Origin of the sequence: Flavobacterium faecale (assembly GCF_003076455.1) — a bacterium.
GTDB lineage: Bacteria > Bacteroidota > Bacteroidia > Flavobacteriales > Flavobacteriaceae > Flavobacterium > Flavobacterium faecale.
The window spans coordinates 115,344-173,014 of the sequence record NZ_CP020918.1; the positions used below are offsets into that span (position 1 = coordinate 115,344).

The following is a 57,671-nucleotide window of genomic DNA, read 5'->3' on the forward strand; positions in this document are numbered from 1 at the left end:
TCATAGGTATAATTCACAAGTGATTTTTCGTTTTTTACTTTATCAGTCGTTACAATTGCAGTAATATAGCCCGAATCATAAGTAAATTCTTTTAAGGTATCTGGGCTTTCGATCGCCATCAACTGTGTTCCGTTGTAGGTATAGTTGGTCGTTTGCACGGTACCACTATCTGACGTTTCTACAACATTTTTTATAAGTTTAGTTTGATTCTCACTGTCAGATGTACACCCAACTATTGCAAAGAATAAACTAGTAATCAACCAAAAAATATATCTATTGTTTCTCATTTACTGAAAGTATTAATGCCTTTCCTGCCTTTTTCTATCACTTATTACAAAAATTAGACCTAAAAATATATTCCAGCACCAAATTTGACAAAATCATAGGTTGGCGTTCCTATTTTCAAATGTTCATAGCCAAAATTGAATACGCCATTTTTCTTATGGTATTTGGCATCCAACTCATACGAGCTCAGTGATTTTCCATTAATGGCACTCCATCTCGTACTCCCTGAAAAACTTATTTTATTCGTCATGAAATAATTGGCATTCAAACCAGCGGCAACACCAAAGGTATGCACTTCATTCCCGACGTAGCTTACTCCTAGCTTCCATCCAAAATTAAATTTCTCAAAGCGAATGCGGTCATAACAAACAGCAAGATCTGCCAAAAACAAATTATAATTCCTTTGATTGATTGGATCCTTTTCGAATAAATTACGAGCGTCGGCTTGAAAATAAAACAATTCAGTTGGTCGTATTTTTGCTTTAAAATGATTCCCATACAACGTATTACTGTTGTACAGGAACGAATCTTCTAGGTCAATCCTAAAATTGGTTTTACTGTAACGGTCTTTTCCCGAATAATCACCTTCATTGCCCAAATGATAAGGGTAAGCAGTAAGCGTATTCAGTAAATGCTTTTCATGCTTATAGTCCCCAATAATGCCGTATTTTACCACGCTCCATGCGGTATAATAAAAAACAGCTGTCACAACTTCTACAAAAAGATTATCAATTACTGAATCATCTGGCTTTGCAGAACTCCTACCAGAGCTAACCGTTGTGGTGCCATTGCTATAATGAACACCTTCTTTTTCGGTGAGCTCTTTTTTTGAAGTTTCAATTTTACTCTGCCCCATCATCAAATGGATCGAAAGCAAAAAAATTAGTACCGCACTACAATTTCTTACCTTCATTTAGTTATTGTACATATTCGATCACTTTGTCAAGTGCCCCTGCAATACCTGCTACATTTTTTCCTTTTCCAGAAGCGAAGAAGGGTTGTCCTCCTCCATTTCCATCAATTAATTTTCCTAATTCTCTAATGACGTTTCCAGCGTTTAATGATTTTTGAGCCACTAACTCTTTAGAAATATAACAGTGGATATTTGGCGCATTATCCTCAATCGAAGCCAAAAACACAAAAGAATTTGGTTTTGAACTTCCAATTGCCATTGCCAAATCTTTGGTAGCTCCCATAGACAAATTGACTTGTTTTGCCAAAAAGTTGATTCCGTTTACCTCTTTAAATTCGCTAACCAAATTATTTTTTAAACCGTCAATTTTATCTTTCAACAATTGCTCCATCTCTTTTTTGATTTTAGCATTTTCTTCTTGCAAAGAAATTACTGATTTCAAAACATCTTGTGGATTTTTTAATGTCGCTTTAATTTCGCCCAGCAACGTTTCTTGCGAAGCATAAAATTGTTTTACCGCATCACTAGTAATCGCTTCGATACGACGAATTCCTGCCGCAACCGCTCCTTCAGAAACGATTTTGAAATTCCAGATATCAGCTGTATTATTCACGTGAATTCCACCGCACAATTCCATACTGTTTCCAAATTTTATTGCACGTACATTATCTCCATATTTCTCTCCAAACAATGCCATTGCACCTTCGTCCAAAGCTTGTTGAATCGGAATATTTCTTCTTTCGATCAACGGTAATTGCTCTTGGATTCTTGCGTTTACAAAATCTTCAACTTGTTGCAATTCATCTTCGGTTACTTTTGAAAAGTGCGAAAAGTCAAAACGCAAGTTATTCGGATTTACCAATGAACCTTTTTGTTCTACATGCGTACCCAAAATCGTGCGTAATGCTAGGTGCATTAAGTGCGTAGCCGAGTGATTTTTGGCTGACAACCCTCTTAAATCGGTATTTACTTTGGCGATAAAATTAGCATTTACATTTTCTGGCAATTTCTTGGTAAAATGCAAAATCAAGTTATTCTCTTTTTTAGTATCGATGATTTCAATCGTTTCATTTGCCGAAACCAATGTTCCTTTATCACCTACTTGCCCTCCTCCTTCTGGGTAGAAAGGGGTAGCATCAAGAACGATTTGGTACAATACACCATCTTTTTTAGAATCAACTTTACGAATACGAGTAATTTTCACTTCGTTCTCCACTTGGTCGTAGCCTACAAAAGTTTCTGTATTTCCTTCAACTAAAATTTCCCAGTCATCGGTAGATACTTCAGATGCGGCACGAGATCGTGATTTTTGCTCTTGCATGGCTTTATCAAAACCAGCTTCGTCCAAACTAAAGCATCTTTCTCTTAAAATCAAAGCAGTTAAATCAATTGGAAAACCGAAAGTATCGTATAGTTCGAAAGCCTTAGCTCCATTCACCTCTTTACCCGAAGTTTCAGCGATTACTTTGTCTAACAATTGCAATCCTTGGTCCAAAGTTCTCAAGAAAGAAGCTTCTTCTTCACGAATTACATTGGTAACCAACGTTTGTTGTTTTTTGATTTCTGGGAAAAACTCACCCATTTGATCTGCCAAAACAGCCACCAATTCAAAAATAAATGGCTCTTTGGTATCCAAGAAGGTGAATCCGTAACGAATCGCTCTACGCAAAATTCGACGAATTACATAACCTGCTCCCGTGTTTGATGGCAACTGTCCGTCAGCAATAGCAAAGGCTACCGCACGCACGTGATCCACAATCACACGAATAGCGATATTGGTTTTATTTTGTTCTTCTGAAACGTTTTTGATTTCGTTTGAAGTATATTTTAATCCTGTAATTTGTTCCACCTTAGCGATAAGCGGTGTAAAAACATCGGTGTCATAGTTAGACGTTACGTCTTGCATTGCCATACACAAACGTTCAAATCCCATTCCGGTATCTACGTGTTGTGCAGGTAATTTTTCTAGAGAACCATCGGCTTTACGGTTGAATTCCATAAATACGTTGTTCCAAATTTCCACTACTTGTGGATGATCTTCGTTAACTAAACTAAAACCAGATACGGCAGCTCGTTCTTCATCTGTACGTAAATCAATATGAATTTCAGAACAAGGTCCGCACGGTCCTTGGTCTCCCATTTCCCAAAAGTTGTCTTTTTTATTCCCTAAAATAATTCGGTCTTCGGGAACAAATTGTTTCCAAATATCAAAAGCATCTTGATCGAAAGGTACATTCTCAGCTTCATTTCCTTCGAAAACAGAAACATACAAACGGTCTTTGTCTAATTTTAAAACATCCGTCAAAAATTCCCAAGCCCAAGGCAAAGCTTCTTTTTTGAAGTAATCGCCAAACGACCAGTTTCCTAACATTTCGAACATGGTGTGGTGGTAGGTATCAAATCCTACATCTTCAAGGTCATTGTGTTTTCCTGATACACGAAGACATTTTTGAGTGTCGGTAATACGATTACTTTTGGGTGTGGCGTTTCCTAAAAAATATTCTTTGAACTGTGCCATCCCCGAGTTGTTGAACATCAAGGTTGGATCATCTTTTAGAACAATAGGAGCCGAAGGAACAATAAGGTGTCCTTTACTTTCAAAGAATTGTAGATACGCTTTGCGAATGTCTTGTGATTTCATTTTTATGTTTTTTACTACTCAGGAACTTTTTTCACCATTAATCTGCCGGTAGACAGGGGCGCAAAAGCTCAAAGTTTTTATTTTATTACCACTTGGGCAGTATTAATTTTAATTTTAATCGAATGTTGTTCTGAGCACCATTTCATGCCCCAGATGGCAGTGGAAAGCTTCGAGAATGGGGACTCTATTTTTTTCTTGAAGCGGCAGAGCGACTCCCGAAGCGTCGGGAGAAGCTCCTGCGGGTTCATTAGAAAAAAAGAGTACCTATCGAGAACTTGCAACGAACAGCTGGATCAGGCCCTAATTATTTTTATTCCGAAAAAAGTGGCGATACGAATAAACATTTCTTAAATTTGTTCAACCAACCATTTTTGACGTGCAAAAATAGGGTATTTTAAAATATGGCGAAAGTAAAATATTATTACGATTCTGAAAATCTGGCCTATCGGAAGATTAAAACCAAGAAAAGACACAAATTTGCCTATTTAGTGTTGTTTTTGGTAGCATCTGCCCTATTTGGTTTTGTCTGTTTTGTAGCTTTATTGAATACTCCTTATTTTGACACTCCAAAAGATCGGTTGATGGCCAGACAGATTGAGAATCTAAAACTAAATTACGAGGTTTTGGATAAGAGAATTGAAGAACTCTCGACGGTAACAGCAGCAATTGAAGATCGAGATAATAATTTGTATCGAACGTATTTTAACATTTCGCCTATTGCAACCGAGGAACGAAAAGCGATAGTTAAAGATCCCAACCGCTATGCCGAGTTGCAAGGGTACGATAATACCAAACTGGTGGCAACGACAACAGAGAAAGTAGATATTTTGTCCAAAGAATTGGCTGTTCAATCAAAATCATTGGACGCTATTTTGAAAATGGCCAAGGAGAAAAATAAATTCTTATCTGCCATTCCTGCCATTCAGCCAGTACGAAATGAAAATTTGAAACGAATGGCGTCAGGTTTTGGATACCGAACCGATCCGTTTACAAAAGCACGAAAAATGCATGAAGGCATGGATTTTACGGCACAAACTGGAACGCCGATTTATGCAACGGGCGACGGCGTAGTGGCACAGGCAGATGCCACGGCTTCGGGCTATGGCAACCATGTAGTGATTAGGCACGGTTATGGATACGAGACTTTGTATACACATATGAGCAAGTATAATTGCCGCGCAGGACAACGTGTAAAACGGGGTGACGTAATTGGTTTTGTGGGTAGCACCGGAAGATCGGAAGCGCCACATTTGCATTATGAAGTTCATAAGGAAGGTAAAGTAGCCAACCCACTGAATTTTTATTACGGTAATATATCTGCTGTAGAATATATTGCGATTTCGCAAATTGCAAATCAAGAGAATCAGTCGCTTGATTAAAAATTTTTAAAATTTAGGAATTAGGATTTAAAAATTTAGGATTGTTGGAATTTTATATCTTATTAAAGATTAGAGATTGATGATTTTGATTAACGATTTTTGATTAACGATTTTTGATTTTTGATGTAGCAATCGAAATTGATTCTTGAAATTGACAGTTGATTTTTGATTTTTGACATTTGAACTTTGATTTTTGAAAAAAAATAATTATTAATAAAAGAATATGCACATAGAGCTTTCTAAAGATAAAAGGTATTACAGTATTGGTGAGATTGCCAAGGCTTTTAATGTGAACGCTTCGCTGATTCGGTTTTGGGACAGTGAATTTGATATTTTAAAACCAAAGAAAAACGCCAAAGGAAATCGTATGTTTACGCCGGAGGATGTGACCAATTTGCAATTAATTTATCACTTGGTAAAAGAAAGAGGCTTTACCCTTGAAGGCGCCAAAACACATTTGAAAGAAGGACAAAAGAAAACCTTGGATAAATATGATATTATTCGAAAGCTTGAAAGCATAAAAGTGCAGTTGACGAATATTAAGAACGAAATTTAGCAAAAATCAAGTTCAAATGTCAATTGCAAATGTCAATTGCAAAATTCAATAGAAAAGAAGATTGAACTTACACATTTAAATTAAAAAAGTAATTAAAAACAATAAATAACAAATATTAAATTAAATAGAAAAATGGATTTTAAAAAATTTTTACCTTGGATTATTATTGCTGTAGTGGTATTTGCTGGTTATAGCTGGGTTAAAGGAATTAACAATACGGCAGTGACTTTGGGTCAAGACGTAGAACAATCTTGGGGAGATGTGCAAACGGCTTACCAACGTCGTAATGACCTTATTGGAAACTTAGTAAACACAGTAAAAGGTGCTGCTGATTTTGAAAAAAGCACATTGACAGCTGTTATTGAGGCTCGTGCAAAAGCAACGCAAACAACTATCGATCCTACAAACATTACACCAGAGCAATTGGCTGCTTTTAATTCTGCTCAATCTGGAGTAAGTAGCTCTTTGTCTCGTTTATTGGTAACTGTAGAAAAATATCCTGACTTGAAAGCAAATGAAAACTTCTTGAAATTACAAGACGAATTGGCAAGTACTGAAAATCAAATTTTGACGGCTCGTACTCGTTTTAACGAAGCTGCTAAACCTTATAATGTACATATCAAAACTTTCCCAAATTCATTATTTGCAGGTATGTTTGGTTTCAAAGAAAAAGCTTATTTCAACGCTGTTGAAGGTGCTGATAAACCGGTAGAAGTAAAATTCTAATTTCCCCCTAATCCCGCCGCGGCGGGGAATAAATAATTGAAAACATATGTCAAAAGTTGAAGATTTTTTAACCTCAGAAGAAGAAAATGCTATCGTAGCAGCTATTCAAACCGCAGAATTAAATACTTCGGGAGAGATTCGTGTACATATTGAAGACACGACTGATCTTGATCATTACGATCGTGCCTTGGCTGTTTTCAAATTGCTAGGAATGGACAAAACCCAACAAAAAAATGGTGTTTTGATTTACCTTGCCGTTAGTGATAAAAACTTTGTGATCTTAGGTGACGAAGGAATAAATGATATTGTTCCCGATGATTTTTGGGATAATACCAAAGATATCATGGTAGCACAATTTAAAACTGGCAACTTCAAACAAGGATTGATTGACGGAATTTTGAGCGCTGGTCAAGAATTAAAAAAACACTTTCCTTACACTAGCGACGACATCAACGAGTTGTCTAACGAAATTTCAAAAGGATAACAATGCAGAAATCAACTTTCAAAAAACAACTTTCAAAAAACAAAAAACAATTTTTAACAAAGGATTGGAGCGTGATACTTGCGCTCCTCCTTTTATTGAACAGTGGTTTTCTATTTGCTCAGTTTACAATTCCGGAGCCTCCAAAGATGCAAACTTCGGTCTACGATTATGCCAATGTTTTGAGCAGCATCGAAAAAGCACAATTAGAAGAGAAGCTCATCCATTATTCTGATAGTACAACCACTCAAATTGTTGTGATTACAATCGAAAGTTTGAAGGGAGAAGATATTGGAATTCTAACCCCAAAATGGGGACAGCAATGGGGAATTGGTGGAACCAAAAAAGATGACAATGGTGTTTTGATTTTGTTGGCTAAAGCTGAAAGAAAAATATGGATTTCACCTGGTTACGGTCTCGAAGATCGATTGACAGCTGGAATTGGTGGTGAAATCACCAGAAATATTATCATTCCTGAATTTAAAGCAGGTAGCTACTACAACGGACTAGACAAAGGTACCGATGCTATTATTGATGTTTTTAAAGGAAAATACAAAGGCCAACGCAAACAAGCTGAAAGTCAAGATTTCCCTATTCTACCTTTTATTATCATTATTGTGATTATCATAATTCTTGCCTCCAAGAATAAAGGTGGCGGTAGTGGCGGAAACTCTGGCAACCGTGGTGGCGGACCAAGCCTGCTCGATGCTATTATCCTAAGTAATTTGGGACGTGGCGGTGGTGGCTTTGGTGGCGGATCATCGGGTGGTGGTTTCGGCGGTGGCGGCGGCTTCGGTGGTGGATTTGGCGGCGGAGGTTTCTCTGGTGGTGGATCTGGCGGAAGTTGGTAAAGAAACATGCTAAACCTCAATTTTCATCAGAAACAATTGAAGCATAATTACAGAAAATAGAATGATAAAAATAGCAAAGAGGCTGCCCTATTCGGACAGCCTTTTTCACTTTAAATAAATATAATATCTATTTTATTGGATATTTAAATCTTTAAATCCTGCAACCTCAGTAGATTGTTCCCCTGTAGAAGTGTTTTCAGCTCGATTTGAATTATATACTTTTACAAAATCGACACCTTTTAACTGTACTGCTTTACCATCCTTATCTACTGCCCAGCTTATGTCAATTTGTGATTTAGCATCCGTATTAGACCAGTTATCAGCGTAACCAAATTCATAGGCTGGAGTAATCCAATAACTCGCTTTTACCATCGTTGATTTCAAAAATGTTCCTTTTAAAGTCAGTGTTTCACCTTTCCAATATGGAAAATAGCTTTGTTTGTGATACGCATTTTTAGAAAGATAGCCTGTTTGTTTCTGATTGTCTGTCCATTTTATATACTCTGGCTCAGTTGCATTTGCAGGTTCTTCTATAGGTTTGTAATAGGTGATTTCATAATTTTTAATTGTGGTGTCTTTATTGTATTCAGATCCTGCAATTTCATACCATTCATCATCTGCTAAACCATTTGCATTAGCATCGTATGAAACCATTATGATTCCAGGTTCAGCATTATTTGAAAAGGCATTTCCTAGTACAACAAAATCGTTCCCATCTTTATTAATCACCGTATGATCAAAACCAAAAGTCACGTAGCCTCCAAAACCACCTAATGTAATCATACTATTTGCAGTTAATTTTTCTTCTGCTTTCACTCTCATGGTCTCTGCTGTATCATCCTTTGTGGCTAGTGGCAAGACATTTATAAATTGGCCTGGAGCTGGCAAATATTCGAATACTCTCGTTATTTTATTGATATATACCTTGTCATTAACCGTAACAACAAAGGTTTTAACGGTTTCGCCGCCTTGATTCTTTGCTGTAAATTGAATTGTGTATGTTCCTGCTGCTACAAATACATTTTCAAAATTAGCCGTAGTATTACTTTCTTTCCCTTCAATAGACCAAGAATAAGTTGCTCCTTGATCATTTTTTACTTGTGGTTGTATACGCAACCATTGCATTTTGTCGATTGAGAAACCACCTGTAGGTTCTGTGATGGATATTTCTGGAGCACTAATTTCATCTTTAGAACAGGATGCTGTAAACAGAATGATCGATAGCGCAATAATAATCTTTTTCATTTTTTTATAAATTTATGTGTAATTGATTTTATTTTAATTTGTTTTTGAAGGCAATATGAGCAGGTATATCTCCCGTGGTCACCGTAAATTTGACTGTGCCTGTTGGCTCAACACAGTATAATTTTCCGGGAGAGACATAGTCACCAGCATCAGTGATGTAAACATTTTTTGAAATAGGATCAACTGCAATGCCGTATGGAGTTTGAATTAAATCACTTACTGATTTTGGCAAAAAACTAGTATCACTAACTGTCTCTGTTTTTATGTTTATCATGGAATATGTAGTTGTAAAATCAAAAGTGGTGTAACTAAACTCAGATCCAATTACATAAGCATTGTCGCCAACGATCGTTAAGTTGGCACATGCGATGTCAAATGTTTTTTTCACTACATCTGTTTTCGTATCGATGACAAATAATTTTGACGGAATTGCATAATAATCTCCCCTCGAGCTCACGTACAAATCACCTTCACTATCGGCTTTCAAACGATGAAGATTGATTGCAACATCAATATCTTTTATTTTAGTAAAAGTGGTCAAATCAATTACCGAAACAGTTCTCTCATATTTATCTGGATTATAGCCTCCCGAATTTGCCACATACAATTTTTTGCCCACCACAGCTACTTCTTCTGGCTGACGGCCTACTCGCACGGTCCTAGTTATTTTTAACGCCGTAGTATCAATTTCAGATACAAATCCGTATGGTGAATTATCTCCCAGCTGCACATCGCCATCATAGGCGCTCACATAGGCTTTGCCTGCAGCAAACGTGATGTAACGACAATTTTTCACATCAACAACTGCAAGGCGTTTTTCAGTAGTAGCATCTAATATTTCGACTTTATTAGAGTTATTTATGACGGCATAGATTTTATTACCATAGACCCCAATATCATTTCCAACATCTCCCAAACCCAAAGTAGCATCAGGATTGGCTTGGCTATAAATATTACGACGGTAGTTACCCGTTTTGTAATCATAATAATCCAAAGAAGCTTTATTCGAGCTCATATTCCCTTCGTTAAGAAGATAAAATCCCTCTACAAACACCACCGTTTCTGATGGTAACCCCACCACTTCTTCACCAATTGCAGGAGCGTCTTCTTGACAGGATATAAATCCAATTGCCACGAGTAACAACAGTAAACCTCTTTTGTAATTTGCTTTCATTCGAATTTTAGTTTAATTATTTATTTTTAGTTTTATAAAGAAAAGGAGATATTAAAGCGGTAGTTACGTCCTGGCATAGGAAAATTGAGGACTACATCATAATATTGATTGAAAAAATTATTCACCTCTACTCCTGTTTTCACTGGAAGATCAAATAATTTTCCGCTCCAAGCAACTGCCATATCACTTGTATACCATGGTTGCACATAATTTACAGGAATATTTGCCTTTTGACTGTAACGTGCTCCCGTGTACATGAAGCTATAATTCATTTGCCAATTTTTCCAATTTAATGAAGAGGTTAGCGTACCACTGTTGATGGGCGTATATGGAATTTGATCTCGATAGGTTGTTCCCGTTGAAGAGGTGATATCAATTGCTTTTTGGAAGGTATAGCTCAGCCCTAAGTCCAAAAATAAATCTGCGGGAAGCTTGAACACAAAATTGGTATTGACATCTATTCCTTTTATTTCGACCTCTCCCAGATTGACCATTGTCCATCGAAATAAATTGGCAGAAGGCATTGCTATAATTTTATCTTTGACTCTATTATAATAACCATCGACTTGAAAAGAAGCCGTTTGTAACAAACTTCCAGGTGCTATTACATAGGTTCCTCCAACATTATATTGCGTTGTAAACTCGGGTTTAAGGGAACTATTACCGATGAAGGTATAATACAAATCATTAAACGTTGGCATTCGAAAAGACTCTTTATAGAAAGTTCTCACACGAAAATTTTTTGTATTGAAAGGCTGATAGGAAGCTGATAAAACAGGGCAAAATATACGTTGACTATCTCCTTGCTGGTACTCTTTTACCTGCTCATCAACATAGGTACCCAGCAAATTTGCCTGAATGGTTAGGCGCTCCCAAGTCATATCACTAGACAAAGCACCCAAATACGAGTAGCGTGTAGGATACGGAAAACGGTATAAATTGGCATCTAAGGTATTGATTGAAAAATCAGTAGCCAAAGAGGTTTTCCACCATGAATTGATGGTATACAAATTAACCACCGATGCATAAAATTCATTTTGATAATATTTATTATCTAAAGTTCCTTGCAGTGTCTTGTAATCAGGATCACTGTAACGGCTGAAGTCTTTGCTAAACTTGACGTTAGCTAGCAGTTCAAACTTTTTTGCGTAAGAACTTTGAAACGAACCATGAACAAAAAAATTACGATCCCATTGTCTTTGCACATGCTCATAATTGTTAGCTACAATTGCACCAGGAAGCCCTCGTTCTGAATCATAAAAATAGGCCTTGAAAGTTGCTTTAGACGTTTCAGAAAATTTGGCATGATAAGTCAAATCAGTCCTAAAAGCCTCAATATCTCCATTTTGTCGCACGGCAGTAGTATCATAACCATATCGCTTTTGATATCTATATTTGTAGTGACCATCAGCTTTGGTCCAGTCCGTACTCACGGTTAGGGAACTATTTTCTGTTATTTTTTGTTCGAAAAGAAAAGCGGGGTTTACTAGACCAAAAGATCCCGTTTTGAATTTTAATCGTAAATTACTATTCTTATCATCCTTGAATTGGGGGGTCTTCGTTTTTAAATAAAGAGTATTTGATGCAAAAAATCCACGTGCAGGCTGAAAAATAGTTGATTTTTGACCATTGTACAATTCAATTGCCTCAATATTATCCAGTGAATATCTGCCTAAATCTACTTGCCCATTTTGAGCGTTGCTAATGCTCATACCGTCGTAGAAAACAGCTGTATGTGCGCTACCAAGCGAGCGAACATTAATTGTTTTTAGTCCGCCAATACCACCGTAATCTTTGAGTTGGACGCCCGAAAAATACCGAATGGCATCGGCCACAGAAAGACTATTAAGTTTATCGAGCTGTTTACCCGACAAAATTTGAACAGGCATCGGAGATTCAATTTTGAATTCTCGCTTGCTTGTATACAAAATCACCTCACTTAAATGGTGCGGTTTTAAAGAATCGGACACTGATTTTACAGCAATGCCATGCTTTTGCGAGTAGATTGGATTCAAAAATAAAACCCATACCAGCAACTGCACGCCACTATGTAAAAGCCAGGCATACCTTGGGCTACATAGACGCATAATAATGGCTATCTTTTTAAAAATAGTTTCTTTTGTAATTTCGAAAAATCAAAAAATAATTTTAATCATTCGTATTGTGCTGAAAGCTTTGGTCCGCGAAAGCTTCAATTTCTTGGCAGTGGCAGGTCTCCTGACTTATTCCCATTTTGAACCGCCTTCCCCTATTTAGAATCAAATAAAGTGGCAAAAGTTACGATTTCAAGAAAACTGAAATCTGTCAAAATGTTGCATGGAATTTACAGTAACGGGCTTGTTCAGGATTTGCACCTGATTTCCTCTTAGTTGAACTATACCGATTAGCATAGCCAAACCATTGCGAGCGCAAAAGTAAGTAAAGTAATCGTGTTAACAACCTAAAAAAAACAAAAACCTAATTTTCACCTTATTCATAACATTGAAAAAATAACCAACAACAACATCTCAAAAGTCACGGCAAAAAACAGGAATAACCAAAATAATATTGTGGCATTTATAATTTTATTTATCTTTAACTTTAATTTACTTCAAAACCACAAGAAGAAACCCAAGAGATGCTTTCACAAAAAACCAAATACGCCCTCAAAGCATTACTATATCTTGCGCAACAAGATGCCGATCATATTTCGAAAACGACGGCGATTGCAGAAGCAGCTAATATTCCTAAAAAATTTTTGGAACAAATTTTACTAGATCTAAAACGTGGCCATTTTGTAGGTAGCAAGCAAGGTAAATTTGGTGGCTATTACCTTTTAAAATCTGGAAACGAAATCACATTGGCAGATATTCATCGTTTATTTGATGGTGCTATTGCCTTACTTCCTTGTGCTTCGTTGAATTTTTATGAGCGTTGTGCCGATTGTACCGATGAAGCCGAATGCCTACTAAGACACGGATTAATGACCATTCGAGACGAAACTTTGAAAGCAATGAAAGACATTACTATTGCTTCACTAGTAAACAAATAAAAAAAATTACATTAAAACTCTACTAATTCGATAGGGTTTATATATATTTGCCGAAAATAAATGATTTAAAAAGTACCGTTTGCCATCCACTGAATAATTATTTATTGCAACACTATACTATTTCACCTTTGACAACGCATCCAATGAATACTAAAAAATTCTTGCTTTTTGCACTTACGCTCATCACATATACGAGCACTTTCGCTCAAAATTCTGATGATCTTTTAAACCTTTTAATTCGAAGAAATATCATTAAGCAGGTCGAAGCAGATTCTATACGAGCTACGTACAAAAACAAGCAAGTTGCCCCTTCAAAAGAGAAAACCTTTTTGGTCGATTTACAAGTAAGAAACAGAGCTGAATACCGCAATGGCTACTCAAATATACCTGCTGACAATAGCAGTGCGAGCGCTTTTGTAAATCAAAGAACCCGATTAAATTTTGAGTACAAACAAGGAACTGCATTTAATGCCGTCGTGTCATTGCAAGATGCCCGAGTTTGGGGATCGCATGATCCACGTGGTTTAAATGGAACAATTCAGCTTTTTGAAGGTTATGTTGAACCGAATATTACTCCCAATTTCTCTGTTCGAATAGGAAGACAACGCTTAGTGTATGACAATCAACGTCTCTTTGCCGAAAACGATTGGCGAGTAAATGGTAATAGTCACGATGCTATTACCTTTCGATACAAAAAAAATAAACTAAGCTCTGAGCTGGCTGGTGCTTTTAATCAAACTGCAGAACGCACTTTTGGCACCGATTACACCCCTACAGAGCTAAGCATAACACCTGGAAATGGCACCGCAGCCACTTGGACCAATTACAAAGCCTTGGCTGTACACTACCTCAAATATGATTTTGATTCACATGCAAGTATAACCACCATTATTGCATCAGACGCTTATCAAGATGTAGTAACAAAGGAACAAAATTACTGGCGCTTTACCTATGGTGGTCGACTGGAATACAAAACAAACCAATGGTATGCAACGGTAAACTGTTATCTCCAATCTGGTCGTAATAGTACCGGAAAAACAATACAGTCATGGTACATACAACCTGAAGTTAAATATAGCCCAACATCACAATTTGCTATTCGATTGGGTGCTGAAATTTTAAGTGGTGACAAAGGAAAAATTAGTGACGTAGACCATAGCTTTGTCCCACTTTATGGTGTTGCTCACCGTTTTAATGGATTTATGGATATTTTCACCAAATTCCCCTCTGATCTTAGCAACGCTGGATTAGTAAATCCTTATCTATTTATCAATAAGAAGCTAACAGACAAAGTAGAGATTAGCTCCAACAATCATTTGTTTTATACCCAAAGAAGCTTTCATACTACAACCAATCAACCTTTGACCAAATTCATGGGTTATGAGCATGATCTAGTCGTAACCTATAAACCCAATAGCTATACACATCTTGAGAGTGGATTTTCTATAGCACTACCTACCGAAGCCATGACAACTATCAAAAAAACAGGCAATCCAGACCGTGTTGCTACGTGGGCGTACCTACAAGTGAAGTTTACGCCAAGATTATTTAAAAGTACGACCTATTAAGCAAAAAAGCCTCGATTTCTCGAGGCTCTAAAGATGCAATGCGTTAACCTAATAAAATCATAAACCAAAATAACTTTATTGACATTACATCAACCAACTAACCAATTATATTTTAAAATCACATATCACTGCTATTTTCTCTATGCCTACCCGACTTTCTTGATTTAGACTCACTCATTCCGCCAAAGTTTTTAATTTTATAAATCAAAGAAAACATGGCGTAGCGTTTCAAAACGGTATTTTCTTCATCACGTATTGACGTATCTGTAATAGATCGTGTGTATCCTTGATTTTGGTTTAACAAGTCAAAAACCTTCATTCTGGCCGTCAACCTTTTGTCAAGAAAAGTATACCCCAAACTCATATTCCATAATTTATAATCATTTCGATACCCATTACCAGAATTAGAATTGTAACTGTACCCAAAATCATTACTCAATACCCATTTAGGACCAAAATAATTGGTTGCTCTTAGATTTAATTTATGAACAACATTAGATCTTTTGTTGATAGAATAATTTTTATAATTGGATTCTACATAGGACAGATTATACGATGGCGCTACAGAGAACAACTCACCATAATTATAAGAGAAATAGGCTCGTGGCGTTATTGCTAAAATTCTTGCATCATAAAAAACATTATTAACAAAGCCTTTATCAAATGAATAATCAGTTTTAAAAGCCAGACCATAGCGGTAACTATTTCCGTCGCGCTTTTTGTAGGTATTCCAATTGGCACCCAAACTAGTTTTGTAAATATTATTGATATTTATAAAAGTAGTGGAGCTCGTTCCGTCTGTAGCATACACTTTTGTCGAAATGATATCACTATCAATGATATCTGCTTTCATAAAAATGCTATATCCAGAACGCTTTTTCATATTATAATTTCTAAAATTAAAATTGAGGCTGTGCTTTTTTATCGGTTCCAAATCAGGATTTCCTACCACAGTATTCACTGGACTACTTATATCTGTCACGGGTAGCAACTGGTACGCCGTTGGTAAATTAACACGATAATCATACTTTAGTTGTGCATAATTTGATCGATCTACTTTATACTTAAATTGTGAATGCCATTCGGGTATAAAGTAATTCGTTTTTAAATTGGTCGTACTACCCAGATACAACGAACTATTGTCATACTGAATGACTGAAGTATTGTTACGAATATTAAACGAAAAAACTTTATCATCATAAAAAAAGCCCATTTTTGGGGAAATCAATCGCTGTTTTGACGAAATATAACTTGATTGGGCATCATTGAACAAAGAATAGGAATCTGAGGTTGTATCAAAATTAAATGTTTTTTCATCTGTACTTCGATTGTCTGTTTTATAGTCTGCACCTACTCGCAACCTAACCACATTTGACAATGGCTCTGTGTATTCCAATTGGCCATAATACAAATCTCGTTGAATAGTATTATCATTTAACTGGTTTCTTAACTTTACGTTTCCACTCGTAAAAGATTTGGTACTGTTGTCATTAAAACCCAATAAATCATTTTTTGAGTTACTGTTTGTAAAAGAAAAGCTTAAGTTGCGTGCTCTTTTTGCGAAGGTCTTATTAAAAGTTAACTCGTTATCAAAACTTAGCAAATCTGTATTTTTCGAGTAAGTTCCAGTATTTTCATTAAGCAAAGCCCCTGCTTCATTACTAGAAATACTTGACGAGGTCCCACTACTTTTATAATTCGATTTTCTAAGTTTTGGTTCAAAAACAATCTGAGTGTTTTTTGTCGGCTTGTAGGCCACCTCAAAATTAACCTTATGATTGGTATTTTCAGTTTTTGCATCACTGTCAGATGCTGTAGTAATATTTCCCGTAGGCAAAAATCGTGTTTGCGTCGATTTTTTAGCATTTGTATTTGCACTGTTATTAAAGGAATAATCGCCTGTAGTTTCTAGCTGCTCAGACCATTCGTTAAAATAATTAAAACCAGCTAAGTTGGTAGTCGTGATTCCTTTTCTCGAAATTGTAGCTCCCACATCACCGTTAGAACTCCCCTTATCTTCCCCAAAAGCTTCATCGATTGAGAAACCAGATAAGTTGATATTATTTGTAGATCCAACTGCGCTTATTCGTTGCTTATTATCAAATTGATTGACCAAGAAACTCCCTTCATACCGATCATCACTACCATATCCTCCCAGGAATTTTCCAAAATAACCTTTATTCTTCTTTTCATCAATAGTCAAATTGACACTCAAAAAATCAGAGGCAGCATCATCTCCCGCTAGCTCTTCTTTTTTGGTTTTAAAGTCAGAAACTTGAATTTTATTAATAATATCCGCAGGCAAATTTTGCAACGCAATAGCGCCATCTTTACCAAAAAAAGCTTTCCCATTGACCAAAATCTGACTTACCTCTTTCCCGTTGACCGTTATTTTACCTTCGTCATCAATTACAAAACCAGGTAATTCTTTCAGCACCGCATCCACATTATCATCTGGACGTACCTTGAACGATGACGCATTATACTCTAATGTATCTTGCTTCACTACCATTGGCGATGCAGTTGCTTTGATCACAACATCTTTTAATACATTTTCGGTACTAAATAAATATATTGTACCCAAGTCTCTGTTTTCAACAATTCCAGAAAGCTCATCCTTATAGTTCTCATGACCAACATAGGATACATTCAAAAAAACGGGATTATCATATTTTTTTATTCGAATTTTAAACATTCCGCCATTATCCGTGGTAGTACTTCCTAATTTCAAGGAATCCTTCACTACCGAAAAATAGACATTGGCAGCTTCTAGAGGTTGCTGCGTATTGATATCCAAAATCTGACCTTGTACAAAATAGCTTTCCTGTCCGTAACTTAAAAATGATAAAAATAAAAACAGAACTACTAATTGGCTTTTCAACATGATTTATTTTGGTTTGGTAAATAGTACACGTTGGACGATTAAAAACTAAAAAGGTTTAATCCAAAGTAAAAAAAATACCCCAAAAAAGCAATTTGCTCTTTTGGGGTAGTATTTATAAGTGATAATTTTATTATTTTTCTCTGATGTAAATATCAATTGGCACACCCGAAAAATCCCAATTATCTCTAATTTTGTTTTCAAGGTAACGCTTGTATGGCTCTTTTACATACTGTGGCAAATTGGCAAAAAACACAAACTGAGGTGTTTTAGTTGGCAACTGCATACAATATTTAATTTTCACATACTTCCCTTTGGTTGCTGGTGGAGGATACGCTTCAATAATTTTCAACATATAGTCATTAAATTTTGAAGTCGGAATACGCTGCTGTCTACTTTCGTACACTTTTACAGTTGCTTCCAAGGCTTTCAATAAACGTTGTTTGGTCAATGCCGACACAAAAAGAATTGGCACATCTGTAAATGGCATTAATTCTTCTCTAATTTTATCTTCGTAATCACGGGTAGACATGGTATCTTTTTCTACCAAATCCCATTTATTAACCAAGATCACAACACCTTTACGGTTTTTTTCAGCCAACCAAAAAATACTTTGATCTTGCCCTTCAAATCCACGAGTGGCATCAATAATCAAAATACAAATATCTGCATGCTCAATCGCACGTACCGAACGCATCACAGAATAGAATTCTAGATCCTCTTTCACTTTCGCCTTACGACGAATTCCAGCAGTATCTACCAAGTTAAATTCAAAACCAAAACGGTCAAATTTTGTATCAATTGCATCACGAGTTGTACCTGCAATATCTGTAACAATATATCTTTCTTTACCAATCAAAGCGTTGATAAAACTAGATTTTCCAGCATTTGGACGTCCTACAACTGCAAAACGTGGCAAGTCTGAAGCATCTTCAACTTCTGGTTTCTCTGGAAAAGCTTTAATCAAAGCATCCAATAAATCCCCTGTTCCACTACCTGAGATACTTGCAAATGTGTAATACTCACCCAGTCCTAGGTTGTAAAACTCAATTGCATCTTTCTCACGCATGGCATTATCTACCTTATTAACAGCCAATAACACTGGTTTTTTAACCTTACGTAACAATTTTGCCACAGTATCATCCATCGGCGTAATTCCTTCCTCAACATCAACAACAAAGATGATTACATCTGCCTCGTCAATGGCCAATTCTACTTGCTTGCGAATCTCTCCTTCAAACACATCATCAGATCCACGCACATATCCACCTGTATCAATCACCGAAAACTCTTTTCCGTTCCACTCGCTTTTACCATAGTTTCTATCACGGGTAACTCCCGAAACCGAATCTACAATAGCTTCTCTTCTTTGTATCAGCCTATTAAAAAGGGTTGACTTCCCTACATTAGGTCTTCCTACTATCGCAACAATATTATTCATAATCTATTTTTCAATTATACGGCAAAGGTAGTGTTTAAAAGCTTGCGTTTCATTTTTTTTGATATATTAGCACAACCGCAGTCACTTAACACCAAAATTAACCACCTATGGAAGTCGATCATGAAGTTAGACTATTGCTCCGTTTTTATAACGATGTGCCCCAACCAGCTACACAATTAGAACAAAAATTCAAAGATTTCAAAGCCTTAAAAAACGACAAGTACTTCGTCAAAACAAGTCGGGATCACGTTTGGCTACACATTATTGGACCCGAAAAAAAATATTATTCGCCCCACTTACACCTTGAATTTGAGCCAACCGCCGAAAACCAGACGCATATACGAGGCTTGTATGGGCCAGATCAAACATTATGGACCTTTTTCATGTTCCTACACTTTATCCTGGGCGGTCTTTTCCTAGTATTTTTATGCGTACTATACTCCAATTATATTCTGAAAAACGACCTGATGCTCGACTACTTTGTCTTAGGCATTCTCCTATCTGTTTGGATCATACTCTATTTCGTAGCGCGCCAAATTCGACATAACGGAAACGATCAAATGAAGGAACTCGAAAAATTATATTTAAAAATAATAGAAAATTAGTTTTCAGAAGCCACTCCAGCTCTTCATTCCAACTCCTCGCTCAAAAAGGAGTTGTTGCAATGTGCTTGCAGGAGCTTCCTCCGGTCGCTCTGCAACCCCAGCAACAACAACCTTTTTTCACTGCGGGGTTTCCATTTCGATCTGGGCTAAAAAAAAACCAGGATTAGAAATAAATTCCAATCCTGATTTAAATTTTAATACCTGAATATTCAAAAGTAGTACCGTTTTTTAATTCTGATTATATCCAAAACGCTTTAACATATTAGCGTTACTTCTCCAATTTTTATTTACTTTCACGTATAGCTCGATGTGAATTTGCTTCCCAAAGAATTTCTCTAAATCCTCACGAGACTCCACTCCTACTTTTTTCAAAGCAGCACCTTTATGACCAATAATGATTCCTTTTTGGGTTTCGCGCTCTACCATTATCAAAGAACGAATCTTGATTATAGCATCTGTTTCAACAAACTCCTCAGTCACAATTTCAACTGCATACGGAATCTCTTTACTATAATTCAATAAGATCTTTTCACGGATAGTTTCATTTACAAAGAAACGTTCCGGTTTATCAGTCAATTGATCTTTTGGATAATAAGCTGGCGATTCTGGTAGCAATTCCAAAATACGTCCAAAAACCTCAGGAACATTAAAGTTCTTCAAAGCCGAAATTGGATAAATCTCAGCATTAGGTACTTTCTCCGTCCAAAAAGCAACTTGTTCCTCTAATTGTTCTTGGTTTGAATTGTCAATTTTATTCAACAACAACAAAACTGGAATTTTGGAGTGTATAATTTTATTAAAAAAAGCTTCATCTTTCAAATCTTGTTCTCCAATCTCAACCATATAGATTAAGATATCTGCATCTTCAAAAGCCGATTTTACAAAATTCATCATCGACTCCTGCATTTCATAAGCAGGTTTAATGATTCCAGGAGTATCCGAAAGAATCAATTGAAAATCTTCTCCATTTACAATCCCTAGAATTCTATGTCTTGTAGTTTGTGCTTTTGAGGTAATAATAGACAATCTTTCCCCAACAAACGCATTCATTAGCGTTGACTTCCCTACATTAGGATTCCCTATAATATTTACAAAACCTGCTTTGTGTGCCATTTCCTTAATTTTTTTAATACTGCAAAGGTAATCATATCAAGTCAATACATGAAATAAAACATTTTTTTAAATTTACCGTTGCTAATCTCAAATTTATATGTATCTTTGCACCCGAAACAATAAGGAAATGCAGTAGCAACCTAACTGAATCACATCCTTGAAAAAGGAAAATAAGTTCTGAAAACATTTTGTGTAATACGACTAAACAAAGCTAGCCTAGCAACGTTTAAAAAGCACAAGTTTATAATATATCGCGGGATAGAGCAGTAGGCAGCTCGTCGGGCTCATAACCCGAAGGTCACTGGTTCGAGTCCAGTTCCCGCTACTAAGTTTATTAAATTTACCGTACATCGCGGGATAGAGCAGTAGGCAGCTCGTCGGGCTCATAACCCGAAGGTCACTGGTTCGAGTCCAGTTCCCGCTACTAAGAAAGCTTCACAGAAATGTGAAGCTTTTTTTTTATATTATATTTTACATTATAAAAAATATAATTTATAGTAAACAACTTGGAGGACTCGTATCCGCCGCGGCGGACACTAGTTCGAGTCTCCGCAGCGGCGGACTACTAAGAAAAACACCAACTTATTAAAGTTGGTGTTTTTTCGTTTATAAAACTTTTTACCATGGATGAATTTGTTGCTTACATCTTATATTCTGAAAAATTCGATAAAAACTACACCGGATTTACATCCAACCTTATTGAACGTTTTAAATCTCACAACGAACTAGGTACCAAAGGACACACCTTGAAATTCAGACCATGGGGCGTAATTCATGTCGAGTTTTTCAACTCTAAATCGGAAGCGATGAAAAGAGAAAAATATTCTAAAACTGGTATTGGTAGAGAATTTATAAAAAATCTAATTTATAGTAAATAACTCAAAGGACTCATATCCGCCGCGGCGGACACTGGTTCGAGTCTCCGCCGCGGCCGACTACTAAGAAAAACACCACCTTATTAAAGTTGGTGTTTTTTCGTTTATAACACTTTTTATCATGGAAGAATTTGTTGTCTACATTCTATATTCCCAAAAATTCGATAAAAATTACACTGGATTTACATCCAATCTTATTGAACGTTTTAAATCTCACAACGAACTAGGTACCAAAGGACACACCTTGAAATTCAGACCATGGGGCGTAATCCATGTCGAATTTTTCTCTACCAAAAGTGAAGCTATGAAAAGAGAAAAATATTTTAAAACTGGTATTGGTAGAGAATTTATAAAAAATCTAATTTATAGTAAATAACCTGGAGGACTCATATCCGCCGCGGCGGACACTGGTTCGAGTCTTCGCAGCGGCGGACTACTAAGAAAGCTTCGCAGAAATGTGAAGCTTTCTTTATATATGTTTGTTTTTTAAAAACTTTATTCATCTTTGATCAAGCACAAAACTTATGGTCAGGCAAATAATTTAGTTCATCCAAATAGAAAAACCCACTTTCGTAACAGTACTACATTACTTTCCAAATACTCTTTACTTTTACCTTGTAAGTTCTTTCAGCTTAAAGAATTTTTAGTTAATCATTTCTTAAGTCATTAAAAAAGTCATCCGTATTACTATAAATTCGCCTTATCAATCAGAAAAGCAACTTTTATATCAAAAAAAATTGATTTACACAGCACTTTTAAATATTGCGATTTTTCAGGGAATTGTCTTAGGATTTATTATACTAAAGTCTTCCTTATTTAATAGTAATTCAAATAAATACCTGGCTTATTTGTTATTTACACTGTCAATAGAATTACTGAAACATGTTTGTGAAATTCAACACGTATTCACCTCCTACCCTTTTCTGCAATTTATTGATGACATAGAATGGGTTTTTCTAGTACCTACTTTTCTCTTTTTGTTTACAATCAATCGCACCGATAATCCTTCAAAAGGTAGACAACGAATTTTTTGGTGTTATATTCCATTTACTTTGTCAGTCTCTCTTGCATTAACAAGCAATCTTGAGCATATTACTGGGACGGCTACTATCTCTGACACAGGAATGTTAATTATCCAAATATTTAGTTTAATTCACTTTTTGCTAGCTATTACATTCATCCCATTTCTTACGGTATATACTTTTTTTAAAATCAAATATTTAAAAGATCCAAAAGAAGAAAAATGGATTCTAACTTTAATAACCATAATCTCCTTAACACTGCTTGCTTGGCTTAGTGCCGCACTAGCGGGCTTAATTTTTAATTATGATATTACTCACACCATGAGTGTTTTGGCTTTGGTGGCAACATTTTTAATTCACTGGATAGCCTATATGGGAATTTACAAATATAAACTTGCCAATAATAAAGATGCTATTGCTACCTTTTTAAATACAGACTCAACTCTTTCCCTCAGCAGTCTTTCAATCACAGAAAATGGCCAAACCGAAGATCGCAAGGACGCAATAACAGCAGACAATCTATATTATCAAAAACTTGAATCCCTGTGTAGAGAGCAGCATATATACACCGACAACACTTTAAACAGAGAAAAAATTGCCGAAAAACTAGGCATTAGCGCAGGGTACCTCTCTCAAATTATAAATTCTATAACAGGAGACAACTTTGCCAACTACATCAACAACTATAGAGTTGAAGCTGTAAAAGAAATGATTTCAAATTATGAATATGACAACTATAATTTATTGACCATGGGATTGGAATCTGGTTTCACTTCTAAGACAACTTTCTACAATGCTTTTAAAAAAGCAACTGGTCAAACACCAAACGAATATAAAAACACAATGAAATAAGTACCATTTTATACACTTTTAAGCTTTTGAAACCTTTTACAGTACTGTTTGCCTGACTTTTGCATAAAACAATTCAAAACACACTTTATGAAAAAAATTTTGACACTAGCTATACTTACAGTTTTAGGATTTACAAATGTTACTGCCCAAAAAATTAAATTTGGTATTAAAGGAGGTTTAAACTTTGCAAATATTAGCGGAGACAACACCAAAGATGCTAGTACTGTAACAGCATTCAATTTTGGCGTTTTATCAGAAATTCCACTTTCTGATAAATTTTCTTTTCAACCCGAGCTCCTATATTCTGGTCAAGGATATAGTTTAAATGATAAGACAATTGCCTTAGGTTATTTAAATGTTCCTTTGATGGGGAAATATTATGTTTCAAAAGGATTCAGTGTAGAAGCTGGACCACAAATTGGCTATTTATTATCTGCTAAAAACGAAAGCCTAGATATAAAAAATTCCCTTAAGACTGTAGATTTTGGAGTCAATTTTGGACTAGGATATAAACTAGAAAATGGACTGAATTTTGGCGCGAGATACAACATGGGAGTATCCAACATCAATAAATCGGACTATAGCGCAGATAAAATTAAAAACGGAGTACTTCAGTTGTCAGTCGGTTACTTCTTTTTCTAAATCATAAAAACACCAACAGATTTTACCCTAAAACCTTATTTTAGAATTCATTAATCTAGTTAAGTCTAACAACCAAAAATCCTTATTCTTTTATAGAATAAGGATTTTTTTTGCTACTTTCCCAAACCGAAAAAGGCTACTTCTTTATAATCTTCATATAATACGATTTACCATTCCAGATTTCATCACAAAAAACATCTAAGAACTACTCACTTTCGTTACTACTACCTATCGTCCCGCATTAATAGATAATCCAGATAAAAAACAAGTTACCTTCTTTTCAGACAAAACAATAATAGTAAACTAATCTCAATCCCAATCTTTAACCCGGTTCACAAACTTACAAGAAACTTTAACAAATGAACACATTGAGATTGGAACAAAAAAAAACTGCCTTGGAGGAGACAGTTTCTAAACAAATTTATTAAATACTAACTTATGAAAAACTCTTTTCTACTATTCTTCAGACACTAATGGTCTTTGAATATCCATTGCAACATTCAATAATACTGCAACACCCTTATCATTGAACATTGTCATGTTTAAGGTATCCAAAACTGCCAATCTTCTTGAGATTAATCCGCTGAATTTATTGTATGATATGTTCATTTCTTTCAAACGATTAAGTTTTTCTAATTCCATTGGAATTTGACCCTCAAAATTATTTTCGAATAAACTTAAATTTTCTAGAGACTTCATGTCTGCAATATTATGACTCAATTGACCAGATAATTTATTACTATTTAAAAGCAATACCTTCAAATTTTGAACTGCATATAAAGAAGCAGGAATCTGACCTTCTATTTCGTTATTGAATAATGACAATGTTTCTAAATTTACCAAGGCTCCTAATTGTGCTGGCAATTCACCGGTTAACCTATTCATATAAAGACTAACATTTACCAATTTTGTCATTTGACAAATTGAAGCAGGAACTACTCCACTCAATTGATTAAAACCAAGGTCCAAAACTCTCAACTCATTCATTTTTGACAAATCAGCTGGAAGAGATCCTGAAATTTTGTTACGATATAAATTCAGTTCTTGTAAGTTGATAAGCTTAACAAGCTCAGCAGGCAACATACCGACTAAATTATTGTTAGGTAAATTTAAAGCGATCACTTTATTTCCTTCAACGGTTACGCCTTTCCAAGAAGCAACTGCTGCGGTCAAATCCCACTTTGCAGTCCAACTAGCACCGTTTGTAGCATTATACAATTTTACAAGTGCTGCTTTCTCAGATGAAGATACCTCTGCCATCATTAAAAATGAAGCTGTAAAAGTAAATAAAAGTGTGAATAATTTTTTCATGATCGCTGTTTTTACATCGTTAACATGCTCAAATATACGATTAAAGACTTGTTTGAAGTTAAAAAAATCGTTTAACTACACTTTTTAAATTATTAAGTAAGACTATTCTCTTGTTATCAACCCGGATAAAATTAAATATGTTTATAAATGTGCTACTCAAAAGGTTAATCCCTTAAAATCAACTCCATACAATCCTATAAAATACCTCGTCAACACCTATATTCTAGTAAAAATACATTTACCATAACAGAGTATTAAAATGTTGTAACGATAAAGTTCTAATTCCTAACAAACCCACTTAACTACCTAATACACAAATAAAGTACTTCAATTTTAAAGGCAAACTTTATTGAATGGACAAAACAGCACCTATTGACAAAACCAATCTAGAATAATACTAGTCAATATAATCTCAATTTGAATTGTTAAAACAATCTAACTCTTACAACTCTTCTATAGCTGTGGCCAAATCAAAATCTTTGTCGGTCACACCACCAGCATCATGCGTAGACAAGCGTATGACTACCCTCTTATACACGTTAAACAATTCTGGATGGTGATTTACTTTTTCGGCCAAAATCCCAACTTGAACAATAAAACCAAGGGCTTGAGTAAAGTTTTTAAAACCAAATTCTTTTTCTATACCATTATTGCTATACATCCAGTTATGTAAATTTGCTAACTTGGGCATTGCTTCATTCTCACTATACTTCTCCATTTCTATACTTTTTTATTGGTATAAAATTAGTTAAAATTTTCCCATTGCCTTCCTATATTAAGTTTAAATAGTAATTTAGACCATTCAAAATTGAATACTTCACCTTGGCATCAGCATTTACTTTTCAAATTTATTCTTCTACAAAAAACCTTCCTTCAAACTGGAATGATTTAGCTATCAAAAATATTTTTTTAAGTAAAGAATACTTATCTATTTTAGAAAAATCCGCCCCCGACAATATGAGTTGCTTTTTTATTGGTTTGTTCGAAAAGGAGCTTTTAGTCGGAGTATCGGTGGCGCAACATATCAACCTTAGCGATGTTAACTCGTTGGGAGATCGCGATCATTGTTTTAAAACGGCCATCAAAAATTTTCTATTTAAACGATTTATATCCAATATACTTGTCATCGGTAACAATATGTTTACTGGTCAAAATTGCTTTTGCTTTAGCGAAAAAATAGCTTTGGAAGATGGCGTTTCCATTTTACAAGATGCCACTTCTGCTTTGACAAAACAATTAAGACAAAATAACAAGAAAGTGCACCTTACGGTTTACAAAGATTTTTTGACTACCAATACTCCTTTGTTTAAAACTAAAACGTTCAAGCCCTATTACCATTTCAATACCCAACCAAATATGGTTTTTGATATAGCACCAAACTGGCATTCTATGGAAGATTACATTGGTGATTTAAACAAAAAATATAGAGATCAATACAAGCGAGCTCGAAAAAAAGCGGCTGGTATTGACAAAAGAAAAATGTCATTGGACGAAATACAAAAACAGTATTTCAGAATTAACGAACTGTATCTGAACGTTGCTAAGAATGCACCTTTCAATACTTTTTATCTTCCGGAAAATCACTTTGAAGTCTTTAAAAAGAAATTAAATGATAATTTTTTATTTTACGGTTACTTTATTGATGAGCAACTTATCGGTTTTAACACCTTAATCAAAAATGGATCTGACATTGACACCTACTTTTTAGGCTATGATGAAAACCATCAAAGAGACAAAATGTTGTATCTAAATATGCTGTATGATATGATCGCTTATTCGATTAATAAAAAATACAAGCGTATCATTTTTGCTCGAACAGCACTAGAAATTAAAAGTTCAGTAGGTGCTAAACCAGTTGAAATGATTGGATTAATTAAACACAAAAATTATTTCGTTAATTTATTGATGGAAAAAAGTTTCGCTTATTTCGAACCAAAAACAGAATGGAAAGAGAGAAATCCGTTTAAAGAAGCCGTTTAAAGTCATTAAGCAACCGTAATCTTCATTTTTGAAGGTGACATTCCCACAGTCAAAACAGTTTCTGTTCCGCAATACTCACCATCGATTTGAAAATTCACCGGACGGTTGGTCGTAATTTTAGCATAGTCTGTACTAATAATTTCAACATTTTCTGGTTCTACGACAGTTGTGCCTGAAATAATCTGTCCTAAAACAAATAGGTCCAGATTTTTAAGAATAATCAATTCGAATTTCCCATCGTTGATAACTCCTGCAGGATTGATCACCACACCCGTACCATACTTTTGAGAATTTGCCATTACAATCATTCGTGCTTCGCATTCGATCCTCATTTCATTCACTTCGATTAAAGCCCTAAACGGTTCTTCGCGATCAATAAAGGTAGAAATTGCCTGAATAACGTACCCTAACTTTCCTCGAATCGTACCATTTTCATAGTTCTTTATCAATTCGGCATTTAGACCAATATCACTAAGATGAAGACTCTTTTTACCATTGATGACAACCATATCAAGTTCGATGAATTTATCCTTAAAAATAATATCCAAACAGTCCTCTGTAGTATTTGGCAAATCCAAATCGGTAGCCAATCCATTTGCTGATCCAGCTGGCAAAATACCAAATATCACATCATCGTGTTCTAAAGCTTCTCCAACCATCTTGATTGTACCATCTCCACCGGCAATGATGATGCGCTCAGGATTTAATTCATGAAATATTTTTTTTATATTCAAAATATCGCCAGCTCCTTGGGTCTCATATAGATTAAAATTCCTATTTTTAACTGCAGTAAAAGCTGCAACAGTATCAATTAATTCTGTCTTGTCAATATCTCCAGAAATAGGATTTACAACCAATAAAATATTTTTCTTCACAGTCTTAGTTCTTAATTGATTTTAAATAATTAAATTTCATTCTCCTCAAAAGTATTAAATAAAATGAAGCCAATTTTAAAATTATATCGTGGGTATGCCAATGACGAAGAATTAATTGTCATGGGGCATCTATTTCAGCCAACGAATAAAAAAGATTACGATTTTCTGGCCAAAAAATATAAAAATGCGAGCGCAACCATAGCCATGTTTCGAATTAAAACGCAAGCAAACGCAGCTGTATATCTAGAACATGGTACAGAAAAAATACTTACCAAAACACTAGATGATGGCTATTTTAAATTTTGTATCCCCTTAAAAAGTGAGCACTACGGATGGATTGATTATTCGGTAAGCACAATGTACAATGATAAAATAATAAGTTCAAAAGCGAGTTACAACCGACCACGAAAAGGAGATCTTGGTATAATATCAGACATTGACGATACCTTCATTGTATCGTATACTCGCAATCCGATTCAAAAAATCTATAACCTGTTACTTAAAAACGTTACGAAAAGAAAAATATTTGAAGATGTTGTACTGCATTATCAAGCACTAAGTGCAGCAGGAAGAGAAAATGATGGAGAACAAAACACTTTTTTTTATGTCTCAAGTAGCGAATGGAATCTATATCGACTTATTGTAAAATTTACTGAAATTCATCAATTACCCAAAGCTGTTTTATTACTGAAAGATATCAAAACGAGCTTGACACAATTTTTTTGGTCCTTAAAACCGAGTAGTCACAATCATAAATTTGAAAAAATAAAACATATTTTAGAATTTTACCCGCAATTACAATATGTTTTACTGGGTGATGACTCGCAAGAAGATGTTTTTTTATATGAATCAATTTGCAAAATATTTCCGTTAAGCGTGCGTGCGATATACATAAGACAAACGGGCAAATCGAAGAAAAGTAAAGTTGTAACAACACTTGAAAACATAAAAACCTTAAATGTAGCGGTTTGCTATTTTGAACATAGTAGCGAAGCTATTACTCACTCCAAAGAAATTGGTATTATAACATAGCAAAGTACTATTCACTGTCAATGTTATAAAATAACAAACACCTTTTTTACAATAGTACTGCCGTCAATTAGACAAACAAATCTATTGTAAAAAAGGTGTTTTATTGAATAGTAAACTAAATTACAAATTATCTATTTCCTCTTGAACCACTTCCCAGTCCAATAGTAATTTGTCTAAATCTGCCTTTTTCTTATTGTAAGCTTTAAAAAATGCAGCATCTTCTATATGTTTGTCATAGTTAGATTCGAGCATTTTGTCATCATGTTGGATATCTTTTTCCAATTGCTTGATCTGACTTTCGATCTTGCTCAATTTATTATTCAAAGACTTCCCTTTCTTTTGATCTTCATATGACGCTTTATTACTTTCTTTTGGAGCAGCTGCTTTTTGAGCATCTTTTTTCTCCACTTCACGCATGTTTTCAAGATTACGTTGTTCCAAGAAGTAATTAATATCTCCTAAATATTCTTTGATCTTTTGATCTTTAAATTCATACACAAGATTTGACATCCCTTGCAAGAAATCTCTATCGTGAGACACCAACAATAAGGTACCACCAAATTTTTGTAAAGCAGCCTTCAATACATTTTTGGATTTTATATCCAAGTGATTGGTAGGCTCATCCATCAACAATACATTAATAGGTTGCAACAATAGTTTACAAAGAGCCAATCTATTACGTTCCCCTCCAGAGAGTACTTTAACTTTTTTGTCTACATCATCACCGCGAAACAAGAACGATCCCAACATATCGCGCACTTTGCTACGATTGGTATCCATTGCTGCATCTTCCATCGTTTGTAGCAAGGTGATCTCACCATCAAGATACTCCGCTTGGTTCTGTGCAAAATAACCTAGTTGTACATTATGCCCTAATTTGATATTTCCTTGGTATTCAAATTCGTCGACGATCGCCTTGATAAAGGTTGATTTACCTTGACCATTTTGTCCCACAAAAGCAATCTTACTACCTCTTTCTACCAATAAATTAATATCTTTCAATATGGTTTTATCACCATAACTCTTGGTTACATTCTCCGCTTCAACAACTACTCTTCCTGGCTCTTTTGAAACTGGGAAAGAGATGTTCATTACCGAATTGTCGTCCTCATCAACTTCTATACGCTCTACTTTATCTAATTTTTTGATCAGCGACTGCGCCATAGAAGCTTTGGATGCTTTGGCGCGAAATTTTTCGATCAACTTCTCTGTTTCTTCAATTTTTTTAGCTTGATTCTTTTGAGTTGCTAGTTGCTTTTCACGAATTTCATGACGTAGTTCTAAATACTGCGAATAAGGTTTATTAAAATCATAGGCTTTACCTAGCGAAATTTCAATGGTCCTGTTGGTCACATTATCCAAAAACATTTTATCATGGGATACAATAACAACTACTCCAGGATAATTACGCAAAAAACTTTCTAACCAAATGATACTTTCAATATCAAGGTGATTGGTTGGCTCATCGAGTAAAAGCACGTCATTGGATTGCAATAATAATTTAGCCAATTCAATACGCATTCTCCAACCTCCAGAAAAAGTCTCAGTTTGGTTATTAAAAACGTCTCTTTTAAATCCAAGACCAAGCAAAATTTTCTCTGTATCTCCAACATAGTTATAACCTCCTAAGAGTTCAAAACGATGTGTATAATCGGATAAGTCTTCAATTATTTTCGAATATTCGTCACTCTCATAATCAGTACGAGTCACTAGAAGATGATTGATCTCCTCTAACTTTTTTTCTACAATTTTTATTTCTATAAAAGCTTCATAGGCTTCTTCTAGAACTGTTCGTCCCACTTCAAAATCAATATCTTGACGCAAGAATCCCATTCGAACATCTTTCTCTTGAGAAATCACTCCTGAATCTGGCTTGAAGTCTCCCGCCAACATTTTGAGCATGGTAGATTTACCAGCTCCATTTTTACCAACAAGACCAACACGGTCTCCAGCTCCTAAACGGAATGTTACTTCTTCAAATAAATAAGTACCTCCGAACGAAACGGATAAATTGTGTATATTAAGCATATAATGTGACTAAAGTTACAAAGGGAAAGACGCTAAAATCGTACCTTTGTTAAAAATTTATACAAATGTTAAAAAAAGGATCCAAACTAAATAGTATTTTAACAGGAACTTGTCCGAAATGCCAAAATGAAAGCATGTATATTGAAAAAAATCCTTTCAAATTGGCCTCAGTATTAAAAATGCATGAGGATTGTAGCCATTGTGGCCTACATTATCAAATAGAACCTTCTTTCTTTTACGGAGCAATGTATGTTAGTTATGGTTTAAATGTTGCTGTTGGAATAGCAGCGTTCATAATTTCGTTTGTATTTTTGCAAACAAGTTTAAAAACTTCATTTTTCGCTATTATCGGTGCACTGATTGTTACTTCTCCGCTCGTATTACGAGGATCTAGAAACATTTACATCAATATGTTTGTGTCTTATGACCCAACTGCCAGCAAAAAAAATAATCCAAAATAAGAACCAACTATTTATCGATAGTAATGCTTTGGTTTGACCCTACTAATATTTACCTCGGCATCCAGCGGAATATTATTTTCAATCGAATTAAATAACGCTGTCGCCATTGTAGGCCCCAACATGACACCTCGCGTTCCTAAGCCATTTAATACATGTACATTATTGTGTGCTGCATGCGTTCCTACCAACGGACGCCTGTCGCGCACAGTAGGACGTACACCTGCAAAATGTTCCACAATCTCAAAATCACACGTTAGTATCTCCTTGATTCTGTCAATCAACTCAATTTTCCCTTCTTCAGTTGGCAAATCTGTTTTGTCTTTCCAATTGTAGGTTGCCCCTACTTTGAACAGATCGTTTCCTAAGGGTAAAATAAATACGCTTGTGTTTACAATAACAGATAAATCAAGTCCTTCTGCCCTTATAATAAATAGCTCGCCCTTAGTTCCTTCCAAAGGCAAGAAATTAAAATACGGATTGGCATGAATACCATAACCTTCTGCAAAAATGATATGCTTCGCTTTAACTTCTTGATATTCCACCAAATCGTCATAAACAGACAAATCGCTATAATCAAAACTTGAAGCTCTAAAACTATCTAAGGATTCTAAATACGTTTTATAAGCCTCCAGTAAAATTGCAGTATCAACGTAACCAGTGTGCAAAACCTCACCATAATCAAAAGGCGAATCGATACCCGCAAACCTGTCTTTGATAAGAACAGGAGATAAAAATGGAGCTAATCCAACTTTATCTGAAGCTGCAAACCAATTGTTTTGTTCCTCAATAGAAAAAAACTTCCTAAGAATAGGCAACTTCCAATCTACTTGAAGCTTAAGTTTAGACTCAATACCAGCATAAAAACCAGACATCAAATCAAGCTGACTTTTGGCGTTCCACACTTCACTAAAACGCTTAAAAATAACAGGATTATACAATCCTCCCGCAATTTTAGATGAATTTTGTGAATCATCGCCAAAGACTAAAACAGTCTTATTTTGATTCAAAGCTACTTCAGCGAAGGATATCCCTGCGAGCCCTGAACCAACGATTAAATAATCAATCATATATTTCTATTAACATATTTTAAAACAAAAAAACTCTTACTAAAAGTAAGAGTTTTTAATTCTATTGCTGTGCAATTAATAATTCCACATATCTGATTCGAAGTTACGAATCTTTTCTTTTACTCTTTCCGATTCTAATAATTGGTTTTGAGCATTATCTTTCATGTAATCTTTGATTTCTCTATCTCCGTATACATTCTCTTCTTTGTAAATGACACTATTAAATCGTCTAGAATTTAAAATCTGATCGAAAGAAACTGGCATTGATGAGTTTTTATCATTGAATGATTTCGCCTCATGTAGTACCGTTCTAGCTGATGGGAAAAAGATCCAAAACAATTCGATATAATCTTTCTCATCATTATTCATAGTATAAACGTCTGGAGTAACCGGACAAATACCCAAGAGACGATACTTCAATTCACTTTGACGCTTATCAAAATACCAAAAACCTTTGATTTTATATTGTGTAACATCTTGAGCAGTCAAATCAGATCTTAGAATGTATTCTTCAGAAACAGACTTTCTTCCTGCATTAATTTGTTCACGACCAGCATCAGTAGTATCCACTCTTGACAAAGAAGCTTCAATATCTCTAAACGACTTTTTTGTATTGAAGTAACTATCAGAGTACACCTCAGTAATTTTTCCGTTTTTAACAGCAGTAGTTAGAACATTATATAAAGAACGTCTATCGGATCCAAGATTTTCATCGATTGGAAAATACAAAGGAAAATTAATTCTTTCGCTAAGATCTATAATCTCCCAAACAGTCTTACCCATCAAAATATCTCTATCATGAACATAACCGTAAGCCAATGGCTTATCGTTATCAGATATCAATTGAGCAGGAGTTTTAAGTCCAATTTCAGAAGGCGTCTTTGCATTTAATAAGTTGGATTGAGCGAAAGAAGCTCCACTCCAAACTACAGAAAACACCACCAATAAAACATTTTTTACATTCTTCATAATGCCATTAAATAATATTAAAGAATTCCCTTTTTTAGCGAATTACTTATTTATTGTATTTCAAAAATAACCGGCGCAGTTCTTGGCAATAAATAACTACCAGCACCAACTAATTTTGTTTTAATTTCAGAGATCGTTACTTGATCACCTCTACCCGCTTTTGAAAGTACTGATTTACATTGTGCATTCAAACGATCACCTTGAACAACAACAGTAGGTTGTCCAGTAAGTTTCATATTAAATCCAACAACATTCAATCCTACTTCGAAATCAAAGTCTTCTAATTTTGCACCAATCGTTGCAATTTCAAGATTTGATTTTGGTCCTTTTACAACACCCGTTTCTCCACGGATAGTTCCTGTTGGACCAGGGATACCTTTAATTCTAAATACTTTTCTGTCAGAAACTTTTTCACCATTTGGTAATGTTCCTGTTACAGAAATACTTACTTCGTTTCCTCCACCAGGAGAAAGGTTATATCTACCTTTACCCGCTGGACTTAATCCTGGAGCAGAAGCACTTACTTTATCAGCAGCGATACCTGCAAATGATACAGAAATTGGATTAACAACTCCTCTATATACCACATTCATTTTGTCAGCTGAAATCGTAGCCGAATTCGGTTTAGGAACTACTACATACTTACCGTTAAAAGCAAGCGGAATCGTTTTACCATCTTCCAAAAAGCTAAATTGACCTTTAATACTTTGTTCTCCTATTCCACCAGCAGTTAAAGAGATAACCGCTTGACCGTTTACAATTTTACCTGGACCAGAAAAACCAGTTGGCTTAGTATTAGCATCATAACGACCTAAAACTACTTTACCTGTAACTGTTTCTCCTTGAAAATAAGCATTTTTATCTAAAACAACAATTGCTTGATAATTACTGTAAGAAGCAGCAGCAACAGCCGCTTTTCCTAACAATGTATTGTAAACATCAGACTCCACTTTATTTACGTCATTTTGCATAGAAGACAATTTTGCTACCGATGCAATACCTGGAAAACCTTTGTAGTGGTATTCTAAATATTTAATTGCAATACCGTCTTTATTCTTAACGTCTGACATATCCATTTTAGTATTCAACTCACTGATCAAACCTTTAAATTTTGCATCAGGACCAAGAATACTTCTTACGTCTGCTTTGTACTTTTCAACAATAGCAATAAATTCATTTCCTTTTTCAGAATATCCTTCTGGACTAAAAAATAAATTATCTAAAACTTCTGCTTTATCCATTTCTTCGTAAGGCAATTTACCAGTCTCTTCATCAACTTTAGTTTCGCTTAAAACTAAATTTTTGATTGAACCAATATAACTATAGAAGTTTTTGTTAACCGTTTGTAATTTGTGTGCTTTTTCAGAAGCAGTAATAAATTCACCTTTTGCTTCTGCAGCTTTAGCATCAAGAGCCATTAACAATTGCTCATTGGACTGAATAGAAGAAGTATTTGAAGCTTCGAATTTTTCGTTCATTAATCCAAAAGCAGAAATTACTTCTTTGGATACGTTTAATGCTAACATCGCGATGAAAACCAAATACATAAGGTTTACCATCTTCTGTCTTGGGGTTAGTTTTCCTCCAGCCATAATAATTTTTTTCTAATTAGTTTATCTTTTTATCTAGTGTAGGTTAAAACTAATTATCCTTTATTATTCATTGCAGAAAGCATACCACCATAAACATTGTTCAATGAAGCCAAGTTTGTAGTTAATGATTGCATTTGCTCTTTTAACTTTAAGTTATTTTCAGCTACTTCTTCATTAATTTGAGCATTTTTTGAAGCGCTCTCCAATTGAATTTTGTACAAACTGTTCAATTTTTCCATTTGATCAGCAGCAGTTGTCAACTCTTCGCTATATTTTTTTGTTGAAGCAATAGAATCTACCGTTGGAGCGATTCCTTTTGCAGCCGACTCAAAATTCTTAATACTGTTTCCTAAACTTGACATTAACTCTCCGTCAATTTTAGCTTCTTTCAACATAGAATCTAATTTTTTAGACAACATTCCGCTTGTGTCTTCAGACTCAACGATATTTTGTCTTACCGCTTTAGCTGGTGCAGCATTAACGTCTTTTAATTGTGGGTAAACAATTTCCCATTTGTATTCGTCATCAACTGGCTCAAAAGCAGACAATGCAAAAATTAGGGCCTCAACCAATAAACCTGCAGTCAACATTCTGTTTCCTGTCAATGGTCCAATTTCAATGTGGGTGATTTTGAATAATGCTCCTACGATAACAACCGCAGCTCCCATTCCGTATGCAAAATTCATTGCCTTTTTTCCTAGTAATGCCATAATTTTTAATTTTTTAAGTGATTTTAGTAGATTTGGATTTATTATTTTCTTCTTGAACCAGTAGTATTACCAGTTGTTTGAACTCCCATGTAATCTTGTACAGTACGGAATCCTATGTAACTTCTTGCAGAATCTGCGTATTCGTAATCTCTTGTAGCCACTTGTAGGAAGTAAGACACATCTTTCCAAGATCCTCCACGAACAACTTTACGTTTGTTGGATGAGTCTAAAACATTTGGGTTCATTGAAGACACATACTCGTAAGCATTTGGATCGTATGACGAATCAGTCCATTCTGAAACATTCCCCGCCATATTGTATAAATTGTAACCATTAGGATCGTATGATTTTGCTTCAACAGTATACAAAGCTTGATCTGCTGCATAATCACCACGGCTAGGTTTAAAGTTTGCCATGAAACATCCTCTATCATTTTTAGTATAAGGACCACCCCAAGGATAAGTACCAGACTCTAGACCACCTCTTGCAGAATATTCCCACTCTGCTTCTGTAGGTAATCTGAAAGAGTTAATAAGATCTCTTCCTTTTGATTTTGATTTAATATAAGAATTTTTATTTAAAGTTCTCCAAGCACAAAAAGCTTTTGCTTGTGTCCATTTAACTCCAACTACAGGATAATCTCCATACGCTTTATGCCAAAAATAATCATTGTGCATTGGCTCGTTATATGAATAAGAGAAATCTTTAATCCAAACTGTCGTATCAGGATAAATCTTTACTTCTTCGGTTTTGATAAAATCTCTTCTTTTCCCAACCTTAGCTTTAGCTGCAGCTTGAATATCCATCCATGAATAACGGAATTTTAATTTATCTACATCGATAGTACGTAATCCATTGTATGATTCCTCAACTGGAATATACATAGAGTCCATTACCTCAACATAATATTCATCTGGATATGCTTTAGGGTCTTTGATTAATTTTACTTTTTTATTTAAACGTCTTCCAGCGTATGGATCGTCAGATGTACCGATACTATAATAGTTATCATACATGTACTTATCATAAGCCGTCATCTTAGCTGGATCTGCGTCATTAAAGGCAAAATCGCCAATACTACCGCCTTTTCCACCTTTTCCGCCACCTGGCTTGATTCCCATCTCATCTGCTAAAATAGCCAAACGAACTCTCATTGTAGAGTCTTTTACCCATTCTACGAATTGACGGTATTCACTATTTGTAATTTCAGTTTCGTCCATATAAAACGATCTTACTGTAACTGTCTTTGTAGGTGCATCTTGTATACCAGCAACATCCTCGTCAGATTTACCCATGATAAACGCGCCTCCAGGTACTAGAGTCATTCCGTAAGGTTTTTCAGGATGCCATTTTGCTCCCTTAACCCCTACCAATTCTCCTTTATCACTAGATTTACCACAGCTACTTAACAGGGTCAAAATTGCTACAAATGCAATGAACTTCTTCATATAAAATCGGGTTATGTATTCATTATTTTTCAATGTGTAAACGTATTTAATATTTTGTTAAAAAACAATTTTTTTACACTAAACAAATTATTTTTTTGAATCTACCAAAAATCTAGCAAACAAAAAGAATATTACACAATATTCTTTCGTAACGCCTTCCACCAACGTTCTGGCAACTCTTGATTGCAAGCTCCTAGATATTCTTCGTAGGAACATGGTAATAACGTATTTCGTTTTAATTTATTGTTTCCATTTGTAATAAAAGGTATTTCGATCCACCATCTATCACTTTTGTCACTTTTATAAAAGATTAACGTTTCTTCTTCAATAGGAACTATAAATTTAATATAATTCTCTCGGCTTCCAAATGGATATTCTTTCGAACGATAATGATACCCTTCGATAAAATACCATATAATTTGGGCAATGAGAACTGACTCTTGCTCTGTATTTTCATGGTTAAAAACACCAAACAAACCTACCTTATCACTTATTCCTGCGTATCGTGACAAAGCGCAAATTTCTTTACCATTAAAACCATTCGGAACAAATGAAATAAAGTTACCTGAATCGGATGATTTTACTGCTTTCATATCCATACTCACCAAATCGGCATCTCTAAAAACCGGTTCTGCAAGTGCTAGATTACTCGAAATTTCGCCTAATCTGTAACTATCAAAAAACAATTTTTCGATCAAATCTATCTCTTCTTGCGAGTTAAAGTAGGTTTGATACCCAATATTACAAAAATTAAATAGATTATTAGGTTCATCGATAATCATTTTGGTTAAATATGAATTTGCTGACGCCGTTTCATTCTCTTTTCCAAAATCAAACTTACTATCAATTGACACCAAATTGACCATTTGCTCGAGATCATCATAAGCCCTATACAACGCATAAGTAAGATCCTGCGAACCTCCAATTACGATGGGAATAATTTTCTTTTTGATCAAAGCAGCCACTACTTTTTTCAATGCAAAATAGGTGTCTTCGATCGTGTTTCCAGGCAAAATATCACCAAAATCTGCAATCGATGCATCCCAATTTCCTGGATACATGCTATATAATTCTTTTCGAATAGGAAAAATATCCACATCCGAAATTGCTTTATCGTTCCCTCTATTATCCAAAACTCCAATCACTGCAATAGTAACTTGGTTAAGATCTGGAAATTGGTCTGCAGTATGAAAAACAACTTTACTACCTAATTGTTGAGCAGAAAACTGCCCCATCAAAACATCAAAGTCTTTACCTAAAGGCTTCAAAAACTCAAATTCCATTCTCTATTTCTTTTTAGGTGCTGCTTTTTTTGCTACTGTCTTTTTTGCTGGTGCTTTTTTGGCTGGTGCCTTTTTAGCCGCCGTTTTCTTTGCGGGAGTTTTTAAGGCAATCATTTCTTTCACTTCTTCCAAGGTCAAGCTTGCTGCATCTACCTCTTTACCAAGTTCAATTTTAATTTTCCCTTTCAAAATCACAGAACGACCCCATCTTGCTTTTTCAACCAAGATTCCTTCGTCTTCCCAATTATGAAGCACTTTGTCAATGTTTTTCTGAATTTTATCATCAATAAGAGTCTCAATGTCTTCTTGAGATAAATTATCAAAATTATATTTCTTACTTACATTGATAAATAAGCCATTCCATTTGATAAATGGACCAAAACGACCCACTCCTTTTTGCACACCTTCACCTTTGTAAGTTGCAATTGGTGCATCTGCTTTTATTTTTTCGTCAATCAATTCTTGTGCTCTCTCTTTAGAAAGACCTAGAGGATCTTCTCCTTTTGGTAACGAAATAAACACACTACCGTGACGTACATAAGGACCAAAACGTCCATTATTTACCTCAACTTCTTCGTCTAAATAATTACCTAGCGCTTTTGGCAATAAGAAAAGATTTAATGCTTCTTCCAGTGATATATTTCCAATATTTTGCTCCTTCATTAAGCTAGCAAACTTTTTCTCTTCGTCTTCAGCATCTCCTATTTGCGCCATCGGGCCAAATTTACCCAAACGAACAGATACTGGTTTTCCTGATTTAGGGTCTGTACCCAAAATACGTTCCCCGCTCTCGCGTTCTGCATTTAGTTCCACATCTTTTACCGTAGGGTGAAATTGATCGTAGAACTCTTTCATCATTATCGCCCAATCCACATTTCCTTCAGCAATCTCATCAAAATCTTGTTCTACTTTTGCCGTAAAATTGTAATCCAATATATTTCCGAAGTTCTTCACTAAGAAATCAGTAACGATTGTTCCGATATCTGTAGGTACTAATTTCCCTTTATCCGAACCGGTGTTTTCTTTTAATCCTTTTTCAACCAATTTTCCAGCTTGCAAGGTCAATTGGGTATAGTTACGTTCGTTTCCTTCTAAATTCCCTTTTTCAACATAATTTCTGTTGATAATTGTCGAAATCGTAGGCGCATAGGTAGATGGACGACCGATTCCTAATTCTTCTAATTTCTTTACCAAAGATGCTTCTGTATATCGAGCAGGCGGTCTTGAATAACGCTCTGTAGCCGTGATGAAATTATTATCCAATTTCTCATTCACTTTCATCGCTGGCAACATACCCTCTTGTTCTTCCTCATCATCATCATGCCCTTCCAAGTATACTTTTAAGAAACCCTCAAAAAGCAATACTTCACCTGAAGCAGTAAATATTTCAGAATGGTTATTGGCTTGTATCTTAACATTGGTACGTTCTAATTTAGCATCACTCATTTGTGAAGCCAAAGTACGTTTCCAAATCAAATCGTATAATCGAGCTTGATCTCTATCAATGTTTACTGTGTGGCGTGACATATCGGTCGGACGAATTGCCTCGTGTGCCTCTTGTGCTCCTTTACTCTTGTTTGTAAAAGTTCGTGGAAAAGAGAATTCTTTACCATAAGAAGTAATAATTTCTGCTTGAGCAGCATCCATAGCCTCTTTGGATAAGTTCACACTATCCGTTCTCATATAGGTGATCAATCCCGCCTCGTACAAACGTTGCGCAAGTTGCATGGTGATTCCAACTGGTAAATACAATTTACGAGCTGCTTCTTGTTGCAAGGTCGAAGTTGTAAACGGACCCGTAGGTGTTTTCTTGGTTGGTTTTGTTTCTAAATCAGAAACTTTGTATGTAGAACCGATATTTTTATTTAAAAAATCTTCGGCTTCTTTTTTTGTATTAAAATTTTTAGGCAATTTGGCTTTAAAAGTCTTTCCCGCTTCATTTGTAAATTCAGCTACAACTGAATAGGAAGCTACAGCGTTAAAATTCTGGATATCACGCTCTCTTTCTACAATTAAACGCACCGATACAGATTGTACACGACCAGCAGAAAGGCCGCCTTTTATTTTTCTCCAAAGTACTGGAGACAATTCATAACCAACTAATCGATCTAGTACGCGACGCGCTTGTTGTGCGTTTACTAAATTATAGTCAATTTCACGTGGATTATCAATAGCTTTAAGAATAGCATTTTTTGTAATCTCATGAAAAACAATACGTTTTGTTTTTTCTTTAACCAAATTAAGCTCTTCTGCAAGATGCCAAGATATGGCCTCACCCTCGCGATCCTCATCACTCGCTAACCATACCATATCGGCTTTTTTGGCTAGCCCTTTTAATTTAGTAACTAAAGCCTTCTTGTCTGACGAAACTTCATATTTAGGTTTAAAACCATTCTCTACATCTACACCTATTTCTTTGGAAGGTAAATCAGCGATATGCCCATAACTGGACTCCACTTGAAAATCACTTCCTAAAAATTTCTCGATTGTTTTCGCCTTTGCAGGGGACTCCACTATTACTAAATTCTTTGCCATTGCTCTATTTTTCTGAGACAAAAGTATAAGTTTTTTTTAAATATAATGCTTTTGCCCATTTTTTAAAAAAGTTTTCTACCTATAATAGCATCAAAAACGACCTTTAAAACATTTTTTTTTATCGAAAGTTAAATAATTACAGAGACCCTTAAGATAAGGATCACTTATAGTTTAGCAGCGACAACAACATCAATACCAAGCTCTTCTAATTTGGCTTTAGTTTCATTATCGATACCATCATCTGTTATCAGGATATCTATTTTATTCAAATTACAAATTTTACCAAAACCTCGAATATTCATTTTGGTAGAATCTGCCAAGACAATCACCTTCTCTGCAACTTCGATCATCGCTTGATTTAAATGGGCTTCTAAAGCATTTGAAGTACTCATTCCGAAATCCAAATGGATTCCGTCAGTACCTAAAAAAAGTTTATTACATGAAAACTGACTCAAAGTAGCCTCGGCAATTGGTCCAACCACAGAGGTGGAACTATTTCTAATATCGCCTCCGAGCTGAATAGTGTTAATTGTAGCTTCTCTGCACAATTCTAAAGAAACCTTTAGTGAAGAAGTCAAAACCGTCAATTTATTGAAGCCTTTTATTATTCGAGACAAATAATGAATGTTCGAACCCGAACCTAATATAATGTAGTCGTTATTACTGATGTACTTGAGTGCTTCGGCTGCTATTTGTTTCTTTTGCTCTACTTGTAACGATTCTTTATCATCTACGTTGCGCTCAAAGGCATACAAAGGTTTCTTGCTAGCGCCTCCATGTGTACGATGAAGCAGCTTTTCGTTTTCCAAAAAATTCAAATCTTTTCGAATTGTTACTGTCGAAACATTATACGCTTCACACAAATCAACCACATTAACGTATCCCTTTTTCTCTAATTCGTTAAGAATATCTTCTTGTCTCCTATTAATTACGGCCATCTAAATTCATTATAGTTGCACAATCAAGTCTAATTTTTACCAAAAATACAATTTTAAACCAAAATTAACAGCATAATAGCAAAAGTTTCATTTTGTTTCGTTATGTTTGCATATCGAAAGTAACGAAAGTAAAAAATAGCAAAAATGAAACATACAGAACAATTATCAAAACTAAAACAAACCCCTGAATGGGATGTTATTATTATTGGTGGTGGCGCTAGCGGGCTAGGTACTGCTCTTGACGCAGCCAGCAGAGGCTACAAAACCGTATTGGTTGAAGCTGTAGATTTTGCAAAAGGAACCTCAAGCAGAAGTACCAAACTAGTTCACGGAGGCGTACGCTACCTTGAGCAAGGAGATGTTTCACTTGTAAGAGAAGCATTGAAAGAAAGAGGATTAATGGCTCAAAACGCCAATCACCTTGTGAAAAATCAATCCTTCGTTATCCCAAATTACAATTGGTGGGGAGGTTACTTCTACACGATCGGACTTACGATTTATGATATGTTGGCTGGTAAACTTAGCCTAGGAAAATCGCAATACATTTCGAAAAAGAAAACTATTGAACTACTTCCAACAGTAGAGCAAAAAGGACTCGTAAGCGGTGTAATTTATCAAGACGGTCAATTTGACGACTCTAGATTAGCGATCAATATTGCTCAAACTGCAGTTGAAAATGGCGCTACCCTTGTAAACTACACAAAAGTTATCAATTTAATAAAAGATGACAACAATCAAGTAATTGGAGTTAAGGTTGAAAATCAAGAAACTGGTGAGGTATATGATTTAAAAGGAAAAGCCATCATCAATGCAACAGGTGTCTTTACCAATGCTATCATGAAAATGAATGATAAAGTATATAAAAAATACATCGTTCCAAGTCAAGGAATTCACCTTGTATTTGATAAATCATTTTTACCTAGTGATCACGCCTTAATGATTCCGAAAACAAGTGATGGCCGTGTCCTGTTTGCTGTGCCTTGGCATGATAAAATTGTGGTTGGAACTACTGACACTTTGATAAAAAGTCATAGTTTAGAACCAATTGCATTAGAAAAAGAAATCGAATTTGTACTTGAAACTGCTCAACGTTTCCTAGCAAAAAAACCAACTCGTGCCGATGTGCTTTCTGTATTTGCTGGATTACGACCGCTTGCAGCCCCAGAAAAAGAAGGAAAAAGTACTAAAGAGGTTTCGAGAAGCCATAAGATATTTGTTTCTGAAACAGGACTTATCACCATCACTGGAGGAAAATGGACGACTTATAGAAAAATTGCCGAAGATATCATCAACAAAGCTATTGCTACCAAAAAGTTACCTATGAAAGAATGTAAAACAGAACACATTTCGATCCACGGTAACCTACCAACAAACACTAAAGACAGAGAGAATCACCTGTACATATACGGGACTGATATTCCTAAAATCATTGCGCTACAAAAACAAGAGCCTGCACTAGTTGAAAAACTACATCCAAAATACGACTACACATTGGCAGAAGTAGTTTGGGCGATACGCCATGAAATGGCACGAACTATTGATGATGTTCTTTCAAGAAGAGTAAGACTCTTATTCTTGGATGCTAGAGCCGCAATGGAAGTTGCACCAAAAGTAGCCCATTTAATCGCGAAGGAACTTGGACATGATCAAGCCTGGATTGATAATCAGATTACAGAATTTAATACCCTTGCAAACGGCTACCTATTAACAGAATTTAAAACAATCTAAAATAAATAATTAAATCATTAACTATATCTATTAACTATATCTATTAACTATGAAAGAAAAATTCATCTTAGCCCTTGACCAAGGAACTACATCGTCTCGTGCCATTGTTTTCAATCACGAAGGAGAAATTGTAAAAATATCTCAAAAGCCTTTCGAACAAATTTTTCCAAAACCAGGATGGGTAGAACACGATCCTAATGAAATCTGGTCTTCACAAATTAGCGTTGCGGCAGAAGTAATTGCAAAAACTGGAATCAACGGAAAGGAAATTGCTGCGATAGGAATCACCAATCAAAGAGAAACAACCATTGTTTGGGACAGAGAAACTAGCGAACCAATTTACAATGCTATTGTATGGCAAGATCGCAGAACAGCAAAGTATTGTGACGAACTAAAAGCTGCTGGACATATTGATATGATTCAGAAAAAAACAGGTTTAGTGCTAGATGCTTATTTTTCGGGTACGAAAGTGAAATGGATTTTGGACAACGTACCTGGTGCACGTGAAAAAGCAGAACAAGGAAAGCTATGTTTTGGAACTGTAGATACTTGGTTAATTTGGAAACTAAGTCGTGGTGCGTTGTTTATGACAGACGTATCAAATGCGAGTAGGACATTATTATTAAACATTCATACACTTGATTGGGATGACGAATTACTAGAGTTATTCACCATTCCAAGAGCAATGCTACCAAGCGTAAAACAAAGTAGCGAAATATACGGTGAAACTTGCACCACTCTTTTTGCAACTAAAATTCCGATTGCTGGAGTTGCAGGTGACCAACAAGCAGCCCTTTTTGGACAATTGTGTACAGAGCCAGGAATGGTAAAAAACACGTATGGCACAGGATGCTTTATGCTAATGAATACAGGTGACAAACCAGTATATTCAAAAAACAATCTACTTACCACAGTAGCTTGGAAAATAAACGGAAAAACAACCTATGCCTTAGAAGGAAGTGTTTTTGTAGGAGGAGCCGCAGTACAGTGGTTGCGCGACGGAGCAAAAATGATCGAATCATCTGAGGAAGTTGAAACTTTGGCCATGCAAGTTCCAGACAATGGAGGTGTTTATTTTGTACCAGCCTTAACAGGTCTTGGCGCACCACATTGGGATCAATATGCAAGAGGTGCGATTGTAGGAATCACGAGAGGAACTACAAATGCGCATATCGCAAGAGCAACACTAGAAGGAATAGCCTACCAAGTCTATGACCTAGCAAAAGCTATGGAAGGAGATTTTGGTAAAAAAGGAAAAGAACTACGTGTAGACGGAGGCGCTGTTTCTAATAATTTACTGATGCAATTTCAATCTGATTTATTCGGTTTTAAAGTAATACGCCCAAAAACACTTGAAACAACAGCATTAGGAGCTGCTTACCTAGCTGGTCTAGCTGTAGGATATTGGGACAGTATTGACGATTTACAAAAACAATGGTCAATTGATCGCGAATTTACACCCGAAATGCCTAGAGCAGAAGTTGACAAACTAGTTCACAATTGGGACAAAGCAGTTGGAAGAGCCAGCAATTGGATCGAAGACTAATTATTACCCTCAACTAAAAAACCAAAAACCCAAAATAAAATGTCTCCATTCACAGCAGAAATTATTGGCACGATGCTAATGATATTATTAGGAAATGGCGTAGTTGCCAATGTTGTACTTAAAGATACCAAAGGAAATAATTCAGGCTGGATCGTCATCACGACAGCCTGGGCTTTTGCCGTTTTCGTTGGCGTTGTTGTTGCAGGCCCAATTAGCGGCGCGCATTTAAATCCTATCGTAACTTTAGGACTTGCTCTAGTTGGTAAGTTTGCATGGAATCAAGTCGCAGGCTATGTTCTTGCGCAATTAATTGGTGCGATGTTAGGAGCCTTCCTAGTTTGGCTTTCGCACAAAGATCATTTTGCAGCCACAGAAGATGAAGGTGGAAAATTGGCTTGTTTTAGTACAGGTCCTGCCATTAGAAATTACAGCTCAAATTTGATTAGTGAAATCATCGGGACCTTTGTCCTTATTTTTGTTATTTTCTACTTATCTGGACCAGACTTAAGCATCGCAGCCGCAGCAGATGCCAAGATCGGTCTAGGATCTATAGGTGCATTACCAGTCGCTATTTTAGTATGGGCAATTGGATTGAGTTTAGGAGGAACAACAGGATATGCCATTAATCCCGCAAGAGATTTGGGCCCTAGAATTGTTCACTCTATTTTGTATAAAGGTAAAAGCGATTGGAGCTATGCATGGATTCCTATTCTTGGACCAATCATTGGGTCTAGCCTTGCTGCTATATGCTACACTTTACTTACGTAAACTAATTCACCTTTAAACTAGAATAACCCACTAAAACCATGAAGAATTTTTTAATTGCCACTGCATTATCTTTTGCAGGGTTAAATGGCTATGCTCAAAACGCAACCGAAATTGACACCATTGAGAAAAAACAAATAAGTACCACAAAACCATCAAGATTAGATTTTAATGTATTGTTAGAAACGAGTCATTTATGGAGAGGCTTAGTTATAAATGATGGAATGACGGCAACTGGAAACATACATTATGCAGTAAACAAATCACAAACCATGAAAGTAGGAATATGGGGTGGCGCTGGATTTGATGGAAAGTACAGAGAAATTAATTACTATGTGCAATACCAAAAAAATAATTTGTCCATTGCAATTTGGGATTTATTCAATACAACCGGAATCGAAACTCCTAAAGTATTTAATTATGACAAAAACAGTACAACCCACATTATTGATCTACGTACATCATATCGTTTTAATGACAATTTCCCTTTACGTATCGAAGCAGACATGCTACTTTACAGCGGTCTAAATGATCGTGAATTAAACAGTTCGAATGAATATCGAAGTCGAAACTCTACTTATGTGGAGCTTAGCTACCCCGTTATTCGCGATCAAGTGGTAACGCTAAATGCCTTTGTAGGTGGCGCCTTCCCGTTGAACGGAAGCAAACATTTATTTACAAATAAAACTGAAAGCTCTTTTGATATTGTTAACGCTGGAATTACAGCCAGCAAAAGCATTGAAATTTTTCAATACAAGCTACCTGTTTCTGCTACTGCAATGTGGAATCCTTCCAACAAAATAGCTAGAATAAAACTAGATGTAAATTTGTTTTAAGCTAAAAGAATACACAAATCTAAAAACTCTCTTTTTTTTAAAGAGAGTTTTTTTTTGCTTTAGTACCAAATAAAACTAAAATACTGTTAATTCTTAATCTGCCAACTTGTCATATTCGATCAAATAATTGTACATTTGTGCCCTTATTAAAACACACTTTTGAAAGTGCCCTATGGAAAAGATTATTGACGAAAACAAACAAGGCGAAAGTCTAGTTTTACAAAATAAACCCGAAAACAAAAAAAAATTATTTATCGAAAGTTATGGTTGTGCCATGAACTTTTCGGATAGTGAAATTGTAGCTTCGATATTATCTACAAACGGATACAATACCACTCAAATATTAGAAGAAGCCGATCTTGTTTTGGTAAACACCTGCTCTATTAGAGATAAAGCAGAACAAACCATTCGAAAACGACTAGAAAAATACAATGCTGTAAAACGCATCAACTCCAAAATGAAAGTAGGCGTTTTGGGATGTATGGCAGAACGTTTGAAAGAGAAATTTCTTGATGAAGAAAAAATAGTTGATCTCGTTGTAGGCCCTGATGCTTACAAGGATTTACCCAATTTACTAAGTGAAGTTGAGGAAGGCCGTGATGCTATAAACGTAATTTTATCAAAAGACGAAACTTATGGTGATATCTCACCTGTTCGTTTAATGAGCAATGGGATAACTGCTTTGGTTTCGATCACACGTGGCTGTGACAATATGTGTACATTTTGCGTGGTTCCTTTTACTAGAGGGCGTGAGCGTAGCCGTGAACCTCAAAGTATCATGACCGAAATTCAAGATTTATGGAGTAAAGGTTTTAAAGAAATCACCCTACTCGGGCAAAACGTGGATAGCTATTTATGGTATGGTGGCGGACTGAAAAAAGATTTTGAAAACGCAACAGAAATGCAAAAAGCAACAGCGGTAGATTTTGACCAGTTACTCGAAATGGTAGCGGTAGGTTTCCCAAAGATGCGCATTCGATTCTCTACTTCAAATCCACAAGATATGCACGAAAGTGTTTTGCACGTGATCGCAAAGCACCCAAATATATGTAAGCACATTCACTTACCCGTACAATCAGGAAGTAACCGTATTTTGAAAGAAATGAACCGCTTACACACCCGCGAAGAATACATGACTTTGATTGATAAAATCAGAAGTATCATTCCGGATTGCGCTATCTCTCAAGACATGATTGCTGGTTTCCCAACAGAAACTGAGCAAGATCACCAAGATACCATGAGCTTAATGGAGTTTGTAAAATATAACTTCGGATACATGTACTCCTACTCTGAACGTCCTGGAACATTGGCCGGAAGAAAAATGGAGGACGATGTAGAAGAGCCAACCAAAGCGAGACGCCTGCAGGAAATTGTTGATTTACAGCAAAAACACGCTTGGTTACGATCTGAAGAATTTATTGGTAAAACAGTCGAGGTTTTGATCGAAAAAATTTCAAAAAAATCGAAAGAAGAGTTTTCTGGAAGAAATTCTCAGAGTATCACGGTCGTTTTCCCGAAGGAAGATTACGAGATTGGAGATTTTGTAAACGTAAAAATTACAAGTTGTACTAGCGGAACATTAAAAGGTGAAGCTGTGGGATATAGCGAAATGAATTAACATATTTTTTTAAACCGCAAATTTCACAAATTTTCGCAAATTAAATCCCTTTACACCTTCAACATGAATGACTCAGATGAATATTATTACAAAAAAGACGAGAACTATGAAATCATAGGTCTTTGCATGGAAGTTCATCGAATTCTAGGTCCAGGGTTATTGGAAATTGTTTACAAAGACGCCTTAGAAATAGAATTCAAAAGACACAATATACCTTATAAAAGGGAGAAAGAATTTAGTGTAGAATATAAAGGAATTATTCTACCTCATAAATTTTATGCCGATTTTGTAGTTTACGAAGATATAATTTTAGAAATAAAATCAACCAAAGATATTAGCAATGATCATCTAGCTCAAACTTTAAATTATATGAAAATCGCAAAAACTCCTATTGGAATTATTGCAAACTTTCAAAACAAATCATTAGTTCACAAGCGATTGATAAATTCATAAATAATAATTTGTGAAAATTTGTGTAATTTGTGGTGAAATAAAAAACAATTTATTCCTAGCAATTTAAAATATGGAATCAGTTCAAAATATAAAACAACGATTTGAGATTATTGGCAACGAGCCAAAGCTTAATCGTGCGATAGAAAAAGCTATTCAGGTTGCCCCTACCGATATTTCAGTATTGGTTGTGGGTGAAAGTGGAGTTGGAAAAGAAAGTATTCCAAAAATAATCCACTCTCTATCTCATAGAAAACATGGAAAGTACATAGCCGTAAACTGTGGAGCAATACCCGAAGGAACGATTGATAGTGAACTTTTTGGCCACGAAAAAGGAGCTTTTACAGGTGCTACAAGTACACGTGAAGGATATTTTGAGGTAGCAAACGGCGGAACCATCTTTTTGGATGAAGTAGGTGAATTGCCTCTTACCACTCAAGTTCGACTACTAAGAATTTTGGAGAATGGAGAATTCTTAAAAGTAGGATCCTCGCAAGTTCAAAAAACAGATGTACGTATAGTCGCAGCTACAAACGTCAATTTGTTTGATGCCATTGGGAAAGGTAAATTCCGTGAAGATTTATATTACCGTCTAAGTACTGTTGACATCGTCCTGCCTCCACTACGCGAACGCAAAGATGATATCCATTTATTGTTTAGAAAATTTGCGGCCGATTTTGCACACAAATACAAGATGCCTCCTTTAAAACTAGATGATGGAGCGATACAATTGTTACAAAAATTTCGCTGGAGTGGAAATATTCGTCAGCTACGAAATGTAGCAGAGCAAATTTCGGTTCTAGAAACCAATCGAGACATTACTGCTGTAAGTTTACAATCGTATTTACCTGCAGAAGGTTCTAACTTACCTTCTGTAATTAGTGATAAAAAAGCAGAAAGCGACTTTAGTACCGAAAGAGATATTTTGTACAAAGTACTTTTTGATATGAAAAGTGATCTGAATGATTTGAAGAAACTCACTTTAGAATTAATGAAAAATGGGACTGCGAAGGCTCAAGATATTAATCCTAATTTGATTCAGAAGATATATGGAAATCAAGAAAACGATAGTGAAATTGATTTTGAAGAAAGACCTAAGACTGCTTTACTTCCGCCACAAAATCCAGAAAAACAATACGAAGAACAAGAAGACAGTTATCTTTTTGCTGAAACGATAGAGGAAGAAGAAGTTTTGAGATTGGAACAAAAAGAAATTGAAATGATCAAAAAATCATTAGAAAAAAACAAAGGAAAACGAAAAGCCGCAGCAGAAGAATTAGGTATTTCGGAACGTACTTTATACCGAAAAATTAAACAATTCGATCTATAAAACTAAAATCAGTTCACAAAAACGATTTTCATACCTTTGAAAACAGAAATACAATACAATCTTTTTCTACCATAACACATGAAAAAATCATCCTACCTTATTATAGCATTCTTAGCTCTATTCCTGAGCAGTTGTTCCGTTTACAACTTTACTGGAACGGGTAAAATAGATGCTAAAACGTTCCAAGTTAACTTTTTCCAGAACAATGCCGACTTGATTGAGCCAGGAATCGACAGAACGTTTACCCTAGCGCTACAAGAAATTTTGCAAAATCAAACTAATTTGAATCTTGTAAAAAATGGAGCAGATTTAACGTATGAAGGTGAAATTATTGACTACAGAATAAGTCCAATGACCGCTACGGCAGATCAAAAAACCTCTCAAAACAGATTAAAAATCCGTATCAACGTTCGTTTTATCAACAAAAAGAAAGAAGCGGATAATTTTGAAAAACCATTTGAATTCTATTACGATTATCCTGCCACATCACAACTTACAGGTACAATAAAAACAGCGGCTTTAAAAGATATATTTGATCGAATCACCCAAGACATCTTTAATGAATCGCTAGCCAAATGGTAAATTATTTCGTTTTCTATCAACGAAAGAAAAACTGCTTATGAACATCCTTGACTATACTTACTTACTAAATAGCCCTGATACTATTGCCGAAACACAAACCTTGGCACTAGAAACTGTATTGGATGATTTTCCGTATTTTCAAAGTGCTCGCGCATTGCGATTAAAAGGATTATTCAACTTAAATAGTTTCAAATACAATTATGCGCTAAAAGTTACAGCGGCACATACGACTGACAGAACGGTATTGTTTGACTTCATAACTTCCGATTCATTTACTGCCATTCAGCGCGAATTATTTGATCAACAAGCAGCAGAATTATTAGACATAATGGTTGTAGACAGCGAAATAGTAGTCGTTGAGAAACCTGTGACCAAGCTTGAAGATTCTATTTTAAACACGATAAAAGAGGCAACAGCAGAAAAACCAGAAGTTACACAAGCTAAAATAGAAGAAAAACTATCCATTGGCGCACCTCTTGAATTTGCTAAAACAGAAAAGCATTCGTTTCAAGAATGGCTACAACTGTCAAGAACGCAACCTATTATTCGAGAAAAAGCCGAAAAAACCTTGTCGACTGCACCTACCCCACCTACACCAGTTGTAGAATTGGACCCAGAAAAGCAAAAGAAAGCAGCTATAATTGATAAATTTATAGAAACTAGCCCGAAGATTTCACCCGTTAACAAAGGCGCTATACCATCGATACAAATTGACATTAATAAAGAGGATCATTCATATCTAATGACCGAGACTTTGGCCAAGGTATATTTGGAACAAAAAAAATATCTGAAAGCAATCCAAGCTTATGAGATATTAATTTTGAAATATCCAGAAAAAAGTAGTTTCTTTGCAGACCGTATTTCAGATATAAAACTTTTACAACAAAATAATTAAACATACAATGAGCACATTTTCAATTTTTTTAGTTTTGATTACAATAGTTTGTTTTCTATTGATCGTAGTAATCATGGTTCAAAACCCTAAAGGTGGTGGATTATCTTCTACAGTAGGTGGATCTCAAATGTTGGGTGGTGTACAAAAAACAACTGACTTTTTAGACAGAAGTACTTGGACACTAGCAACTGTTTTGATTGCGTTAATTTTATTATCAAGTTTAAGCTTTACAGGAAGCCTAAGCGATACTGATTCAAAAATTATTGACAATACACCTGCGGCTGCTGCACCAGCACCGATCCAAAATGCTCCAGTAAGCCCTGCAAAATAATTTTTTGCATCTCAAAATAACTATAAAATGCCAGCTTGTCAAAGCTGGCATTTTTTTTAGGAAAGAATGTCAGTTAAAAGGGCTTGGCACAATTTCTGAAAGACTATTAACATCATAGAAATAATTAATCATTAAAATAAATAAAAATCATGGCATTAAACATTAAACCACTTTCAGACAGAGTTCTTATTGAGCCAGTAGCAGCTGAAACAAAAACTGCGTCAGGAATTTTTATTCCAGATACTGCCAAAGAAAAACCACAAAAAGGAACTGTTGTTGCTGTTGGAAATGGTACAAAAGACCACACAATGACTGTAAAAATTGGTGATACTGTACTTTACGGAAAATATGCAGGTACCGAACTTAAACTTGAAGGTACTGACTATTTGATCATGAGAGAAGATGATATTCTTGCGATAATCTAAAATCCCCTCCCAACCTCCCCGTAGGGGAGGAGACTGGAATAAATAAAATATTTACAAACACATATCCACCTCGGCTCCCTTCCCTTTGGGGAGGGTTGGGGTGGGGAAAACTTAACAAAATGGCAAAAGATATAAAATTTGATATTGAAGCACGTGACGGACTAAAACGTGGAGTTGATGCATTGGCAAATGCAGTAAAAGTAACTTTGGGACCAAAAGGTCGTAACGTAATTATTGGAAAATCATTTGGAGGTCCTACAGTGACTAAAGATGGTGTTTCGGTAGCTAAAGAAATCGAATTGAAAGACCCATTGGAAAATATGGGAGCTCAAATGGTAAAAGAAGTAGCATCAAAAACTAACGACTTAGCCGGAGATGGAACAACAACTGCAACCGTATTGGCGCAAGCAATCGTAAAAGAAGGTTTGAAAAACGTTGCTGCAGGTGCAAACCCAATGGACTTAAAAAGAGGAATTGACAAAGCTGTTGAAGCAATCGTAGGTGATTTGGCGAAACAAGCTAAAGTTGTTGGTTCTGATTCAGATAAAATCAAACAAATCGCTTCTATTTCTGCTAACAATGACGAAGTAATTGGTGAATTAATCGCTACTGCTTTCGCAAAAGTTGGAAAAGAAGGTGTAATTACTGTTGAAGAGGCTAAAGGAACAGAAACGTATGTGGATGTTGTAGAAGGAATGCAGTTTGACAGAGGATACCTTTCTCCTTACTTCGTAACTAATTCTGAAAAAATGGAAGTAGAACTTGAAAACCCATACATCCTTTTGTATGACAAAAAAGTTTCTTCTCTAAAAGAATTATTGCCAGTATTGGAGCCAGTTGCTCAATCAGGAAAACCATTATTGATCATTGCTGAAGATGTAGATGGTGAAGCACTTTCTACTTTGGTAGTGAACAAATTGCGTGGAGCCTTGAAAATCGCTGCTGTAAAAGCACCTGGTTTTGGAGACAGAAGAAAAGCAATGTTAGAAGATATCGCTATCTTAACTGGCGGAACTGTAATCTCTGAAGAAAGAGGATACAACCTTGAAAACACAACACTTGAAATGTTGGGTACTGCTGCAAAAGTAACTATCAACAAAGACAACACAACTGTTGTAAGTGGTGCTGGTGAAGCAGATATGATTAAAAACAGAGTAAACCAAATCAAAGGTCAAATGGAAGCTTCGACTTCTGACTATGACAAAGAAAAATTACAAGAGCGTTTGGCTAAATTAGCTGGTGGTGTTGCTGTTCTTTATGTAGGTGCTGCCTCTGAAGTTGAAATGAAAGAGAAAAAAGACCGTGTTGATGATGCATTACACGCAACTCGTGCCGCTGTAGAAGAAGGAATTGTTGCAGGTGGTGGTGTTGCTTTATTGAGAGCAAAAAATGCTTTAAAAGATATTACTGCTGAGAATGCTGATGAAGCTACAGGAATTCAAATTATCTCTCGTGCTATTGAAGCACCTTTGAGAACTATTGTTGAAAACGCTGGTCTTGAAGGATCTGTTGTTGTTGCAAAAGTAGCTGAAGGATCTGGAGATTTTGGATACAATGCAAAAACAAATGAATATGTTGACATGCTTGCAGCTGGAATCATTGATCCTAAGAAAGTAACTCGTGTAGCATTAGAAAATGCTGCCTCTGTTTCTGGAATGATCTTGACTACAGAATGTGCTTTAATCGATATTAAAGAAGAAGGTCCTGCTCACTCTCATGGTGGTGGAGGTATGCCTGGAATGATGTAATACTTACTTCAATATAAAACTTAAAAATCCGTTCATTTATTTGAACGGATTTTTTTTTGTTTTCTAACTAAACTATTTTTCTAGGCAAATGAATCCTTTCAATACATGAATAGAAATATTTTAATTTACTAAAAAGCATAATGCTACTTGTGCTTTTTTGAGTTTCAGATTACCCGATCGCGCAGGCTTATCTTCTATCGTTAGCCCAGGCATTTGCCTGTGCCGACAAAGTTGAGCAAGCAAAGTAAAAAGAAAGTTGTAATCATTAAAACGGTTACAGCTTTCTTTGTTTTTAAAAATAAGAAATGACTAAAAATTGATTGTTTTTGGGTTACTATTGGAACGGGCACAGGTAAATACCTGCGCTAACTAATGTGGTAAGTATGCGCGATCAGGATTCTTTACCCATCTATTAAGGATGCCTATTTATATTTACAAATAACTACTTACTTTTTTCCCATCAATATATTAAATCCTTTAATGCCAAATTACTTTTGAATTTAACAAAACGAAATTTTAATGTTCAAAAAAAAATCCAAAAAACTACATCCTGAATTAATCACAATCTAGACGAATAAAGAATTCTGTCTATTTTACCCCTATAAAACCAAAGATTTCCAAAACAAATATATACAACAACCTCCACAAGTACAGTTTTTGTCTAGTCAAAAAAACGACAAAAAAGTAATTTATTCTCTTAATTTGCTTCATTAAATAATCAAAACCATATTTATTTTATGAAGGCAACATTATTATCTTTTATCGCTTTATCCAGCTTAATACTAAGCTGTACTAATAAGGAAGAAAGCACATTATTGGAATCAGCGTCAATATTTGACGACAATTTAATTTCTCAAAACCTTACCAACAAATCCATTCTTTCTACAAATTGTCCTAAACCTGCAGACGCTAATTTATTTATCGCAATTACCAACAACAACTCCAAAGCGTTAAATCGTTCCCAAAACGGCATGGGCACTTGGGTTTTAATACCTGAGCTCTCGAACGAATTTAATTATTCAAGCAAAACTGATCCTGCGTTTACAACAGACTGGAAAGACTCTTACATTAATAGTTGGACAGGACCAGCACCAACAAAATGGGTCGCTAGTGGGTCTTCACTTGGAACAGCACCAACTGGAGAAAAATGTATAATTCTTCAAGCAACAAAGGTGGGGAATACCTTAGAATGCGGAATGGTTACATCTAAAGCTAAAGCAACATTCCCACTTTACCAAGAGGCCAGAGTAAGAATAAGTGATTCTCACTTAGCCAATGCCGTGTGGATGTTAAGTACTGATTCTAGAGAAGAAATTGACAACCTTGAATCTTATGGAGATAAATTAGGGTCAAAACCATATTTTGGAGATAAATTACATTTAAGCCATCATACTTTTAAAGATATTGCAGGTATTAGAAAAGATTATCAACCCCAATTAGAGACCTGGATGATAAGAAAAACAGGGACGGGTTGCAATGCTACTGATGATGTAAAATGGAATACCGATTTCCATATTTTTGGGGTAAAATGGGTTGATGCTACTAATCTAGAATATTATGTAGATGGAGTAAAAGTAAGAACCGTAACAGGCACCGATATTGACCCGAACGGCTACACAGATTGTTCAGGAATGAAAAAAGCTTTGCATATGATTATTAGTCAAGCAGCACAAACATGGCGATTTGCTGACGTGAATGAGTTTTACAACCAGAACATTACCAATGGCGCAAGAACTAAGATGTACATAGACTGGATTCGTGTTTACAGACCAAATCAAAATTTAGGCACCTCTACTTGTAATTAATTATATTTAAAAGCATTGTTGTCCGATAGCGCAGGCTAGTCTTTAAACGTTAGCGCAGGCATTTGCCTGTGCCAACAAAGTTGAGCAAGCAAAGTAACAAGAAAGTTGTAATCATTAAAACGGTTACAACTTTTTTGTTTAATTTTAAAATAAAAATGTCAACAAAATATAAAGCCACTGCAACTGAGGAAGTTTATTTTATTATCCCGATCGCGCAGGCTTGTCTACAAACGATTAACCCCCATCGCGCAGGTTTGTAGCCACGTTAGCGCAGGCATTTGTCTATGCCCTCAAACTTACGCAACAAAACTACAACCATAAAAAAGTTGTAGTTTTTTGTTTTAGGAATAAATAATAACCAAACTGTTTTAGCGATTGAATTGCTGGTATTTAAGGGTGATCTTCATTCCCGAAGTTTGGAGAATGTACTAATTAATTTGGTAAAAGTGTGCCACAGGATTTTTTTGTTTTCAAATTAAACCATTCACAATTTTATAAGTCTAATAGTTTGACTTTAGTCACCTTTGATATAAGAAGTGAGCTATTTAAAAACGCTATTAATATTTCGTTAACAATTATTGAACTTATTTGTAGTTAAATTTACTAAGACCTAGCTATTGTCATCTTTTAACCAACTAAACCAAATTCTCAACATGAGATTAAAAATCACCTTCATAAGTTTACTGTGCTTCTTGTCTACCTTTTCACAAACGAAAACAAACACCGATAAAATCAATTCTTATATAGAAAACTATTTTCGATTAGACAGAGAAAATATTCATGTACAGTTTAACAAAAACACCTACGTAAACAATGAAGACATAGGTTTTAAAGGTTATGTACTGAGTAAAAATAACGGAAAATTAAATCTAGGTACTGCAAATATCCAATTGGTGATTTATGACGATCAGGAGAAAATTGTTTTAAAACAATTACTTTTTACTAACAAAGGTACTTTTGCAGGCGGTATACATTTGACAGAAACATTTAAATCTGGTATTTATCACTTCCATTTTTATACCAACTGGATGAATAATTTTAATGAAGATGACTCTTTTACACAGAAAATCGAAATTATTGACAAGAACGAACCTTATAATTT

The 57,671-nt window shown here is 35.4% G+C and carries 50 protein-coding genes, 2 tRNA genes and 1 riboswitch (2 of these 53 cut by a window edge); of the genes, 31 read left to right on the forward strand and 21 right to left on the reverse strand.

From position 1 onward, the window contains the following. The 3 genes in view from FFWV33_RS00545 to alaS are tightly spaced (at most 59 nt apart) and all read right to left on the reverse strand, a layout consistent with a single transcriptional unit that may run on beyond the window. On the reverse strand, positions 1-287 hold the 5' end (the start) of the coding sequence (locus tag FFWV33_RS00545) for a hypothetical protein (RefSeq protein WP_108739081.1). Its footprint begins 490 nt before the window's first position; only the first 287 of its 777 coding nucleotides appear in the window; its start codon is at positions 285-287; its stop codon lies off the left edge, out of view. Between the two features lie 59 nt (positions 288-346). Then, complete coding sequence (locus tag FFWV33_RS00550) at positions 347-1,198, reverse strand: hypothetical protein (RefSeq protein ID WP_159085951.1); 852 nt, start codon at positions 1,196-1,198, stop codon at positions 347-349. A gap of 4 nt (positions 1,199-1,202) precedes the next feature. Beyond that, positions 1,203-3,839: an alanine--tRNA ligase gene (gene alaS / locus FFWV33_RS00555; protein WP_108739083.1), complete on the reverse strand. Its 2,637-nt coding sequence runs from the start codon at positions 3,837-3,839 to the stop codon at positions 1,203-1,205. Positions 3,840-4,240: 401 nt separating this feature from the next. Here alaS and FFWV33_RS00560 point away from each other — a divergent pair, with 401 nt between their 5' ends. The 5 genes from FFWV33_RS00560 to FFWV33_RS00580 all read left to right on the forward strand — a co-directional run bounded on the left by FFWV33_RS00560 (position 4,241) and on the right by FFWV33_RS00580 (position 7,832). Continuing rightward, positions 4,241-5,218, forward strand: a complete 978-nt coding sequence (locus tag FFWV33_RS00560) for a M23 family metallopeptidase (protein WP_108739084.1) — start codon at positions 4,241-4,243, stop codon at positions 5,216-5,218. 223 nt (positions 5,219-5,441) lie between these two features. Beyond that, on the forward strand, positions 5,442-5,774 hold the full coding sequence (locus FFWV33_RS00565; protein WP_108739085.1) for a MerR family transcriptional regulator: 333 nt from the start codon (positions 5,442-5,444) through the stop codon (positions 5,772-5,774). Between the two features lie 132 nt (positions 5,775-5,906). Then, a complete protein-coding gene (locus tag FFWV33_RS00570; RefSeq protein WP_108739086.1) occupies positions 5,907-6,500 on the forward strand; it encodes a LemA family protein in 594 nt (197 codons plus the stop codon). A gap of 46 nt (positions 6,501-6,546) precedes the next feature. Next, the gene (locus FFWV33_RS00575; RefSeq protein ID WP_108739087.1) at positions 6,547-6,984 is read left to right on the forward strand and encodes a TPM domain-containing protein; all 438 of its coding nucleotides are present in this window, start codon (positions 6,547-6,549) and stop codon (positions 6,982-6,984) included. A gap of 2 nt (positions 6,985-6,986) precedes the next feature. Further along, complete coding sequence (locus FFWV33_RS00580) at positions 6,987-7,832, forward strand: TPM domain-containing protein (protein WP_108739088.1); 846 nt, start codon at positions 6,987-6,989, stop codon at positions 7,830-7,832. A gap of 132 nt (positions 7,833-7,964) precedes the next feature. Here FFWV33_RS00580 and FFWV33_RS00585 read toward each other — a convergent pair whose 3' ends face one another. Genes FFWV33_RS00585 through FFWV33_RS00595 form a run of 3 tightly spaced genes read right to left on the reverse strand, consistent with a single transcriptional unit; the run spans position 7,965 to position 12,140 of the window. After that, entirely contained in the window at positions 7,965-9,077 is a 1,113-nt protein-coding gene (locus FFWV33_RS00585) for a PKD-like domain-containing protein (RefSeq protein WP_108739089.1), read from the reverse strand. Positions 9,078-9,105: 28 nt separating this feature from the next. Next, the gene (locus FFWV33_RS00590; protein ID WP_108739090.1) at positions 9,106-10,251 is read right to left on the reverse strand and encodes a DUF5074 domain-containing protein; all 1,146 of its coding nucleotides are present in this window, start codon (positions 10,249-10,251) and stop codon (positions 9,106-9,108) included. Between the two features lie 32 nt (positions 10,252-10,283). Then, a complete protein-coding gene (locus FFWV33_RS00595; protein WP_245891606.1) occupies positions 10,284-12,140 on the reverse strand; it encodes a TonB-dependent receptor plug domain-containing protein in 1,857 nt (618 codons plus the stop codon). A 301-nt stretch (positions 12,141-12,441) separates the two neighbouring features. Further along, positions 12,442-12,668, reverse strand: a riboswitch (cobalamin riboswitch). Positions 12,669-12,868: 200 nt separating this feature from the next. On the opposite strand from FFWV33_RS00595, the gene FFWV33_RS00600 reads away from it, so the two are divergent. Continuing rightward, positions 12,869-13,282: an RrF2 family transcriptional regulator gene (locus FFWV33_RS00600; RefSeq protein ID WP_108739092.1), complete on the forward strand. Its 414-nt coding sequence runs from the start codon at positions 12,869-12,871 to the stop codon at positions 13,280-13,282. Positions 13,283-13,425: 143 nt separating this feature from the next. Further along, the gene (locus tag FFWV33_RS00605; protein ID WP_108739093.1) at positions 13,426-14,850 is read left to right on the forward strand and encodes an alginate export family protein; all 1,425 of its coding nucleotides are present in this window, start codon (positions 13,426-13,428) and stop codon (positions 14,848-14,850) included. 118 nt (positions 14,851-14,968) lie between these two features. Here the strand turns inward: FFWV33_RS00605 and FFWV33_RS00610 are convergent, their stop codons facing one another. Next, the gene (locus tag FFWV33_RS00610; RefSeq protein ID WP_108739094.1) at positions 14,969-17,734 is read right to left on the reverse strand and encodes an outer membrane beta-barrel protein; all 2,766 of its coding nucleotides are present in this window, start codon (positions 17,732-17,734) and stop codon (positions 14,969-14,971) included. 130 nt (positions 17,735-17,864) lie between these two features. Next, positions 17,865-19,172, reverse strand: a complete 1,308-nt coding sequence (der, locus tag FFWV33_RS00615) for a ribosome biogenesis GTPase Der (RefSeq protein ID WP_108739095.1) — start codon at positions 19,170-19,172, stop codon at positions 17,865-17,867. A 107-nt stretch (positions 19,173-19,279) separates the two neighbouring features. Here der and FFWV33_RS00620 point away from each other — a divergent pair, with 107 nt between their 5' ends. Then, positions 19,280-19,777 carry a hypothetical protein gene (locus FFWV33_RS00620; RefSeq protein WP_108739096.1) on the forward strand — a complete coding sequence of 166 codons (498 nt, stop codon included), beginning with the start codon at positions 19,280-19,282 and terminating at the stop codon, positions 19,775-19,777. A gap of 228 nt (positions 19,778-20,005) precedes the next feature. Here the strand turns inward: FFWV33_RS00620 and era are convergent, their stop codons facing one another. Further along, on the reverse strand, positions 20,006-20,890 hold the full coding sequence (era, locus tag FFWV33_RS00625; protein WP_108739097.1) for a GTPase Era: 885 nt from the start codon (positions 20,888-20,890) through the stop codon (positions 20,006-20,008). Positions 20,891-21,142: 252 nt separating this feature from the next. On the opposite strand from era, the gene FFWV33_RS00630 reads away from it, so the two are divergent. The 6 genes from FFWV33_RS00630 to FFWV33_RS00655 all read left to right on the forward strand — a co-directional run bounded on the left by FFWV33_RS00630 (position 21,143) and on the right by FFWV33_RS00655 (position 24,281). Then, a tRNA-Met gene (locus tag FFWV33_RS00630) sits at positions 21,143-21,215 on the forward strand. A 26-nt stretch (positions 21,216-21,241) separates the two neighbouring features. Then, a tRNA-Met gene (locus FFWV33_RS00635) sits at positions 21,242-21,314 on the forward strand. A gap of 199 nt (positions 21,315-21,513) precedes the next feature. After that, positions 21,514-21,768, forward strand: coding sequence for a GIY-YIG nuclease family protein (locus tag FFWV33_RS00640; protein ID WP_108739098.1), 255 nt, complete (start codon positions 21,514-21,516; stop codon positions 21,766-21,768). A gap of 118 nt (positions 21,769-21,886) precedes the next feature. Then, the gene (locus tag FFWV33_RS00645) at positions 21,887-22,141 is read left to right on the forward strand and encodes a GIY-YIG nuclease family protein (protein ID WP_108739099.1); all 255 of its coding nucleotides are present in this window, start codon (positions 21,887-21,889) and stop codon (positions 22,139-22,141) included. Positions 22,142-22,742: 601 nt separating this feature from the next. Beyond that, the gene (locus tag FFWV33_RS00650) at positions 22,743-23,639 is read left to right on the forward strand and encodes a helix-turn-helix domain-containing protein (RefSeq protein ID WP_245891608.1); all 897 of its coding nucleotides are present in this window, start codon (positions 22,743-22,745) and stop codon (positions 23,637-23,639) included. 87 nt (positions 23,640-23,726) lie between these two features. Continuing rightward, a complete protein-coding gene (locus FFWV33_RS00655) occupies positions 23,727-24,281 on the forward strand; it encodes a porin family protein (RefSeq protein ID WP_108739101.1) in 555 nt (184 codons plus the stop codon). Positions 24,282-24,737: 456 nt separating this feature from the next. Here the strand turns inward: FFWV33_RS00655 and FFWV33_RS00660 are convergent, their stop codons facing one another. Then, positions 24,738-25,592, reverse strand: a complete 855-nt coding sequence (locus FFWV33_RS00660; protein ID WP_108739102.1) for a leucine-rich repeat domain-containing protein — start codon at positions 25,590-25,592, stop codon at positions 24,738-24,740. A 442-nt stretch (positions 25,593-26,034) separates the two neighbouring features. Continuing rightward, positions 26,035-26,310, reverse strand: coding sequence for a 4a-hydroxytetrahydrobiopterin dehydratase (locus FFWV33_RS00665; protein WP_108739103.1), 276 nt, complete (start codon positions 26,308-26,310; stop codon positions 26,035-26,037). Positions 26,311-26,549: 239 nt separating this feature from the next. Here FFWV33_RS00665 and FFWV33_RS00670 point away from each other — a divergent pair, with 239 nt between their 5' ends. Further along, positions 26,550-27,572, forward strand: a complete 1,023-nt coding sequence (locus FFWV33_RS00670; protein WP_342748666.1) for an 8-amino-7-oxononanoate synthase — start codon at positions 26,550-26,552, stop codon at positions 27,570-27,572. Between the two features lie 5 nt (positions 27,573-27,577). Here the strand turns inward: FFWV33_RS00670 and FFWV33_RS00675 are convergent, their stop codons facing one another. Next, the gene (locus FFWV33_RS00675) at positions 27,578-28,447 is read right to left on the reverse strand and encodes a diacylglycerol/lipid kinase family protein (RefSeq protein ID WP_108739105.1); all 870 of its coding nucleotides are present in this window, start codon (positions 28,445-28,447) and stop codon (positions 27,578-27,580) included. Positions 28,448-28,510: 63 nt separating this feature from the next. Between FFWV33_RS00675 and FFWV33_RS00680 the strand changes: the two genes are divergently transcribed. Further along, on the forward strand, positions 28,511-29,479 hold the full coding sequence (locus FFWV33_RS00680) for an App1 family protein phosphatidate phosphatase (protein ID WP_108739106.1): 969 nt from the start codon (positions 28,511-28,513) through the stop codon (positions 29,477-29,479). Positions 29,480-29,599: 120 nt separating this feature from the next. Here FFWV33_RS00680 and FFWV33_RS00685 read toward each other — a convergent pair whose 3' ends face one another. Next, on the reverse strand, positions 29,600-31,507 hold the full coding sequence (locus FFWV33_RS00685; protein WP_108739107.1) for an ABC-F family ATP-binding cassette domain-containing protein: 1,908 nt from the start codon (positions 31,505-31,507) through the stop codon (positions 29,600-29,602). 65 nt (positions 31,508-31,572) lie between these two features. Here FFWV33_RS00685 and FFWV33_RS00690 point away from each other — a divergent pair, with 65 nt between their 5' ends. Beyond that, complete coding sequence (locus FFWV33_RS00690) at positions 31,573-31,968, forward strand: DUF983 domain-containing protein (protein WP_108739108.1); 396 nt, start codon at positions 31,573-31,575, stop codon at positions 31,966-31,968. An 11-nt stretch (positions 31,969-31,979) separates the two neighbouring features. Here the strand turns inward: FFWV33_RS00690 and FFWV33_RS00695 are convergent, their stop codons facing one another. The 8 genes from FFWV33_RS00695 to FFWV33_RS00730 form a co-directional block, all read right to left on the reverse strand. Next, positions 31,980-33,035: an NAD(P)/FAD-dependent oxidoreductase gene (locus tag FFWV33_RS00695; RefSeq protein ID WP_108739109.1), complete on the reverse strand. Its 1,056-nt coding sequence runs from the start codon at positions 33,033-33,035 to the stop codon at positions 31,980-31,982. Between the two features lie 75 nt (positions 33,036-33,110). Continuing rightward, positions 33,111-34,004 carry a type IX secretion system ring subunit PorN/GldN gene (porN, locus tag FFWV33_RS00700; protein ID WP_108739110.1) on the reverse strand — a complete coding sequence of 298 codons (894 nt, stop codon included), beginning with the start codon at positions 34,002-34,004 and terminating at the stop codon, positions 33,111-33,113. A gap of 50 nt (positions 34,005-34,054) precedes the next feature. After that, positions 34,055-35,596, reverse strand: a complete 1,542-nt coding sequence (porM, locus tag FFWV33_RS00705) for a type IX secretion system motor protein PorM/GldM (protein WP_108739111.1) — start codon at positions 35,594-35,596, stop codon at positions 34,055-34,057. Between the two features lie 53 nt (positions 35,597-35,649). Further along, positions 35,650-36,306 (reverse strand): type IX secretion system motor protein PorL/GldL, encoded by a 657-nt coding sequence (gene porL / locus FFWV33_RS00710; protein WP_108739112.1) that lies wholly within the window; start codon positions 36,304-36,306, stop codon positions 35,650-35,652. Positions 36,307-36,347: 41 nt separating this feature from the next. Continuing rightward, the gene (gene porK / locus FFWV33_RS00715) at positions 36,348-37,754 is read right to left on the reverse strand and encodes a T9SS ring complex lipoprotein PorK/GldK (protein ID WP_108739113.1); all 1,407 of its coding nucleotides are present in this window, start codon (positions 37,752-37,754) and stop codon (positions 36,348-36,350) included. A 131-nt stretch (positions 37,755-37,885) separates the two neighbouring features. After that, positions 37,886-39,037, reverse strand: coding sequence for a formimidoylglutamase (locus FFWV33_RS00720; RefSeq protein WP_108739114.1), 1,152 nt, complete (start codon positions 39,035-39,037; stop codon positions 37,886-37,888). A gap of 3 nt (positions 39,038-39,040) precedes the next feature. Next, the gene (gene topA / locus FFWV33_RS00725) at positions 39,041-41,572 is read right to left on the reverse strand and encodes a type I DNA topoisomerase (protein WP_108739115.1); all 2,532 of its coding nucleotides are present in this window, start codon (positions 41,570-41,572) and stop codon (positions 39,041-39,043) included. Positions 41,573-41,736: 164 nt separating this feature from the next. Next, positions 41,737-42,510 carry a DeoR/GlpR family DNA-binding transcription regulator gene (locus FFWV33_RS00730; protein ID WP_108739116.1) on the reverse strand — a complete coding sequence of 258 codons (774 nt, stop codon included), beginning with the start codon at positions 42,508-42,510 and terminating at the stop codon, positions 41,737-41,739. Between the two features lie 144 nt (positions 42,511-42,654). Between FFWV33_RS00730 and FFWV33_RS00735 the strand changes: the two genes are divergently transcribed. From FFWV33_RS00735 to FFWV33_RS00805, 14 genes are all read left to right on the forward strand, one after another. Beyond that, on the forward strand, positions 42,655-44,238 hold the full coding sequence (locus tag FFWV33_RS00735) for a glycerol-3-phosphate dehydrogenase/oxidase (protein ID WP_108739117.1): 1,584 nt from the start codon (positions 42,655-42,657) through the stop codon (positions 44,236-44,238). A 49-nt stretch (positions 44,239-44,287) separates the two neighbouring features. Beyond that, positions 44,288-45,784 (forward strand): glycerol kinase GlpK, encoded by a 1,497-nt coding sequence (gene glpK / locus FFWV33_RS00740; protein WP_108739118.1) that lies wholly within the window; start codon positions 44,288-44,290, stop codon positions 45,782-45,784. Positions 45,785-45,823: 39 nt separating this feature from the next. Beyond that, positions 45,824-46,552, forward strand: coding sequence for an MIP/aquaporin family protein (locus FFWV33_RS00745; RefSeq protein ID WP_108739119.1), 729 nt, complete (start codon positions 45,824-45,826; stop codon positions 46,550-46,552). Between the two features lie 38 nt (positions 46,553-46,590). After that, complete coding sequence (locus tag FFWV33_RS00750; RefSeq protein ID WP_108739120.1) at positions 46,591-47,385, forward strand: hypothetical protein; 795 nt, start codon at positions 46,591-46,593, stop codon at positions 47,383-47,385. 172 nt (positions 47,386-47,557) lie between these two features. Further along, a complete protein-coding gene (gene miaB, locus FFWV33_RS00755) occupies positions 47,558-49,003 on the forward strand; it encodes a tRNA (N6-isopentenyl adenosine(37)-C2)-methylthiotransferase MiaB (RefSeq protein ID WP_108739121.1) in 1,446 nt (481 codons plus the stop codon). A 63-nt stretch (positions 49,004-49,066) separates the two neighbouring features. Next, positions 49,067-49,456: a GxxExxY protein gene (locus FFWV33_RS00760; protein ID WP_108739122.1), complete on the forward strand. Its 390-nt coding sequence runs from the start codon at positions 49,067-49,069 to the stop codon at positions 49,454-49,456. Positions 49,457-49,526: 70 nt separating this feature from the next. After that, complete coding sequence (locus tag FFWV33_RS00765) at positions 49,527-50,783, forward strand: sigma-54 interaction domain-containing protein (RefSeq protein ID WP_108739123.1); 1,257 nt, start codon at positions 49,527-49,529, stop codon at positions 50,781-50,783. A gap of 78 nt (positions 50,784-50,861) precedes the next feature. Continuing rightward, positions 50,862-51,365, forward strand: a complete 504-nt coding sequence (locus FFWV33_RS00770) for an LptE family protein (protein WP_108739124.1) — start codon at positions 50,862-50,864, stop codon at positions 51,363-51,365. A gap of 37 nt (positions 51,366-51,402) precedes the next feature. Next, positions 51,403-52,260, forward strand: coding sequence for a hypothetical protein (locus FFWV33_RS00775; protein WP_108739125.1), 858 nt, complete (start codon positions 51,403-51,405; stop codon positions 52,258-52,260). 7 nt (positions 52,261-52,267) lie between these two features. Beyond that, positions 52,268-52,591, forward strand: coding sequence for a preprotein translocase subunit SecG (secG, locus tag FFWV33_RS00780; RefSeq protein ID WP_108739126.1), 324 nt, complete (start codon positions 52,268-52,270; stop codon positions 52,589-52,591). Between the two features lie 149 nt (positions 52,592-52,740). Continuing rightward, complete coding sequence (locus FFWV33_RS00785; RefSeq protein ID WP_073241214.1) at positions 52,741-53,016, forward strand: co-chaperone GroES; 276 nt, start codon at positions 52,741-52,743, stop codon at positions 53,014-53,016. Positions 53,017-53,135: 119 nt separating this feature from the next. Then, the gene (groL, locus tag FFWV33_RS00790; protein ID WP_108739127.1) at positions 53,136-54,764 is read left to right on the forward strand and encodes a chaperonin GroEL; all 1,629 of its coding nucleotides are present in this window, start codon (positions 53,136-53,138) and stop codon (positions 54,762-54,764) included. Between the two features lie 737 nt (positions 54,765-55,501). Further along, positions 55,502-56,569 carry a family 16 glycosylhydrolase gene (locus FFWV33_RS00795; RefSeq protein WP_108739128.1) on the forward strand — a complete coding sequence of 356 codons (1,068 nt, stop codon included), beginning with the start codon at positions 55,502-55,504 and terminating at the stop codon, positions 56,567-56,569. 653 nt (positions 56,570-57,222) lie between these two features. Next, a protein-coding gene (locus tag FFWV33_RS00805) for a hypothetical protein (protein WP_108739130.1) crosses the window boundary here: on the forward strand, positions 57,223-57,671 show its 5' end (the start). It continues 1,906 nt past the right edge of the window; the window shows 449 of its 2,355 coding nt (coding positions 1-449); the start codon lies at positions 57,223-57,225; its stop codon lies off the right edge, out of view.

Excerpts from the sequence above, each read along its gene's own strand:
- FFWV33_RS00550 (WP_159085951.1), bottom strand. The coding sequence starts at position 1,198 with ATGAAGGTAAGAAATTGTAGTGCGGTACTAATTTTTTTGCTTTCGATC.
- alaS (WP_108739083.1), bottom strand. The coding sequence starts at position 3,839 with ATGAAATCACAAGACATTCGCAAAGCGTATCTACAATTCTTTGAAAGT.
- FFWV33_RS00560 (WP_108739084.1), top strand. The coding sequence starts at position 4,241 with ATGGCGAAAGTAAAATATTATTACGATTCTGAAAATCTGGCCTATCGG.
- FFWV33_RS00565 (WP_108739085.1), top strand. The coding sequence starts at position 5,442 with ATGCACATAGAGCTTTCTAAAGATAAAAGGTATTACAGTATTGGTGAG.
- FFWV33_RS00570 (WP_108739086.1), top strand. The coding sequence starts at position 5,907 with ATGGATTTTAAAAAATTTTTACCTTGGATTATTATTGCTGTAGTGGTA.
- FFWV33_RS00575 (WP_108739087.1), top strand. The coding sequence starts at position 6,547 with ATGTCAAAAGTTGAAGATTTTTTAACCTCAGAAGAAGAAAATGCTATC.
- FFWV33_RS00580 (WP_108739088.1), top strand. The coding sequence starts at position 6,987 with ATGCAGAAATCAACTTTCAAAAAACAACTTTCAAAAAACAAAAAACAA.
- FFWV33_RS00585 (WP_108739089.1), bottom strand. The coding sequence starts at position 9,077 with ATGAAAAAGATTATTATTGCGCTATCGATCATTCTGTTTACAGCATCC.
- FFWV33_RS00590 (WP_108739090.1), bottom strand. The coding sequence starts at position 10,251 with ATGAAAGCAAATTACAAAAGAGGTTTACTGTTGTTACTCGTGGCAATT.
- FFWV33_RS00595 (WP_245891606.1), bottom strand. The coding sequence starts at position 12,140 with ATGCCTGTTCAAATTTTGTCGGGTAAACAGCTCGATAAACTTAATAGT.
- FFWV33_RS00600 (WP_108739092.1), top strand. The coding sequence starts at position 12,869 with ATGCTTTCACAAAAAACCAAATACGCCCTCAAAGCATTACTATATCTT.
- FFWV33_RS00605 (WP_108739093.1), top strand. The coding sequence starts at position 13,426 with ATGAATACTAAAAAATTCTTGCTTTTTGCACTTACGCTCATCACATAT.
- FFWV33_RS00610 (WP_108739094.1), bottom strand. The coding sequence starts at position 17,734 with ATGTTGAAAAGCCAATTAGTAGTTCTGTTTTTATTTTTATCATTTTTA.
- der (WP_108739095.1), bottom strand. The coding sequence starts at position 19,172 with ATGAATAATATTGTTGCGATAGTAGGAAGACCTAATGTAGGGAAGTCA.
- FFWV33_RS00620 (WP_108739096.1), top strand. The coding sequence starts at position 19,280 with ATGGAAGTCGATCATGAAGTTAGACTATTGCTCCGTTTTTATAACGAT.
- era (WP_108739097.1), bottom strand. The coding sequence starts at position 20,890 with ATGGCACACAAAGCAGGTTTTGTAAATATTATAGGGAATCCTAATGTA.
- FFWV33_RS00640 (WP_108739098.1), top strand. The coding sequence starts at position 21,514 with ATGGATGAATTTGTTGCTTACATCTTATATTCTGAAAAATTCGATAAA.
- FFWV33_RS00645 (WP_108739099.1), top strand. The coding sequence starts at position 21,887 with ATGGAAGAATTTGTTGTCTACATTCTATATTCCCAAAAATTCGATAAA.
- FFWV33_RS00655 (WP_108739101.1), top strand. The coding sequence starts at position 23,727 with ATGAAAAAAATTTTGACACTAGCTATACTTACAGTTTTAGGATTTACA.
- FFWV33_RS00660 (WP_108739102.1), bottom strand. The coding sequence starts at position 25,592 with ATGAAAAAATTATTCACACTTTTATTTACTTTTACAGCTTCATTTTTA.
- FFWV33_RS00665 (WP_108739103.1), bottom strand. The coding sequence starts at position 26,310 with ATGGAGAAGTATAGTGAGAATGAAGCAATGCCCAAGTTAGCAAATTTA.
- FFWV33_RS00670 (WP_342748666.1), top strand. The coding sequence starts at position 26,550 with ATGAGTTGCTTTTTTATTGGTTTGTTCGAAAAGGAGCTTTTAGTCGGA.
- FFWV33_RS00680 (WP_108739106.1), top strand. The coding sequence starts at position 28,511 with ATGAAGCCAATTTTAAAATTATATCGTGGGTATGCCAATGACGAAGAA.
- FFWV33_RS00685 (WP_108739107.1), bottom strand. The coding sequence starts at position 31,507 with ATGCTTAATATACACAATTTATCCGTTTCGTTCGGAGGTACTTATTTA.
- FFWV33_RS00690 (WP_108739108.1), top strand. The coding sequence starts at position 31,573 with ATGTTAAAAAAAGGATCCAAACTAAATAGTATTTTAACAGGAACTTGT.
- FFWV33_RS00695 (WP_108739109.1), bottom strand. The coding sequence starts at position 33,035 with ATGATTGATTATTTAATCGTTGGTTCAGGGCTCGCAGGGATATCCTTC.
- porN (WP_108739110.1), bottom strand. The coding sequence starts at position 34,004 with ATGAAGAATGTAAAAAATGTTTTATTGGTGGTGTTTTCTGTAGTTTGG.
- porM (WP_108739111.1), bottom strand. The coding sequence starts at position 35,596 with ATGGCTGGAGGAAAACTAACCCCAAGACAGAAGATGGTAAACCTTATG.
- porL (WP_108739112.1), bottom strand. The coding sequence starts at position 36,306 with ATGGCATTACTAGGAAAAAAGGCAATGAATTTTGCATACGGAATGGGA.
- porK (WP_108739113.1), bottom strand. The coding sequence starts at position 37,754 with ATGAAGAAGTTCATTGCATTTGTAGCAATTTTGACCCTGTTAAGTAGC.
- FFWV33_RS00720 (WP_108739114.1), bottom strand. The coding sequence starts at position 39,037 with ATGGAATTTGAGTTTTTGAAGCCTTTAGGTAAAGACTTTGATGTTTTG.
- topA (WP_108739115.1), bottom strand. The coding sequence starts at position 41,572 with ATGGCAAAGAATTTAGTAATAGTGGAGTCCCCTGCAAAGGCGAAAACA.
- FFWV33_RS00730 (WP_108739116.1), bottom strand. The coding sequence starts at position 42,510 with ATGGCCGTAATTAATAGGAGACAAGAAGATATTCTTAACGAATTAGAG.
- FFWV33_RS00735 (WP_108739117.1), top strand. The coding sequence starts at position 42,655 with ATGAAACATACAGAACAATTATCAAAACTAAAACAAACCCCTGAATGG.
- glpK (WP_108739118.1), top strand. The coding sequence starts at position 44,288 with ATGAAAGAAAAATTCATCTTAGCCCTTGACCAAGGAACTACATCGTCT.
- FFWV33_RS00745 (WP_108739119.1), top strand. The coding sequence starts at position 45,824 with ATGTCTCCATTCACAGCAGAAATTATTGGCACGATGCTAATGATATTA.
- FFWV33_RS00750 (WP_108739120.1), top strand. The coding sequence starts at position 46,591 with ATGAAGAATTTTTTAATTGCCACTGCATTATCTTTTGCAGGGTTAAAT.
- miaB (WP_108739121.1), top strand. The coding sequence starts at position 47,558 with ATGGAAAAGATTATTGACGAAAACAAACAAGGCGAAAGTCTAGTTTTA.
- FFWV33_RS00760 (WP_108739122.1), top strand. The coding sequence starts at position 49,067 with ATGAATGACTCAGATGAATATTATTACAAAAAAGACGAGAACTATGAA.
- FFWV33_RS00765 (WP_108739123.1), top strand. The coding sequence starts at position 49,527 with ATGGAATCAGTTCAAAATATAAAACAACGATTTGAGATTATTGGCAAC.
- FFWV33_RS00770 (WP_108739124.1), top strand. The coding sequence starts at position 50,862 with ATGAAAAAATCATCCTACCTTATTATAGCATTCTTAGCTCTATTCCTG.
- FFWV33_RS00775 (WP_108739125.1), top strand. The coding sequence starts at position 51,403 with ATGAACATCCTTGACTATACTTACTTACTAAATAGCCCTGATACTATT.
- secG (WP_108739126.1), top strand. The coding sequence starts at position 52,268 with ATGAGCACATTTTCAATTTTTTTAGTTTTGATTACAATAGTTTGTTTT.
- FFWV33_RS00785 (WP_073241214.1), top strand. The coding sequence starts at position 52,741 with ATGGCATTAAACATTAAACCACTTTCAGACAGAGTTCTTATTGAGCCA.
- groL (WP_108739127.1), top strand. The coding sequence starts at position 53,136 with ATGGCAAAAGATATAAAATTTGATATTGAAGCACGTGACGGACTAAAA.
- FFWV33_RS00795 (WP_108739128.1), top strand. The coding sequence starts at position 55,502 with ATGAAGGCAACATTATTATCTTTTATCGCTTTATCCAGCTTAATACTA.